Origin of the sequence: Streptomyces sp. NPDC048424, assembly GCF_040651555.1 — a bacterium.
GTDB lineage: Bacteria > Actinomycetota > Actinomycetes > Streptomycetales > Streptomycetaceae > Streptomyces.
Window position 1 is genome coordinate 283410 of record NZ_JBEZKE010000005.1, and the last position, 57671, is coordinate 341080.

General features: G+C 70.8%; 44 protein-coding genes and 1 pseudogene (2 of these 45 cut by a window edge). 38 read left to right on the plus strand and 7 right to left on the minus strand.

Annotation, left to right across the window (positions count from 1 at the left end; all coding sequences use genetic code 11):
- Nucleotides 1–1084: the 5' portion of an ROK family protein gene (locus AB0D29_RS10040; RefSeq protein WP_362853048.1), read on the minus strand. Its footprint begins 167 nt before the window's first position; 1084 of the gene's 1251 nt are visible here — the first part of the coding sequence; the start codon lies at nucleotides 1082–1084; its stop codon lies beyond the left edge, outside the window.
- Nucleotides 1085–1216: 132 nt separating this feature from the next.
- Here AB0D29_RS10040 and AB0D29_RS10045 point away from each other — a divergent pair, with 132 nt between their 5' ends.
- The 17 genes and pseudogenes from AB0D29_RS10045 (at nucleotide 1217) to AB0D29_RS10125 (ending at nucleotide 20913) form a co-directional block, all read left to right on the plus strand.
- Nucleotides 1217–2179, plus strand: a complete 963-nt coding sequence (locus tag AB0D29_RS10045) for an SMP-30/gluconolactonase/LRE family protein (RefSeq protein ID WP_362853049.1) — start codon at nucleotides 1217–1219, stop codon at nucleotides 2177–2179.
- Nucleotides 2176–2808 carry a bifunctional 4-hydroxy-2-oxoglutarate aldolase/2-dehydro-3-deoxy-phosphogluconate aldolase gene (locus tag AB0D29_RS10050; protein ID WP_362853050.1) on the plus strand — a complete coding sequence of 211 codons (633 nt, stop codon included), beginning with the start codon at nucleotides 2176–2178 and terminating at the stop codon, nucleotides 2806–2808. The genes AB0D29_RS10045 and AB0D29_RS10050 overlap by 4 nt, the downstream gene beginning before the upstream one ends.
- Nucleotides 2805–3749 (plus strand): sugar kinase, encoded by a 945-nt coding sequence (locus tag AB0D29_RS10055; RefSeq protein WP_362853051.1) that lies wholly within the window; start codon nucleotides 2805–2807, stop codon nucleotides 3747–3749. Before AB0D29_RS10050 ends, AB0D29_RS10055 begins: the two co-directional genes overlap by 4 nt.
- 65 nt (nucleotides 3750–3814) lie before the next feature.
- Nucleotides 3815–4567 (plus strand): SDR family oxidoreductase, encoded by a 753-nt coding sequence (locus tag AB0D29_RS10060; protein WP_362853052.1) that lies wholly within the window; start codon nucleotides 3815–3817, stop codon nucleotides 4565–4567.
- Entirely contained in the window at nucleotides 4564–5709 is a 1146-nt protein-coding gene (gene dgoD, locus AB0D29_RS10065) for a galactonate dehydratase (RefSeq protein ID WP_362853053.1), read from the plus strand. Before AB0D29_RS10060 ends, dgoD begins: the two co-directional genes overlap by 4 nt.
- A 239-nt stretch (nucleotides 5710–5948) precedes the next feature.
- The gene (locus AB0D29_RS10070) at nucleotides 5949–6401 is read left to right on the plus strand and encodes a hypothetical protein (RefSeq protein WP_362853054.1); all 453 of its coding nucleotides are present in this window, start codon (nucleotides 5949–5951) and stop codon (nucleotides 6399–6401) included.
- A gap of 990 nt (nucleotides 6402–7391) precedes the next feature.
- Entirely contained in the window at nucleotides 7392–8984 is a 1593-nt protein-coding gene (locus tag AB0D29_RS10075; RefSeq protein WP_362853055.1) for a ricin-type beta-trefoil lectin domain protein, read from the plus strand.
- Between the two features lie 447 nt (nucleotides 8985–9431).
- Entirely contained in the window at nucleotides 9432–10481 is a 1050-nt protein-coding gene (locus tag AB0D29_RS10080; protein ID WP_362853056.1) for a substrate-binding domain-containing protein, read from the plus strand.
- A 132-nt stretch (nucleotides 10482–10613) separates the two neighbouring features.
- A complete protein-coding gene (locus tag AB0D29_RS10085) occupies nucleotides 10614–12203 on the plus strand; it encodes a sugar ABC transporter ATP-binding protein (protein ID WP_362853057.1) in 1590 nt (529 codons plus the stop codon).
- Entirely contained in the window at nucleotides 12200–13231 is a 1032-nt protein-coding gene (locus AB0D29_RS10090) for an ABC transporter permease (RefSeq protein WP_362853058.1), read from the plus strand. Before AB0D29_RS10085 ends, AB0D29_RS10090 begins: the two co-directional genes overlap by 4 nt.
- 353 nt (nucleotides 13232–13584) lie before the next feature.
- On the plus strand, nucleotides 13585–14394 hold the full coding sequence (locus tag AB0D29_RS10095) for a DeoR/GlpR family DNA-binding transcription regulator (protein WP_362853059.1): 810 nt from the start codon (nucleotides 13585–13587) through the stop codon (nucleotides 14392–14394).
- 239 nt (nucleotides 14395–14633) lie between these two features.
- Nucleotides 14634–14987 (plus strand): annotated as a pseudogene (locus AB0D29_RS10100) (hypothetical protein); the annotation flags it as partial.
- 677 nt (nucleotides 14988–15664) lie between these two features.
- Nucleotides 15665–16765, plus strand: coding sequence for a heparin lyase I family protein (locus AB0D29_RS10105; protein ID WP_362853060.1), 1101 nt, complete (start codon nucleotides 15665–15667; stop codon nucleotides 16763–16765).
- Nucleotides 16766–16863: 98 nt separating this feature from the next.
- Entirely contained in the window at nucleotides 16864–17913 is a 1050-nt protein-coding gene (gene galT, locus AB0D29_RS10110) for a galactose-1-phosphate uridylyltransferase (RefSeq protein ID WP_362853061.1), read from the plus strand.
- Nucleotides 17910–18869 (plus strand): UDP-glucose 4-epimerase GalE, encoded by a 960-nt coding sequence (gene galE / locus AB0D29_RS10115; protein WP_362853062.1) that lies wholly within the window; start codon nucleotides 17910–17912, stop codon nucleotides 18867–18869. The genes galT and galE overlap by 4 nt, the downstream gene beginning before the upstream one ends.
- Nucleotides 18866–19999, plus strand: coding sequence for a galactokinase (galK, locus tag AB0D29_RS10120; protein ID WP_362853063.1), 1134 nt, complete (start codon nucleotides 18866–18868; stop codon nucleotides 19997–19999). Before galE ends, galK begins: the two co-directional genes overlap by 4 nt.
- Nucleotides 20000–20106: 107 nt before the next feature.
- Entirely contained in the window at nucleotides 20107–20913 is an 807-nt protein-coding gene (locus AB0D29_RS10125; RefSeq protein ID WP_362853064.1) for a DeoR/GlpR family DNA-binding transcription regulator, read from the plus strand.
- Between the two features lie 20 nt (nucleotides 20914–20933).
- Here AB0D29_RS10125 and AB0D29_RS10130 read toward each other — a convergent pair whose 3' ends face one another.
- Nucleotides 20934–21353 (minus strand): helix-turn-helix domain-containing protein, encoded by a 420-nt coding sequence (locus tag AB0D29_RS10130; RefSeq protein WP_362853065.1) that lies wholly within the window; start codon nucleotides 21351–21353, stop codon nucleotides 20934–20936.
- Nucleotides 21354–21500: 147 nt separating this feature from the next.
- On the opposite strand from AB0D29_RS10130, the gene AB0D29_RS10135 reads away from it, so the two are divergent.
- The 4 genes from AB0D29_RS10135 (at nucleotide 21501) to AB0D29_RS10150 (ending at nucleotide 25298) form a co-directional block, all read left to right on the plus strand.
- Complete coding sequence (locus AB0D29_RS10135) at nucleotides 21501–22514, plus strand: zinc-binding alcohol dehydrogenase family protein (protein ID WP_362853127.1); 1014 nt, start codon at nucleotides 21501–21503, stop codon at nucleotides 22512–22514.
- Between the two features lie 61 nt (nucleotides 22515–22575).
- The gene (locus AB0D29_RS10140; protein WP_362853066.1) at nucleotides 22576–22905 is read left to right on the plus strand and encodes a putative quinol monooxygenase; all 330 of its coding nucleotides are present in this window, start codon (nucleotides 22576–22578) and stop codon (nucleotides 22903–22905) included.
- Between the two features lie 88 nt (nucleotides 22906–22993).
- On the plus strand, nucleotides 22994–23440 hold the full coding sequence (locus tag AB0D29_RS10145; protein ID WP_362853067.1) for an ATP-binding protein: 447 nt from the start codon (nucleotides 22994–22996) through the stop codon (nucleotides 23438–23440).
- A 106-nt stretch (nucleotides 23441–23546) separates the two neighbouring features.
- Nucleotides 23547–25298 carry a glycoside hydrolase family 35 protein gene (locus AB0D29_RS10150; RefSeq protein ID WP_362853068.1) on the plus strand — a complete coding sequence of 584 codons (1752 nt, stop codon included), beginning with the start codon at nucleotides 23547–23549 and terminating at the stop codon, nucleotides 25296–25298.
- A gap of 82 nt (nucleotides 25299–25380) precedes the next feature.
- Here the strand turns inward: AB0D29_RS10150 and AB0D29_RS10155 are convergent, their stop codons facing one another.
- Nucleotides 25381–26835 carry an RICIN domain-containing protein gene (locus tag AB0D29_RS10155; protein ID WP_362853069.1) on the minus strand — a complete coding sequence of 485 codons (1455 nt, stop codon included), beginning with the start codon at nucleotides 26833–26835 and terminating at the stop codon, nucleotides 25381–25383.
- 499 nt (nucleotides 26836–27334) lie between these two features.
- Here AB0D29_RS10155 and AB0D29_RS10160 point away from each other — a divergent pair, with 499 nt between their 5' ends.
- The 4 genes from AB0D29_RS10160 (at nucleotide 27335) to AB0D29_RS10175 (ending at nucleotide 31778) form a co-directional block, all read left to right on the plus strand.
- Complete coding sequence (locus AB0D29_RS10160; RefSeq protein WP_362853070.1) at nucleotides 27335–28255, plus strand: sugar ABC transporter permease; 921 nt, start codon at nucleotides 27335–27337, stop codon at nucleotides 28253–28255.
- Nucleotides 28256–28259: 4 nt separating this feature from the next.
- Nucleotides 28260–29264, plus strand: coding sequence for a carbohydrate ABC transporter permease (locus AB0D29_RS10165; RefSeq protein ID WP_362853071.1), 1005 nt, complete (start codon nucleotides 28260–28262; stop codon nucleotides 29262–29264).
- Between the two features lie 68 nt (nucleotides 29265–29332).
- A complete protein-coding gene (locus AB0D29_RS10170; RefSeq protein ID WP_362853072.1) occupies nucleotides 29333–30664 on the plus strand; it encodes a sugar ABC transporter substrate-binding protein in 1332 nt (443 codons plus the stop codon).
- Nucleotides 30665–30788: 124 nt separating this feature from the next.
- Complete coding sequence (locus tag AB0D29_RS10175) at nucleotides 30789–31778, plus strand: aldo/keto reductase (protein ID WP_362853073.1); 990 nt, start codon at nucleotides 30789–30791, stop codon at nucleotides 31776–31778.
- A 454-nt stretch (nucleotides 31779–32232) separates the two neighbouring features.
- On the opposite strand, the gene AB0D29_RS10180 is transcribed toward AB0D29_RS10175, so the two are convergent.
- Complete coding sequence (locus AB0D29_RS10180) at nucleotides 32233–32433, minus strand: hypothetical protein (protein ID WP_362853074.1); 201 nt, start codon at nucleotides 32431–32433, stop codon at nucleotides 32233–32235.
- A gap of 333 nt (nucleotides 32434–32766) precedes the next feature.
- On the opposite strand from AB0D29_RS10180, the gene AB0D29_RS10185 reads away from it, so the two are divergent.
- The gene (locus AB0D29_RS10185) at nucleotides 32767–35712 is read left to right on the plus strand and encodes a BTAD domain-containing putative transcriptional regulator (RefSeq protein WP_362853075.1); all 2946 of its coding nucleotides are present in this window, start codon (nucleotides 32767–32769) and stop codon (nucleotides 35710–35712) included.
- A 1517-nt stretch (nucleotides 35713–37229) separates the two neighbouring features.
- On the opposite strand, the gene AB0D29_RS10190 is transcribed toward AB0D29_RS10185, so the two are convergent.
- Complete coding sequence (locus tag AB0D29_RS10190; RefSeq protein WP_362853076.1) at nucleotides 37230–37793, minus strand: hypothetical protein; 564 nt, start codon at nucleotides 37791–37793, stop codon at nucleotides 37230–37232.
- 106 nt (nucleotides 37794–37899) lie between these two features.
- The gene (locus tag AB0D29_RS10195; protein WP_362853077.1) at nucleotides 37900–38703 is read right to left on the minus strand and encodes an SGNH/GDSL hydrolase family protein; all 804 of its coding nucleotides are present in this window, start codon (nucleotides 38701–38703) and stop codon (nucleotides 37900–37902) included.
- A 1504-nt stretch (nucleotides 38704–40207) separates the two neighbouring features.
- On the opposite strand from AB0D29_RS10195, the gene AB0D29_RS10200 reads away from it, so the two are divergent.
- The 3 genes from AB0D29_RS10200 (at nucleotide 40208) to uvrA (ending at nucleotide 45051) form a co-directional block, all read left to right on the plus strand.
- Nucleotides 40208–41059 (plus strand): papain-like cysteine protease family protein, encoded by an 852-nt coding sequence (locus tag AB0D29_RS10200; RefSeq protein WP_362853078.1) that lies wholly within the window; start codon nucleotides 40208–40210, stop codon nucleotides 41057–41059.
- Nucleotides 41060–41073: 14 nt separating this feature from the next.
- Entirely contained in the window at nucleotides 41074–42006 is a 933-nt protein-coding gene (locus AB0D29_RS10205) for a hypothetical protein (RefSeq protein WP_362853079.1), read from the plus strand.
- Nucleotides 42007–42582: 576 nt separating this feature from the next.
- On the plus strand, nucleotides 42583–45051 hold the full coding sequence (uvrA, locus tag AB0D29_RS10210) for an excinuclease ABC subunit UvrA (RefSeq protein WP_362853080.1): 2469 nt from the start codon (nucleotides 42583–42585) through the stop codon (nucleotides 45049–45051).
- Between the two features lie 69 nt (nucleotides 45052–45120).
- Here the strand turns inward: uvrA and AB0D29_RS10215 are convergent, their stop codons facing one another.
- Nucleotides 45121–46968 carry a helix-turn-helix domain-containing protein gene (locus AB0D29_RS10215; protein ID WP_362853081.1) on the minus strand — a complete coding sequence of 616 codons (1848 nt, stop codon included), beginning with the start codon at nucleotides 46966–46968 and terminating at the stop codon, nucleotides 45121–45123.
- Nucleotides 46969–47257: 289 nt separating this feature from the next.
- Here AB0D29_RS10215 and dnaK point away from each other — a divergent pair, with 289 nt between their 5' ends.
- The 9 genes from dnaK to AB0D29_RS10260 all read left to right on the plus strand — a co-directional run.
- Nucleotides 47258–49159, plus strand: a complete 1902-nt coding sequence (gene dnaK, locus AB0D29_RS10220) for a molecular chaperone DnaK (RefSeq protein ID WP_362853082.1) — start codon at nucleotides 47258–47260, stop codon at nucleotides 49157–49159.
- Nucleotides 49160–49167: 8 nt separating this feature from the next.
- Nucleotides 49168–49776, plus strand: a complete 609-nt coding sequence (locus AB0D29_RS10225; protein WP_362853083.1) for a nucleotide exchange factor GrpE — start codon at nucleotides 49168–49170, stop codon at nucleotides 49774–49776.
- 6 nt (nucleotides 49777–49782) lie between these two features.
- Nucleotides 49783–50730 (plus strand): J domain-containing protein, encoded by a 948-nt coding sequence (locus AB0D29_RS10230; RefSeq protein WP_362853084.1) that lies wholly within the window; start codon nucleotides 49783–49785, stop codon nucleotides 50728–50730.
- A complete protein-coding gene (locus tag AB0D29_RS10235; protein ID WP_362853085.1) occupies nucleotides 50730–51137 on the plus strand; it encodes a chaperone modulator CbpM in 408 nt (135 codons plus the stop codon). Before AB0D29_RS10230 ends, AB0D29_RS10235 begins: the two co-directional genes overlap by 1 nt.
- Nucleotides 51128–53767 carry an ATP-dependent chaperone ClpB gene (gene clpB, locus AB0D29_RS10240; RefSeq protein WP_362853086.1) on the plus strand — a complete coding sequence of 880 codons (2640 nt, stop codon included), beginning with the start codon at nucleotides 51128–51130 and terminating at the stop codon, nucleotides 53765–53767. Before AB0D29_RS10235 ends, clpB begins: the two co-directional genes overlap by 10 nt.
- Entirely contained in the window at nucleotides 53764–54222 is a 459-nt protein-coding gene (gene trxA, locus AB0D29_RS10245) for a thioredoxin (RefSeq protein ID WP_362853087.1), read from the plus strand. Before clpB ends, trxA begins: the two co-directional genes overlap by 4 nt.
- A gap of 123 nt (nucleotides 54223–54345) precedes the next feature.
- Nucleotides 54346–56097 carry an FAD-dependent oxidoreductase gene (locus tag AB0D29_RS10250; RefSeq protein WP_362853088.1) on the plus strand — a complete coding sequence of 584 codons (1752 nt, stop codon included), beginning with the start codon at nucleotides 54346–54348 and terminating at the stop codon, nucleotides 56095–56097.
- A gap of 131 nt (nucleotides 56098–56228) precedes the next feature.
- A complete protein-coding gene (locus AB0D29_RS10255; RefSeq protein ID WP_362853089.1) occupies nucleotides 56229–57362 on the plus strand; it encodes a hypothetical protein in 1134 nt (377 codons plus the stop codon).
- 157 nt (nucleotides 57363–57519) lie between these two features.
- Nucleotides 57520–57671 carry the 5' end (the start) of an FUSC family protein gene (locus AB0D29_RS10260; protein WP_362853090.1) on the plus strand. Its footprint extends 2026 nt past the window's final position, so only the first 152 of its 2178 coding nucleotides appear in the window; its start codon is at nucleotides 57520–57522; the stop codon falls past the right edge of the window.

A 57671-nucleotide genomic window follows, 5' to 3' on the forward strand; every position in this document is an offset into this window, starting at 1 on the left:
CCGGCAGCGCGTGCGCCGCGATGACTTCGCGGGTCTGCCGCAGCAGCGGCTCGCCGAGCCGGTCGGCCACCCGGCCGCCCAGCACCAGGGCCTGCGGATTGAACAGGTTGAGGAGATCGGCCGCGGCCTCCCCCAGGTGGCGGGCGGTCCGCGCCACGGTTTCGGTGGCCACGGCGTCGCCCTCCGCCGCGGCGCGGGCGATGTTGCTGACGACGGTGTCCTCGTCGGGGTCCAGGAGGGGGCTTTCCGCGTCCAGTTCCCGTACGGTGCGGGCGATGCCGCGGGTGCTGACGTAGGCCTCGACGCATCCCCGCCTGCCGCACCTGCACTCCCGCCCGTCGCGGACCAGGCAGGTGTGGCCCCACTCCCCGGCGCTGTTGGTGGCGCCCCGGTAGAGGGCTCCGTCGACCGCGATGCCCGCGCCGACGCCGGCCCGGAGGGTCAGTACGAGGAGGTCGTCGACCTCGCGTCCGGCGCCGAACCACATCTCGGCGACGGTGCCGGCCTTGAGGGGGTTGTCGAGGTACAGCGGCATCGGGAGGCGCTCGGCGAGGAGGGAGCGCAGGGGCACGTCGCGCCAGGACCAGTAGGGCGAGAAGACGGACACGCCGCCCTCGCGCTCCACGAGACCGGGGATGCTGACCCCCGCGCCGAGGATCCGCGGGGGCGCGCCCGCCGCGTCCGAGAGGGCCTCGACCCCCGTGACGATGGCGTCGACCACGTCGTCCGGCCGGACATCGGTCTGCGATAGCGGCAGCCGTACGCTGCGCAGCACCGTCAGCGCCAGGTCGAACAGCTCGACCTGGACGGACGTCTCCGCCACGTCGATCCCTACCAGCGCACCGCGCTCCGCGTTGACCGCGAGGCGGGCCCGCGGGCGTCCGCCCTTGGAGTCCTCGTGGCCGGCCTCGCGCAGGACTCCGGCCTCCAGGAGCTCGGCGACGAGATTGGCCACGGTCGCGAAGGACAGGCCGGTCGCCGCGGCGACCTCCTGCCGGCTCACCGGGCCGGAGGCCGCGAAGACGCAGCGCAGCGCGTCGAACCGGTTGCGGCGGCGGATGTCCTGGGCGGTGCGTTTCGCCATGGGTGCGTCCTTCCATGTCGTGGCAGAGACCGTCGTCGGGTACGCCGAGCTTATTCCATGCCTTGGACGATGTGTATTTACATGGGTTAGAAGAACTCCTAGAGTTTCGTCGCACAAGAGAGGAGCGACACCATGCACCTGACCGCACTGCCGTGCGCACCCGTGCCGGGACGTCTGACCGAGGGACCCGTCTGGCACGCCGGACGCGGCGAACTGCTGTGGGTGGACATCACGGCGGGCCTCGTCCACCGGGCCCCTCTGGTGGCCCGCGACGACGACAGCGGTCTGCCGGACCTGGGGGACAGGACGACCGTCAGTCTCGACCGGCCCGTCGGAGCGGTCGCGCTCTGCGCGTCCGGAGGGCTCCTCGCGGCCGCCGCGACCTCCTTCCTGCGCGTGGACGGGGCCGGGGCGGCCACGGAGTTCGCCGCCCCCGTCGTCCCCGACGACGGCACGCCGCGACGGTTCAACGACGCCAAGTGCGACCCGAGCGGGCGGCTGCTGGCCGGCACCATGGCCTACGACGCGACCCCCGGCGCGGGCACCCTCTACCGCCTCGACCCCGACGGCACCGTGACGACCGTGCTGAGCCCCGTCACCATCTCCAACGGCCTCGGCTGGAGCCCCGACGGCCGGCTGCTGTACTACGCGGACAGCCCGACGCACCGCGTCGACGTCTTCGACCACGACCCCGTCACCGGCACCCTCTCGGCCCGCCGCCCCTTCGCCGACACCAGCCCCGCCGGCATGCCGGACGGCCTGGCCGTCGACACCGAGGGCCGGGTCTGGGTGGCGGTGTGGGGAGCGGGACAGGTCCGGGCCTACGCCCCCGACGGCGCACTCCACGCCGTCGTGACCGTCCCCGCCTCCCAGGTGTCCAGCTGCGCCTTCGCGGGCCCCGACCTGGACCTCCTGATCATCACCACCGCCGCCGACGGACTGACGGCCGCGCAACTCGCGGCGCAGCCGCACGCCGGCCGGATCTTCATCTGCCGGCCCGGTGCCACCGGCCTGCCGGTCACGCCCTTCGCCGACGACCCGGCGCAGCTCCCCGGGTCCTCCACCACCTCATACGACCTCCGAGGTTCCGCATGACGACCGATCCCCTGGCTCCCGCACTCGCCGCCGCACCGGTGATAGCGATCCTGCGTTCCCAGTCGCCCCGCCACTTCGCCGCAACGGCCGACGCCCTGCACGAAGCGGGCATCCGGGCCATGGAGTTCACCCTCACCACACCGGGAGTCCTGCACGCGTTGCGCGAGTACGCCGAGTCCAAGCCGGCCGGTACCGCCCTCGGCGCGGGCACCGTCATGACCCCGGCCGACGCGATGCGCGCCGTGGAAGCCGGCGCCACCTACCTCATCACGCCGGCCGTCTGCCCGGACGTCATCAGGGAGGGCCGCCGCCTCGGCGTCCCCGTGCTCCCCGGCGCCCTGACGCCGAGCGAGATCGTGGCGGCGTGGCAGGAGGGCGCCACCATGGTCAAGCTCTTCCCCGCCTCGGCCGGAGGCCCGCAGTACCTGCGGGCCGTCCGGGCACCCCTGCCGCACGTCCCGCTCGTCCCCACGGGAGGGATCGAACTCGACCAGGCCCCCGCCTACTTCGCCGCCGGCGCGACCGCGCTCGGCATGGGCAGCCCGCTGATCGGGGACGCCTGCGAGGGCGGCGACCTGAACGCGCTCCGGGAACGCGCCGCCGCACTGCTGGACGGCATCCGCTCGTGACCGCGCTCGTCACCCTCGGGGAAACGATGGCCGTCCTGGCCGCCGACCGGCCCGGCCCGCTCGCCTCCGGCACCTCGCTCCGCCTGGGATTCGCGGGCGCGGAGGCCACGGTGGCCATCGGCGTCACCCGCCTCGGCCACGCGGCGTCCTGGACCGGGCGGGTCGGCGCGGACAGCGCCGGCACGATGATCCTGGACGGGCTGCGCGGTGAGGGCGTCGACGTCACCCGCGCACGCGTCGACGACACGGCCCCCACCGGACTCATGCTGCGCGAGCGCCGCACACCCGACCACACCCGTGTCACCTACTACCGGCGCGGACTCGCGGGCGCCCGCCTCGACCCCGGGGACATCGACCCGGAACTCGTCGCCCGGGCCCGGGTCCTGCACGTCACCGGCATCACCCCCGCCCTCGGCGAGGGGCCGCGGGCGGCCGTACGGCGGGCCGTCGACCTCGCCCGCGCCGCCGGCGTCACCGTCAGCCTGGACCTCAACTACCGGGCCCGGCTGTGGAACCGGGAGGAGGCCGGGGCCGAGCTGACCCACCTCGTCACCCGCGCGGACATCGTCTTCGCCGGTCCCGAGGAGGCCTCGCTGGTCGTTCCCGAGGCCGACGACCCCGCCACCATGGCGCGCGCCCTGCTCGACCTCGGCCCGCGCGAAGCGGTCCTGAAGCTCGGCGCCCGAGGGGCCGTCGCGGTCGCGCACGGCGGCGAGGCCGTCCAGGACATCGTGCCGGTCACCCCGGTGGATCCGATCGGCGCGGGCGACGCCTTCGTCGCCGGATACCTCGCCGGACTCCTCGACGGTACCGATCTCCCGGGCCGGCTCCTGCTGGCCGCGACGTGCGGGGCCTTCGCGGTGGCCTCGCCAGGCGACTGGGAGGGCCTGCCGCGGCGCGCCGAACTGGACCTGCTCCACGGGGCGGACGTCACCCGCTGACCCGTGCGTCCACGTCACCCGCCTCACCACTCGACTCAACCCACTCCACCCACGAAAGACCAGCCATGAACCGATTCACAGGGCGAACCGCCGTCGTCACCGGCGCCTCGTCCGGCATCGGCGCAGCCAGCGCCGTACGTCTGGCCGCCGAAGGGGCCGCCGTCGTCCTCGCCGACATCGACGAGGCCGCGGGCACCGCACTCGCGCGGAAGATCCGCGACGACGGGGGCCGCGCGGAGTTCGTTCGGTGCGATGTCTCCCGCGAACAGGACTGGCGCGGCCTGAAGGACCGCACCCACACGCTGTTCGGCCCGGTTGCCGTCGTGCACAGCAACGCCTTCACCCACACGCCCGCGCCCGCCCACGAACTGACCGGCAGCGACTGGGACCGTGACATGGCCGTCAACCTGAAGGCGCCCTACCTGGCCGTACGGACCTTCCTCGACGACTTGCGCGCCGCCCGCGGCTCCTTCGTCGCCACCTCCAGCGTGCACGCACTGTGCAGCCTGCCGGGCTACCCGGCCTACGCCGCGGCGAAGGGAGGCATGTGCGCGCTCGTCCGCCAGCTCGCGGTCGAGTACGGGCCGGACGTGCGGTTCAACTCCGTGCTGCCCGGTCCGATCCTCACCGAGAACTGGCAGGACGTGGACGAGGAGGGCCGCCTGTTCTCCGCCCGTGCCACAGCCCTGGGACGGCTCGGCCACCCCGACGAAGTAGCGGCCGCCGTGGCCTTCCTCGCGTCCGACGACGCCTCGTACATCACCGGCACGAACCTGACCGTGGACGGCGGCTGGTCCGTGAAGAAGGAGTCCAAGTGAAGATCACCTCCCTGCGGACCTACCTCGTGGCCCCCCGCTGGTGCTTCCTGCGCGTGGACACCGACGAGGGCATCACCGGCTGGGGCGAACCCGTCGTCGAGGGCCGTGCGCACACCGTCGCGGCCGCCGTCGAGGAACTGTCCGACTACCTGGTGGGCCAGGACCCGATGCGCATCGAGGACCACTGGCAGGTCCTGACCAAGGGCGGCTTCTACCGCGGCGGCCCCGTCCTGTCCAGCGCGGTCGCCGGCATCGACCAGGCACTGTGGGACATCGCCGGCAAGGCGCTGGGCGTGCCGGTGTGGCAGCTGCTCGGAGGCAACGTCCGCGACCGGGCACGGGTGTACAGCTGGATCGGCGGCGACCGGCCGACCGACGTCGCGCAGCAGGCCGCCGCCCGCAAGGCCGAGGGCTTCACGGCCATCAAGATGAACGCCTCGCCCCAGCTGGAACTGATCGACACGCCGCGGGCCGTCCGCGACATCGTCGAACGGGTGGAGAGCGTCCGCGCGGAGGTCGGCGACGGCTTCGACATCGCCGTGGACTTCCACGGCCGCCTCACCCTCCCCATGGCGCGCCGGGTGCTTCCCCTCCTGGAGCCGTACCTGCCGTTCTTCGTCGAGGAACCGGTGGTTCCCGAGATGAGCGCCCACATCGGCGAGGTCGTGCGCTCCACCAGCATCCCCATCGCCACCGGAGAACGGCTCTACTCCCGGTGGGACTTCAAGCCGGTGCTCCAGCAGGGGATCGCCGTGGCCCAGCCCGACCTCTCGCACGCCGGCGGGATCTCGGAGGTGCGGCGCATCGCGGCGATGGCGGAGGCCCACGACGTCTCCCTGGCGCCGCACTGCCCGCTCGGCCCGATCGCGCTGGCCGCCTGCCTCCAGGTCGGTTTCGCGACACCCAACCTGCTGATCCAGGAGCAGAGCCTCGGGATCCACTACAACGCCGGGTCGGACCTGCTGGACTACCTCACCGACCGGTCCGTCTTCCGCTACGAGGACGGCCACGTCGCCCTGCTCACCGCACCGGGCCTGGGCATCGACGTCGACGAGAAGGCCGTCGAACGCGCCGCCGAGACGGGCCATCGCTGGCGCAACCCGGTGTGGCGGCGGAGCGACGGCTCCCTCGCCGAATGGTGAGGCGTTGAGCCCCCGCGCGGTACGGGCACGGCAGCCGGCCCTGCGTCAGGAGGTCCCGGTCCGGCGTCAGGAGGTCAAGGACTCCAGCCGCCGCCGGGTGGCCGGGCCGTAGACCCCCGGCGGGTCGCCACGGACGCCGTACTTCGCCTGGAAGCGCTGCACCGCGTCGGCGAGGTGCTGGTCGACCTCGCTGGGGCAGGGTCCACAGCCCCAGCTGCCCGAGGCGCCGCTGCAGATCGATGACGTGGGGGCCCGAGTCGTGCCGGCGCAGCGTCGGCTTCTCCTCGGGCGCCGTCGGCGGCGCGGGGGAGGGCGGCACGGTGCTCGGACTGCCGGATTGCTGTCCGGCGGCCGGTGCCGCGTCCGTACCGGCGGACGCGCCCGCGGCGGGCGCGGACGGAGCCGACGCGGACGGGGTGCGCACCGGGCTGTTCCCGGTCGTCGGCGTGGTGCGCCGGGGAGGGCTCGGGAGCGGGCCGGGGGACCGGGACGCCTCGGGCGACGTGCTCGGTTCGTCCTCCACATCGAGTACGTCGAGCCGGCTCGCGGGGGCCTGCGCCGTCGCCTCCCCGGTGTCCTGGCTCCGGGCGAAGGCGTACGTACCCGCGATGGCCGCGGAGCCGATCAGGGTGGCGAGGGCCGCGGTGACCCGCAGCGGCCGACGCTGCTTCGCGGGCCGGTGCGCCCGGTGACCCGCCGACCTGCTCATGACAACGGGCTGGCCGATGACGTCACCGCCGGACGGTGGGCCGCTCTCGTACGCGACCGGCGCTGCGACCCACGACACCGTGGCGGTGTCCATGGTGCTCGGTGCGCCCCCCGGCGCGGGTTCGTGCGGGGCGATGTACGGCCTGACCCAGTCGCGGTCGAACTGCGCCGGGGCGGCGGTCCGCCCGGCGCTCGCGTCGTGGTGCGCGATGGCGCAGGCGCAGCGCAAGGGGTCACCGCATCGGGGGCAGAAAGGGGTGCTCACCAAACTCCAGTCGGCTGTTCCGGGAAATGCAGAATGAGCCCTCGGCATGCCACGTCGCACCGCTCTTGAATTGCAGGGCCCTTATGTCGAGGGTGCCCCGATGGTCGTCCGCAGTGGGACGTGCGTGTGGTGAAGGAGGGAGTGAACGGTGAATCTACTGTGTGCGGAGCTCTTGAATCCAGCCCGGTCGGGGCCCAGTTGATAACGATCGGCTAAACGTCCGACCGGCGCCGCCCCGGGCCTCCCTCTGGAAGGACCCTCAGCGGCCGATGTCTTGAACTGTTCGAACTTCCGTCAATAGGACGGGCCCGCACCTGCCGTGTCAGCCTTGGGCGATCGGCCGGTGCCGCGGCCGATCGCGCAAGATCGTCAGTGTTGACTTCCTTGCGCGTGTGTCTGATTCTGTTCGGTGCAAGGGTGGTTGCGGCCGCCCTTGGCGAGGCGCGCCGACCGGGGGTTATCCCCGGCGGCGACCGCGCGCTATCCAGCCGACGGCGGGCGAAATCGAGACCGGACCTCTCTGTGCACGGAGAATTCCGGTGGCTCGCCCTGCCCGGATAAAACACGTCCGCATTTTCCAGGACGGTTTCTTGAATTCCCGCCGGAAAGAACTATCGACGGACATGTCGTGTCCTGAACAATAGGGCGACTTTCCCTCCCACCCAGGATGTCCCACGTGTCGACGAATCATCCCTCTGCTGTGGGTCGAATGACCGACCAGCAACTGTGTGACACCATCCGCACCGCGGACCCGGCCGCCCCGTCGGCCGAGACCGAGCTGCGCCGACGCCACGGCCCGAGGGTCTCCGCCTACGCGCGAACAATCTGCGGCGACCCGACAGCGGCCCGGCGCGCCGCGGACCGCGCGACGGAGCAGTTCCTCGACCTGCTGGCCGCCGCGACCGAAGCCCCGGACCAGCCCCCTCGCCTGGCCTTGCTGGCTCTGGTGTCCGCGTCCGCGTCCGCCGCACCGCCCGCGCCCGTCGGGGCGGGATCCGTTCCGCTGGACCCGGGGCTCCTGTCGTTCGTCCGCAAGGGGTTCATCACCCTGTCGCCGCGCACGCAGTCCGTCCTGTGGCATTCGGTGGTCGAACGGGAGCCGGACGAGCATGTCGCGACGATCACCGGTGATCGGCCCGAGTCCGTACCGGACCTGGCTCACCGGGCGTTGGCCGCGTGCCGTGACGCCTTCCTGAGGGTCCACCTGCAGGCGCGACCGACCCCGCACTGTCCCGCGTACGCACGCATGCTGGACGCCGCCGCGGGGCGCGCCGACGTGCGGGGGAACCCCGACCTGACGCGCCATGTCGAGGGGTGCCCCGGGTGCGCGGCCGCGCTGCGTGGCCTGGTCGCCCTCTGCGAGACCCCTGGCCCGCTGCTGGCCGGCTCCCTGCTGGGAACCGCCGGCCCGCTCTACCTCTCCGCGGCAACCCGCACGGATCAGGACGCCGACACCGAGGACACGCTGTCCCTCCCGGTCACGACAGGGACGGCGGTCGCGGGCGGGCCGGAGCAGACCGCCGGCGACCGGAAACCGTCCGTCTTTCTACGGAGGCCGGCCGGGCGGATCTCCCTGGGTGTCGCGGCGGTCCTGATCACGACGGCGGCCCTCGCCGTCGTCGTCCCGACGGCCTGGGGGCCCGAACCGCCCGCCACGGCCCAGGGGCAGCCACCGCGAGCACACGTAGAGGCGGGCGGCGCGGGGTCGCCGGCGCCGTCGGCGGGCAGGCCGCGACCTTCCACTTCCGCCTCGCCCACCCGTTCCCCCAGCGCGTCGCCGTCCGCGACGGGCCCGTCGCCCAGTAACGGGCCCACGCCCAGCCCCACGCCGACCACGGAGACCGCGACGGCCGATCCCGTTCAACCCTTCAGGGCCTCGTCGTTCGTTCCGGCCGTCAATTCCGCCACCGGTCTGTGCCTGGACGTCCGCGGCGGCACCTTCGCCAACGGCGTCGACGTGATCACGGCACACTGCCGTGCCGGAGCACCGGTCCAGCAGTGGCGCCTGGACGACAAGGGACTCCTTCGCAATGCCGCCAACCCGGGCTACTGCATGGACGCACGCGGTTCCGCAGGGGACGGCGTGGGCATCTGGTCGTGCTCGGCATTCGGCCGGCCCGAGGGGAACAACCTGGTCTTCTCCACCGATGCGACAGGACGCATCAAGCCGCGGATCGCACCGGGCTACGCCGTGACCTCCGGGAGCGGTGAGCCCGGAGCGCCCGTCACCTTCGGCCGCATGGGCCCGGCGGCCGAGCAGCGCTGGAACGAGCCCACCGGGCCGTCGACGCCGCGTCAGTAGTCAAACAGATTCGGACACGTTCCGATGGAAATCAACAGGCGGGATCCGTCCAGGTCCAGACCTGCGACGCCGTCATGCCGTGCGGCCTCCCGCCCTGCGCCCTTGCCGGGTTTCGCTCGGAGGTGCTGCTGGGGCGGTCCTGTTGCGCTGTGGCGTCCCTGGAGGTCACGGGGGTGCATCAATCCGAAACCCTCGGTTCACACTGTTGACTTATGGCGGAAACGGCGCTTTTCTCTGTTGCATCAAGTTTGAAAACGGCCGACTGTGGCGGATTCCCCCGTGAGGGATCCCCCGCCGGGAACTCGTCGGCCGAGGCCGGACACCCTCCCCGCGAGTCTCCAGGGACCTGCAGCCCCGGGCGGCTCTCTCGACGGCGGCCGGACCCCCACCCCATCGCACGTGCCCCACTGGTCGCCCGGTGCGACCCGTTCAAGCAAAGGGATCGACATGCTCACTCACCACCACCGCCGTCCGGTAGCGGCCGCGGCCCTGGGCCTGGCCACGATGCTCGTCCTGTCCTCGTGCTCCAGTGGTCAGGAGGCGACGGGCGCCGCCGCGGAGATCGCGAAGGTCGACGGGAAGATCTCCCTGACCTATCTGCAGAAGCAGGGCGACCAGGAGTACTTCATCGGCGAGGCCGCCGGCGCGAAGGCGAAGGCGAGCGAGCTCGGGATCGACCTGAAGGTGGTGAACCTGGGCAACGACGCCAACAAGACGGTGAGCGAGGCCCAGGCGGCCATTTCGCAGAAGAGCAACGGGCTGATCGTGGTCGTTCCCGACCCGGCCGTGGGCCCGCAGGTCGTACAGCTGGCGAAGACCGGCAAGGTGGCCCTCCTGACGTCGGACGACCAGATCTGCAGCACCGGCCCGGACCCCTCCGCCTGCGGCGCCGACGACCTGGTGCCCCGCATCGGGTTCAGCGGCCAGCAGATGGGCGGCGAGGTCGGCAAGCGGGCCGCCGAGGAGTTCAAGAAGGCCGGCTGGAACCCGGCGGAGACGCGGACGATATCGGCCTGGAAGCAGGACGTCACCGTGTGCACCGACCGTGTCAACGCGTCGAAGAAGGCGTTCGCGGAGGCCGCGGGCACGGCGGTGCAGAACATCGACGTGCCGACGGACAACTCGCCGACGGGCGCCCAGGACAAGATCGCCGCGACGATCACCGCCAACGCCTCCGTGAAGCACTGGGTGGTCTGGGGCTGCAACGACGAGAACGTCCAGGGCGGGGTCACCGCCCTGGAGAACGCCGGCTTCACGGCCGACAACGTGATCGGCGTCGGCCTCGGCGCCTACCTCGCCTGCAAGAACTGGAGCTCCGGCAAGCCGTCCGGGATGAAGGCCGCGCTGTTCATCAACGGCCGGGACGTCGGCGCCCTGGCGGTGCAGACGATCTACGACAAGCTCAAGAACGGCAAGGACTTCCCGAAGGAAGCCTTCGCCCCGACCAGGATGGTCGACGCCTCCAACTGGAAGGACGCGGGAGTCACCTGCGGCTGAGCCCGCGCCCGCGGCCGGGACGGGTACGGCCGCCGCACCGGCGGCCGTACCCGCCCCCGCCCAGAGCACCATCGCCGGCCGGCAGCGCCGCCGGCCCGAACGCCCCACGTAACCCCAGCTTGCGAGGCCCCCATGACCACAGCCGGTACAGAGCCACCCGCCCCCGTCCGGGATCCCGGCGAAGAGATCTCCGTCGAGAACATCACCAAACGGTTCGGTGCGGTACGGGCGCTCAGCGGCGTCACGCTCACCTTCCCCCGCGGCCGGGTGACCGCCCTCATGGGGGAGAACGGAGCGGGCAAGTCGACCCTGCTGAAGATCCTCACCGGCGACCACCAGCCCACCGAGGGGAGCATCCTCTGGGACGGGCGCCCGCGGACCCTGTCCTCACCGCACGACGCCCACGAGGCCGGGATCCGCATCATCCCCCAGGAACCCGAGATCATCCCGCACGTCTCGGTCGCCGAGAACGTGTACGCGGGGGCCCTGCCGCGCACCGCCCTGCGCCGCCTCGACCGGGCGGAGCTACGGCGCCGCATCACCGCGGACCTGACCCGGCTCGGATTCGAGAAGGTCATCCACCCCGATCAGCTGGGATCCGAACTCACCCCAGCGCAACGCCAGTTGGTGGAGATCCTGCGGGCGCTCACCGGTGAGGCAAAGGTCATCGCCTTCGACGAACCCACTTCCTCCCTCTCCGAGAACGAGGTCGAAGCGCTCTTCGGCCTGATCGACCGGCTCCGGGACCAGGGCATCGCCGTCATCTACGTATCCCACCGCATGAAGGAGATCTTCCGCCTCGCCGACCGCATCGCCGTACTGCGCGACGGCACGGTCGCCGGCGTGCTGGAGGCCCGCGACACCAACGAGGGGGAGGTCGTCCGCCTGATGGTGGGCCGTGACCTGTCCTCCCTGTTCGTGCGACAGGACGTCGCCCGTGACGAGGTGGTCCTGCAGCTGGAGGACGTCACCACGGACGACGTCAGCGGGATCGACCTCCAGGTCCGCGCCGGAGAGGTGGTCGCCCTGGCCGGGCTCATGGGGGCCGGGCGGTCCGAGCTGGCCCTCGCCCTCGCCGGCGACCGGCCCATCCGATCGGGCCGCGTGTGCCTGAACGGTCGCCCCCTGCGTCTGCGCAGCCCCCGGGACGCGATCCGCGCGAGCATCGGGCTCGCCCCCGAGGAGCGCAAGGCCCAGGCGCTGTTCCTCCACCGCTCCATCCGCGACAACACCTCCCTGGTCAGCCTGGACCGGCTGCGCCGCTGGCGCTTCGTCCAGAGCCGCCAGGAGAAGGCGGTGGCGCAGGACTTCTCCGACAGGCTGCGGGTGCGCACCCCCTCGATCGAGCACGAAGTGCGCAAACTGTCGGGCGGCAACCAGCAGAAGGTCGTGCTCGCCCGCTGGCTGCTGCGCAAGCCCAAGGTCCTGATCCTGGACGAGCCGACGCGCGGGATCGACATCGGTGCCAAGGCCGAGATCTACCGCATCATCGCCGACCTCGCCCGGGAGGGGGTCGCCCTGCTGGTGATCTCCTCCGAACTCCCCGAGGTCCTGGGCCTCGCCGACCGGATCGTCGTGATGCAGAACGGCCGCATCACCGGCGAACTGGGCCGGGCGGAAGCCACCGAGGAAGCCATCCTCAACCTCGCCATGGCGGACGACCTCGCCCCCGCCGCATCCGACCGACCGCTCACCGACTCCGCCGATGGAGACGCTCGATGACCACCACCCAGACGCCGGCCACCACCGAGACCCTCCCCGCTCCGGCGCGGAAGACCGCAGGGGCCCTGCTCACCTCGCTCGGCGGGCAGAACCTCAGCCTGATCGGCGCCCTCGTCCTCGTCCTGGCCCTGTTCGGGTTCCTCAACGACAACTACCTCAGCCTCGCCAACATCCAGGTCATCGGCGAGGCGGTGACGATCACGGGGCTGCTCGCCATCGTCCAGACGGTCGTGATCATCTGCGGCGGCCTCGACATATCCGTCGGCTCCCAGGCCGGCCTGGCGTCCGTCGTGAGCGCCATGGTCTTCACCTCCGGCGGGTCCAACCCCTACCTGGGGATGGCCGCCGCGATCGGGATCGGCATCCTCGTCGGCGTGGTCAACGGCGTCGCCATCGTCTACGGCCGGGTCAACCCCACCATCGCGACGCTCGCGGGCCTCGCCGCCTACAAGGGCGTGGCCCAGCTCGTCTCCGACGGCCGCGCGCAGGGCTACGTACTCAACGATCCCCTCTTCGTGTTCCTCGGGCGCGGGAAGATCGCCGGGGTGCCGGTAATGATCTGGATCCTGGTGATCGTGGCGCTGGCGGTGCACGTGATGCTGAAGTACACGGACATCGGCCGCAACATCTACGCGATCGGCGGCAACGACACCGCGGCGCGGCTGGCGGGCATCAACATCAACAAGTACCTGGTGGCCGTCTACGCACTCATCGGCGTGGTGGCGGCGGTCGCGGGCATCCTGCTCACCGCGCGGACCGGATCGGGGCAGCCCGTCTCGGGCAGCGAGGGCCTCGAACTCAAGGCCATCACGGCGGCGGCGCTGGGTGGCTGTGCGCTCAAGGGCGGCAAGGGCGGCATCGGCGGCACGCTGCTGGCCGTGGCGCTGCTCGGCGCGCTGGAGAACGGCCTGACCGTCCAGGGCATCAACACCTTCTGGCAGAACGTCGCCCAGGGCGCCCTCCTCGTCGCCGCCGTCGTCATCCAGCAGCGCCGAAGCGGCGAACGGGCCGTCGGACTGCCGCACTGACACGGCGAACGCGACGTACGCGACGGTGGCGCGGTCGGTCGACGAGGCCCGCCCCGCAAGGGACGGGCCTCGCCCGGCGAATGGGTCCACCGGCCTGAAACACGATCAATCACACAGAGGCCGTCGGGAATCGGGGAGAAGCATTTCGGGATGCGCCGCCGATAATTGCACGCAGGGGCAAAGGAGTGGGACGGTCACGAGGGATGGTCAATTGGATACGCATCCCGGCAAATCCGCCCTTCGGTGCGAAGGTTCGGCAGGACCGGGTGCTGCGAACCCCTTGCCCGCCGTTATTGGATGCAGTGTACAATTGATCTCTGTCTGGAATTCGCTAGAGATCATTGGGTGGGACTGTGACGGAGTCGGCACCGCTGGCGGCCCAGCGGCGGGAAGTCATCCTCGAGATCGTGCGCCGCAAGGGAGCGGTGCGCGTCGCCGCGCTCGTGGAGCAGCTCGGGGTGTCCGACATGACCATCCGCCGCGACCTGGACGTGCTCGCGAGGACCGGGTCGGTCGAGAAGGTGCACGGCGGCGCGGTGAGTACCTCGGGCACCACGGGCGACGAGCCGGGCTTCGAGACCAAGTCCACGCTCGAGTCCGCGGCCAAGGCGGCGATCGCCGAAGCGGCCGCCCAACTGGTCCAGCCCGGAAGCGTCGTGGCGATCTCGGGTGGGACGACGACGTACGCCGTCGCCCACCGGCTGCGCGACATCCCCAACCTGACCGTGGTGACCAACTCCCTGCCCGTCGCGGAGCTGCTGCGGTCGTTCGGGACGGAGGACGGGGCCGCGGCCCCGACCCTGCTGGTCACGGGCGGGGCCCCCACCAAGTCCGCTTCTCTGGTCGGGCCCTTGGCGGACCAGGCGATCCGCTCCCTGCAGGTCGACCTGCTCATCGTCGGCGCGCACGGCGTCTCCGAGCGGGCCGGGGTGACCACCCCGAACCTCGCGGAGGCGGAGACCAACCGCACCCTGATCTCCGCCGCGACACGGCTGGCCGTGGTGGCCGACCACAGCAAGTGGGGCGTCGTCGGGCTGAGCCGGTTCGCCGGCCTGTCCGAGATCGACTACTTCGTGTCCGACGACGGGCTCACCGAGCAGGCGCGCACCGTCCTCGGCGAACAGGTCGGCCGGCTGATCCTGGCGGAGACCCAGCGGGCCTGAGGGGCCCCGACCGCTCCGTCCAACGGCTCCCGGCGCCCCGAAAAACGTTACGGGCCAAAGTGGTATTTCTGCGTTCATCGTGGCGGGTGAGAAGCCGGACCGAAATACATTGCGCTGCACCCCACTCGGAGCCTCGGGCGGCGGCGCAAGGCATTTCCCCGCACCTCTTGGCCGCATATACGGCGTGGCGTTATGGTCCGCCGTACGGGCGCGCAGCAGGAAAGCGGGGAAGTGCGACGGTGTCGGAACAAGGACGGCTCGTGGCCGGCCGCTACCGGTTGGTGCAGCGAGTCGGCCGCGGCGGCATGGGAACCGTCTGGCGTGCCGAGGACGAGCTCCGTGCGCTCCCGACGGCCGAGGCAGCCCGGATCCTCCTCACCGACTGCGGCATCGCCGGCGTGAGCAGCACCGAGACGCTCACCAGGACCGGCGAACTGGTCGGCTCCCTCGCCAACCTCGCTCCGGACCGCCTGCGCGGTGGCGACGCCGGGGCCGCCGGTGACCTCTGGTGCCTCGGCGTCACGCTGTACCGAGCTGTCGAGGGCCGTCATCCCTTCGACCGGGGAGCGCCGATCGAGACGGCGTACGCCGTCGCCGCCCCCCCCGCCCGGCGCGCACGCCGGGGCCTGCGGTGGTCCGGCGCGGCGGCCCTGGCCGCGGCATGTGCCGTGACCGCGGCGCTGCTCTGGCCCGCGCGCTCTTCGGCGTCGGGTCCGCTTCCCCTCCGGGCGGTCGTGGAAGCACGGCAGCGCCGTCCCCGCCCGACGGCTACCGCTTCCAGGACGGGGGCGGGGTCACCCTGCCGGTGCCTGCCGGCTGGAGCCGCGACGAGCCGGCGGGAGGAGAAATCGCCTTCGTCGATCGGTCGGGCCTCCTCGGGCCGCGCGTCAGGGCCGACGCCTTCGCGGGCGCCGACGCGCTGGAACACTGGCGTACCACGGAGGAGGAGCAGACGCGCCGTGACAACCCGCGCTACGAGCGCGTGCGGATGACGGCGAGCACCGTCCACGGCAGGCCGGCACTGCCGTCGAAGGGCTCAGGCTGCCCGGTTGAGCCGACAACCAACCCTGGATTTACCGTAGTTGCTGGTCCGTCCGGCTCCCTGCCCAGCAGGTCGCGACACTTTCGGCCGGCGGGCGAGCGCCTGTGAGCGCCGTACCGGAAGGCCGACCCGCGCACCGACGCTGCGCGTGAGGGCGCCGAGCCCGTCCTGCCGTACCGGTCCCTGTGGACCGATCGTCATCACCTCCTCCTACAAGGACACATGTACATGCCCCTCGCCATACCGCTGTCGCCCACCGGTCGACCGGTCCGCCTCGTCGCCGCCTGCACCGGCGCCCTGCTGGTCGCCGGTCTGGCCGCCGCCTCCCCGGCAGCCGCCGCCAACTCCGTGTCCTACGACTTCGAGTCCCCCTCCCAGAAGTTGCCGTTCATGGCGATCAACGGCTTCGGCCGTGTCCTCGTCGGGCCCGCGCCGGGAGGGAGGTCGGGGCAGGCGGCGCGGGTGAACATCCCCAACGACGGACGTTCGTTCAAGTCCGAACTGGTCATCAAGGGCCTGGACGCGGGCAGTCATCGGTTCGACTTCGCCAACTACCTGCCCAGCGACTGGCAGGAGCGGGACCTCGACACCATCGTCGCCCAGTGGTTCAGCACGCAGGACGACGGCGAGGGCATCAAGCCCGTCGTCGCACTCTCGGTCCACGGTGCCAACTGGCAGCTGAAGGTCCACTGGATGACCAACGGTGAGATACAGGAGGCCCTCATCCCGCTGGGCGCCGCGCGTCCGGGGCGCTGGAACCGATGGACCTTCGACATCACCTGGTCCTCCGCGGGCAGGCCCGGTTCGATCCGCGTCACGCGGGACGGCGTCACCGTCGGCTCGCACCAGGGCGCCAACAACTACCACCGCGGCGAACCGCCGCACTTCAGGATCGGCGCCTACCGCCCCAACTGGCGTCCCGAGAAGGGGTCGTCGAAGCGGGTCGGAGCATCCGAAGCGGTCCTCTTCATCGACGACATCGCCATCACCAGCACGACCGCCGACTCCCGACCGGACGCACCTGCGACCACCCCGGGGGGTGCTTCCTCCCCTTCGCAGTCCCCGACGGCGCCGACCGGCCCCACCCCGACGGGCTCGCCCTCCACCTCCTCGTCCGCCTCGGCCGGCGAAGTGCCGGCCGGCGGTGACACCGTTCCCGGTGAGGCCGTACACGAGGCGCGGACCGACGCGACCGCGCACGGGAGCGCCGGTAGGATCGGCGTGGTCGGGGGCGCCGTGGCAGCCCTGGCAGGAGCCGCTTTCGTCCTGATGCGACGGCGTACCGCCAAGGGCTCGCCCCGCAGCGCACACCGCCGGGCGCGCACCTGACGAGTCCAAACGTTGACTTTATTTGTTTTCTGTTTAATCTTGTCGATGTATGGCTCGCGACAGCGCCGTACCGTACTCCGAGAGACGGGCACGTTTCCGTGAAGAGAACCTCGACGAAGCTCGCGGACGGCCGCGAGCTGATCTACTTCGACCTCGACGAGAGCGCAGAGCGCGACACGGTCGACCGGCGAGCGCTGGAGCCCGTCGACAGCCACCCGGAGCTGCGCCTGGATCCGGCCACCGGTGACTGGGTCACGATCGCCTCGCACCGGCAGGGGCGCGTCCACCATCCGCCGACCGAAGCGTGCCCCCTGTGCCCCTCGGGGAACGGGCGCCACAGCGAGATTCCGGCGGCGGACTACGAGGTGGCCGTGTTCGAGAACCGCTTCCCCTCGCTGGCGGGGCGCTTCGGACGCTGCGAAGTCGTGTGCTTCACCCCGGAGCACGGTGCCAGCTTCGCCGATCTGACCGAGGACCGCGCCCGGCTCGTACTCGACGCCTGGACGGACCGCACCGAGCGGCTCTCGTCCTTCGCCGGCATCGAGCAGGTGTACTGCTTCGAGAACCGCGGCGCGGAGATCGGCGTCACCCTCGCGCACCCGCACGGCCAGATCTACGCCTTTCCGCTCGTCCCGCCGCGGACCGCCAAGATGATCGCCGTCGCCGACACCCACCGGGCCGTCACCGGCGGAAACCTCTTCGAGGACCTGCTCGCCGAGGCCCGGGCCGCCACCTCGCGCGTGGTGCTGGCGGGGGAGCACTGGACGGCGTTCGTCCCCTATGCCGCCCGCTGGCCGTACGAGGTGCACCTCTACCCCCATCGCCGCGTCCCCGATCTCACCCACCTCACGGAGGCCGAGCGCGCCGAGTTCCCCGGGATGTACCTGGAGCTGCTGCGCAGGTTCGACCGACTGTTCCGGCAGGAAGGGGAGCCGGCTCGGACCGCCCCCACCCCCTACATCTCCGCCTGGCACCAGGCGCCGAAGACCGGCGGCCGGGAACTGGCACTGCACCTGGAGCTGTTCACCGTGCGCAGATCGGCGGGCAAGCTCAAGTTCCTGGCCGGGGTGGAATCCGGCATGGACTCCTTCGTCAACGACATCGCCCCGGAGGACGCGGCCCGGCGGCTCCGCGAGGTCGCGTCATGAGCCGGTACCTCGTCACCGGGGGAGCCGGCTACATCGGCAGCGTGGTCGTGGCCCACCTCCTCGAAGCCGGCCACCGCGTGACGGTGCTCGACGACCTGTCGACCGGTACGCCCCAAGCCGTACCCGCGGGCGCCGAGTTCGTCCGGGGCGGTCTCGGGCACGCCGCCGCCCTCCTGTCCGCCGACCACGCCGCCGTCCTGCACTTCGCCGCCTCCTCGCAGGTGGCCGAGTCCGTACGCGATCCGGACAAGTACTGGCGCAACAACGTCACCGGCTCGCTGGAGCTGATGGCCGCCATGCGGCACGCGGACGTGCGCACCCTGGTGTTCTCCTCCACCGCTGCCGTCTATGGCGAACCCGACCGGCTGCCGATCACCGACGACGCCCGCACCGCACCCACCAGCCCCTACGGCGCGACCAAACTGGCCGTCGACCACCTGATCACCGGCGAGGCCGCCGCCCACGGCCTGGCCGCCGTCTCCTTGCGGTACTTCAACGTCGCGGGCGCCCACGCGGGCCACGGCGAGCGCCACGAACCCGAGTCGCACCTCATCCCGCTCGTCCTCCAAGTCGCCCTGGGACGCCGCCCGCACATCGACGTCCACGGCGACGACTACCCCACGCGCGACGGCACCTGCGTACGCGACTACATCCACGTCGCCGACCTCGCCGAGGCCCACCTGCTGGCCCTCGCGGCAGCCCGCCCCGGCGAGCACCTGATCTGCAACCTGGGCAACGGCGAGGGCTTCACGGTCCGGGAGGTGATCGACTCCGTACGACGGGTCACCGGCCGGACGATCCCGGAGGTCGTCCGCCCCCGCCGCCCCGGCGACCCCGCGGTACTGGTCGCCTCCGCGGCCCGCGCGCGCGAGCGCCTGGGCTGGCGGCCCCGCCACACCGACCTGGACTCCATCGTGGCCGACGCCTGGACCTTCGCACGTGAGGTGACCGCATGAAGGAGGCCTTCCGGCGCATCTACGGCGCCTACCCGGAAGGGGTCTGGGCCGCGCCCGGCCGGGTCAACCTGATCGGCGAGCACACCGACTACAACGACGGCCTCGCCCTGCCCATCGCCATCCCCCAGCACACCCTCGTCGCGGCCCGCAGGCGCCAGGACGGCCGGTTGCGGCTGCACAGCGCCCAGGGGGACGGCCCGGTCATCGACCTCCACGTCGACCGGCTCACCCCCGGCGCCGTCACCACATGGGGCGCCTACCCGGCGGGGGTCGTCTGGGCGCTGCGCGAAGCCGGACACCGGCCCGGGGGCGCCGACCTCCACATCGACAGCACGGTGCCCACCGGCGCCGGCCTCTCGTCCTCCGCCGCCCTCGAGTGCGCGGTCGCCTTCGCCTACAACGACCTCTACGGGCTGAAGCTGAGCGCACCCGCCCTCGCACTGATCGGCCAGCGTGCGGAGAACGGCTTCGCCGGAGTGCCGTGCGGGGCCATGGACCAGTTGGCTTCCGCCTGTTGCACCGCCGGTTCGGCCCTGCACCTGGACATCCGCGCCGGCGCCCACGAGCAGGTCCCGTTCGCCCCGGAGGCCCAGGGGATGAGCCTGCTGGTCGTCGACACCCGGGTGAAGCACGACCTCGGCGACGGCGCGTACGCGGCCCTGCGGGCCGGGTGCGAGCAGGCCGCCCGGCTGCTCGGGCTGGCGGCACTGCGCGACCTCACTCCCGCGGACCTGCCCGGGGCGGCCGGAGCGCTCCCCGACGGCCTGGTGCCCCTGGTCCGGCACGTGGTGACGGAGAACGCGCGGGTCACCGACGCCGTCGCCCGCCTTCGGGCCGGGCACCTGGCGGCGTTGGGGCCGATCCTCACGGGCGGCCACGCATCGCTGCGCGACGACTTCCGGATCTCCTGCCCGGAGAGCGACCTCGTCGTGGACACCGCCCTGGCGTACGGAGCCCTCGGCGCGCGCATGACCGGTGGCGGTTTCGGAGGGTCCGTCATCGTGCTGGCGGAGGAGGACCGGGTGGAAGCGATCGGCGCCGCGGTCACCACCGCGTTCCGTGCGGCCGGGTACCAGGCTCCGCACCTGTTCCCGGTCTCCCCGGCCGCCGGCGCCCGGCGCATTGCGTAAGAACACGGTGAGGCCAAGCCCTGCGACGTAGACTGTTCGTTCGTGAGGAATGCCGTGCGAATGCGGCGGCGTACACGGACGACGCGCAGAGGACCGGGGACGAGATCGTGACCGAGACAGCACGCCTTGCACCGCAGCGGCGGGCTCTCATCCTCGACATCGTGCGCCGCGAGGGCGCCGTGCGGGTGGCCGATCTCGTGGAACAGCTGGGCGTCTCCGACATGACGATTCGTCGTGACCTCGACGTGCTCGCCCGCACCGGTTCCCTGTCGAAGGTGCACGGGGGCGCGATCAGCGCCTGCGTCACCACAGGAGACGAACCCCCCTTCGAAACGAAGGCCGGTCTGGAGTCGCGGGCCAAGTCTGCGGTGGCCGAGGCAGCCTCCGCCCTCGTGAAACCGGGCAGCGTCGTGGCCATCTCCGGCGGAACGACGTCCTACGCGGTGGCGGCCCGACTCCGGGACGTCGCGGGTCTGACGGTGGTGACCAACTCCCTGCCGGTCGCCCAACTGCTGCGGCCCACCGGGGCCGAGGCCGGCCCCGCGGGTCCCACGCTGCTCCTGACCGGCGGCACTCCCACCAAGTCGGCCTCGCTCGTCGGACCACTCGCCGACCAGGCGATCCGCTCCCTCCAGGTGGACCTGCTCATCATCGGGGCGCACGGCGTCTCCGAACGCGCCGGCGCGACGACTCCGAACCTCGCGGAAGCCGAGACCAACCGGGCACTGATCGACTGCGCCACTCAGGTGGCCGTGGTCGCGGACCACACCAAATGGGGCGTCGTCGGTCTCAGCCGGTTCATCGCCCTCCCGGAGATCGACTACTTCGTCTCCGACGACGGCCTCGACCCCGAGGCGTGCTCCGTCCTGAGGGATTCGGTGGGAGAACTGCTCCTGGGCACCACCCAGTCCTGAAGGCCGGCACCGACAAGGTCTCAGGCGGGATCGAGGGCCTGGATCTCGTCGAGGTGGTTCTCGACCCAGTTCCGCAGCTGCCCCAAGGGCTCCGCCACGCTGTGGCCGAGCGCCGTGAGCGCATACTCCACGTGCGGCGGCACCGCCGGGTACACGGTCCGGTCGACGAACCCCTTCTCCTCCAAGCGGCGCAGCGTGCCGGTCAGGACCTTCGGACTGACGCCCTGGAGGCGGCGGAGCAGGGCGCCGAAGCGCTGCGGCCCGTCCTCCATGGCGCCGATGGCCAGCGCGGACCACTTGTTGGCCAGCAGGTCGAGCACCCCGCGACACGGGCACTGCGCCGCGTAGACGTCGTGCTGGTCGTGCCGCTCCGACGTGCAGCCCATGACCATGGCTTCCACTCCCTGTCCGGTGCGTCGTCCACCTCGATACTTCCCCATGGGAAGTAGCCTCCCTTGCAGGTTACTACGTCCCCGGGGGTAGCGTCCGGAACGGGCCTGCGGCCCTCCCCGGCCCACCCGGAGACGAAGACCACCGTGAGAGAAGGCGGGATGAACGAGATGTCGAACGAGATGCCGAACGGGACGATGCAGGCGGTCGCCTACCGCGCGAGCCTGCCGGTCGAGGACGACGCGAGCCTGGTGGACGTCGAACTGCCCGTGCCCCGGCCCGGCCCGCACGACCTCCTCGTCCGGGTCGAGGCCGTCGCGGTCAACCCGGTCGACTACAAGGTGCGCCGCAACGACGACCCGGGCGGCCGCCCCAAGGTGCTCGGCTGGGACGCGGCCGGCACCGTCGTCGCGGTCGGCGACCGGGTCGAGCTGTTCGCGGTCGGCGACGAGGTCTACTACGCCGGCGCGATCGACCGCCCCGGCACCAACGCCCAGTTCCACGTCGTCGACGAGAGCATCGTCGGACCCAAGCCGGCCACCCTCTCCTTCACCGACGCCGCAGCCCTGCCGCTGACCTCCCTCACCGCCTGGGAGGGCCTCTTCGAACGGCTCGGCCTGCGCGAGTCGGAAGCCGGACGGGAGAGCGGCACCATGCTGGTGACGGCGGCCGCCGGCGGCGTCGGGGCCATGGTGGCGCAACTGGCGCGGGCCCTCACCGACCTGACGGTGATCGGCACCGCCTCGCGGCCGGAGAGCGCCGAGTTCGCACGCAGGATGGGCGTCACGCACGTCGTCGACCACCACCGCCCGCTGCCGCAGCAAGTGGCCGAGGTCGCACCCGGCGGCCTGGACCACGTCTTCAGCACGGCCGGCACCGACCGCAACCTCGCCGCCTACGCCGACATGCTGCGGCCCTTCGGCGGGATCGTCGCCATCGACGACTTCGGGCCCGTGGAGATCGGGCTGCTGAAGTCCAAGAGCCTCTCCTTCCACTGGGAGCTGATGTTCACCCGCTCGCTGTACCGCACCCCGGACCGGGCTCGACAGCACGACATCCTCACCCGCGTCGCCGGGCTCGTCGACCGCGGCGCCCTCGCGACGACCGCCACCACGGACCTCGGCACGGTCAACGCGGCCCATCTGCGCGAAGCCCACCGGATCCTGGAATCCGGCAGCGCCATCGGCAAGATCACCCTCACCGGCTTCTGAGCCGGTGACCAGACCCCACCCATCGCGCCGCCCCGGCGCAGTCCGACCCGAGGAGAAGGCCATGTCCCCCCGTTCCCACCCGCTCGTCGCCCTCGCCCGCGTGCGCGCGCAGCCGGCGCGCCGCCGAGCGTTGCAGGACGCCCTGGCCGCACTGGTCGAACCGTCGCGCGCCGAGGACGGATGCTACGACTACACGCCGTTCGAACTGCTGGAGGAGCCCGGCACCTTCTACGTACGCGAGACCTGGGCCGACCAGGAAGCCCTCGACTTCCACCTGGCCACGCCCCACTTCCAGGCCTTCGCAGCCCGCTTCGCAGAGCTCCTGGCGGAGCCGATCAGGCTGATTCCGCTGCGCGAGGTCCCGCTCGCCGCCACGGCCGAACCGGCCTGACGGCCGCCTGCCCGCCCGACGGCCGCCTGCCCGCCTGCCCGCCCGTCACGGGCGGGCTCCCGCAACACCTGCCAGCCGAGGAGACCTCATGCCTCGCATCGCCCGCCTCACCACAACCGCTCCGAGCTCCCGCAAGCTCACCCCGTGCGCACACCGCTACGAGCTCCCGGCGGACCTCAAGGCCCCACGCCTGCTGCGTACCTGGATCACGGCCCGGCTCGCCGGATGGCACCTGCACGGGCCGGGTGACGACCTCCTCCTGATCGCGACCGAGCTGGCCACCAACGCCGTCCGCCACGGCGGCACCCCGGCCCGGATCACCCTGGCGCTGCGCTGTCCCGACACCGGCCAACGGGTGGTGCGGCTGGAAGTCGAGGACTCAGGACCGGGTTTCGACCCCCGCGCCCGCACGCACTCGGTCCGCGCCGAGAGCTGTACGGGCCGCGGCCTGCTGCTGGTGGATACGCTGAGCAGCGCCTGGGGCGTCCGGCCGACGGCCGCCGGCCAGCTGGTCTGGGCGGAGCTGCCGACCTGACCGTCCGCGGCAGGGACTTGCCATCGCGCCAATGTTTACGCAAACATTCAAGGCGGCGACAGTCCCGCGCGATACGCGCATCCCTGTTCAGTTGAGGAGCACGCGCATGCCCCTTCTCCAGATCGAAGACGACGGATTCCGGCTCGACGGAGATCCCTTCCGCATCCTCTCGGGCGGACTGCACTACTTCCGCGTCCATCCCGACCTCTGGGCCGACCGGCTGCACAAGGCCCGTCTCATGGGGCTCAACACGGTGGAGACGTACGTGCCGTGGAACCTCCACCAGCCGTGGCCCGACGAGTTCCGCCTGGACGGCGGGCTCGACCTGCCCCGGTTCCTCGATCTCGCCGCCGCCGAGGGGCTGCACGTACTCCTGCGGCCCGGCCCCTACATCTGTGCCGAATGGGAGGGCGGCGGCCTGCCCTCATGGCTCCTGGCCGACCCGTCCATGCGGCTGCGCAGCCGCCACCCGCGCTTCCTCGCCGCGGTCGACGACTACTTCGGCCGGCTCCTGCCCCCGCTGCACGACCGCCTCGCCAGCCGGGGCGGGCCGGTGCTGGCCGTGCAGGTGGAGAACGAGTACGGCGCGTACGGCGACGACACGGCCTACCTGGAGCACCTCGCCGACTCCCTGCACCGCCACGGCGTCGACGTCCCGCTCTTCACCTGCGACCAGCCGGCCGACCTGGAACGGGGGGCGCTGCCGGGCGTGCTCGCCACCGCGAACTTCGGCAGCCGGTCGGCGGCACACCTCGCGGCCCTGCGCACCGCCCGGCCGTCCGGGCCGCTGCTCTGCACGGAGTTCTGGATCGGCTGGTTCGACCGGTGGGGCGCACACCACGTCGTCCGCGGCGCGGAGCAGGCGTCCCAGGAGCTCGACGAGCTGCTCGCGACGGGGGCGTCCGTGAACTTCTACATGTTCCACGGCGGCACGAACTTCGGCTTCATGAACGGCGCCAACGACAAGCACACCTACCGGCCGACCGTGACCTCCTACGACTACGACGCCCCCCTCGACGAGGCCGGCGACCCGACCGAGAAGTTCGCCGCGTTCCGCGAGGTCATCGCCAAATACGCCCCGGTCCCGGCCGAGGTACCGCCGCCGCGTGCTGAGAAGTTCAGCCTGGAGGCGGTGCAACTGACCGAGAGCATCGGCCTGCTGGACGCAGCGCCCGCCCTCGGGGACGCCGTCGCCTCGCACCGTCCGCTGACCATGGAGGAACTCGGACAGGGCTACGGCTTCGTGCTCTACGAGGCGGAGCTGCCGGATGCCGGTCCCGCCCTGCTCGAACTGGAGCAGGTGCGCGACCGCGCCCAGGTCTTCCTCGACGGCCAGCCGGTGGGGGTGCTGGAGCGGGAGAGCCACGAGCATGCCCTCACCTTCGCGGTCCCGCGGCCGGGCGCCGTCCTGACCGTACTCGTCGAGAACCAGGGGCGGGTGAACTACGGCCCGGGCATCCACGACCGCAAGGGATTGCTCGGCCGCGTTCTGCTGGGCGGCTCCCCGCTCGACGGATGGACCAGCCGTCCGCTGCCGCTCACGGCGATCGAGGACCTTCCGTTCGGCGCCGGGGCGACCACCCCGGCCGGGCCGGCCTTCTACCGGGGCACCTTCGACGTGGACCGGCCGGCCGACACCTTCCTCCACCTCGACGGCTGGCGCAAGGGCAGCGTCTGGGTCAACGGCTTCGGCCTCGGCCGCTACTGGTCCAGGGGCCCCCAGCGCGCGCTGTACGTTCCCGGCCCGGTGCTGTGCAGGGGGGCGAACGAAGTCGTCGTACTCGAACTCCACGCACCCGGCCCTGACCGGAAGGTGGCTTTCCGGGACGCGCCCGACCTCGGACCCGTCGAGGACTGACCGCCCCGGAGGCCGTGCGGGGCCGTGTCCCACGTCGCGGGTCCACACGGCCCCACCGGTGCCGGGGCGGGGGCGGGGCGGGTCAGACCGCCGAGCGCCGCCACTTCTGGTTGTCGCCTCCGTTGCACGTCCACTGGACGAGCCGCGTGCCGTCGGCCCATGACTGGTTCGCGACATCGACGCACTTGCCGCTGTGTTGGGCGACGAGCCGCATGCCGGTCGGGCCCGCCTGGGACGTCCTCCACTTCTGTCCGGGCCCGTCGCCGCAGGCGGTCTGCACTACGGCGGCGCCGTCATCGGGGGACGCGTCCCGGACCGCGAGGCACTTCCCGCTGTGCCGGAGCACGATCCGTACCGTGCCGTCCCCGGCGCCCTGGAACCACACCTGCTGGTTGACGCTTCCGGCCGCGCAGGACCACTGGATCAGCGCGGCGCCCTCGGCCACCGACCAGTCGGCGGCATCGGCGCACTTGCCGCTGTGCGCGACGGTCAGGGTGTTCCAGTCACCGGTGCCCCGCACGGTTCCGTTTTCCGTGGAGACGGTGATCTGCGGGTAGTAGTCCATGGACAGGGTGGTCCTGGTCGGGAACTTCAACGGCAGCCAGATGTACTGCGAGTCGTTGACCATGCCGCCCATCGAGTTGCCCCAGCGGTCGCCCATGTACAGGTAGGTGGTGACGCCGGACGTCCCCTCGACGGGCAGTACGAAGGCCGTCTGGGAACCGTAGGTCCTGCTGTCGCCCAGGTCCCGCAGCGAGCTCCAGGTCCCGGTGATGCTGTCGGCCGTGCCGTACTTCTGCTGGTTGGGGGACCAGCCGGTGGCGCCGGACGTCACGAGGAAGTAGACGCCGTCGCGCTTGAACAGGGCCGGAGCCTCGCGCGACTGGCCGGCCCACAGCTTCTGCACCCGGGTCTCGATGCCGGTGTAGTCCGCGGTGAGCCGGTAGACGTGCAGATCCGCGTTCTCGTTGGCGGCGGAGATCATGTAGCCGGTGCCGTCGGTGTCCACGAAGGTCGTGATGTCCCGGGACATGTGCCCCAACGGCCGGAAGCTCCCGCGCCAGGAGTAGTCGCCGTCGACCGTGGAGGAGACGGCCACCGCGGCACGGGCCTCGCCGTAGTCGGTGGCGCTGCCCTCCTTGTGCATCCACATGACGAACTGTCCGGTGGCGCGGTTGTACATCACCTTCGGGCGTTCGATGTTGGCGGTGGCCAGCTCGGGGTGGCTGGCCTGGGACAGGACGTGGCCGCGGAACTCCCACGTCTTGAGGTCGGTGGAGCGGTACGCGGAGACGTACCGGAAGCTGTTGTCGGGATTGCGGTCCTCTCCGAACCAGTAGTAGTACTCGTCCACCTTCACGACCCCTCCGCCATGGGCGTGGACGGGCCGGCCGGCGGGATCGGTGAATTGCGTCGCGTTGACGACGGTGACGGGGGAGGGGGAGGCCGCGGCGGTGCCCAGGCCGCCGAGGAGGCTCGCGAAGAGGGCAATCAGAACGGCGAACAGGGCTGCGATGCAGGGGGGATGACGTCGCATGAGTACCTCGCGATGGCTGGCGGGCAAGGAGGTGTCCGTGGGCGGACGAGCCCATGGCTGTGGACCCGGCGCAGATGCCGGTCCCGGTGAAATCGGTGTTCCACCTCTGTAATGTTTACGTAAACACTCAGCGGTTGGCTGCGAGTCTGGGAGCCGAGTCGGGGCCTGTCAAGCAGTCGGACGCGAATCGTCACAACCGGCACGGGTGTCGCCTCGCCGCCCAACTCCGTTCCCCATGTGGAGGTTTGGTCGGAAGGTCTGCGGCCGGGTGTACGTGGAAGGCGCCCCGGGCGGGCGGCACCGCCGTCCGGCGGCTCGTTTTTCGGCCAGCGGGCGCAGGATGCTTGACGCCCCCCACTCGGAGTGCCACGATCGCCGGACCGATGGTTACGTAAACATTTCTCATCAGGTCCTGCCCCATGGAGGCCGATTCCGGCCCGGAGGCCAGTCGTCCCGTCCTCCGTCGCGGACCTGTAGGTCACTGACACAAGGACCCACCATGTCGCTCCTGCCGGCACCGGCAAAGGCAGTCCCCCCATCCCGTTCCCGTTCACGTGCACGTCGGAACGCCCTCGTCGGCTGGGGGTTCGTCGGGCCCTTCGCAGCGGTGTTCGCCCTCGTCTTCCTGGCTCCCATCGGGTACGCGTTCCATCTCAGCCTGATGCGCGACCGGCTGATCGGCGGTACCTCCTTCGTCGGCGCGGACAACTACCTCCAAGCGCTGACCGATGCGCGCTTCTGGGAGGGATCGGCCCGCGTGGGGCTGTTCCTGCTCGTCCAGGTGCCGGTCATGCTGGGGATCGCGTTGCTCGTCGCGCTCGCGATCGACAGCGGTCGGCTGTACGGCAAGTCCTTCTTCAGGGTCGCCGTCTTCCTGCCCTACGCCGTACCGGCCGTGGTGGCCAGCCTGATGTGGGGGTTCATCTACGGCACCCGGTTCGGCCTGGTGGGCAACCTGAACGACGCCTTCGGCCTGTCGCTCCCGGACCCGCTCTCGCCCCCCTTGGTGCTCGCCTCCATCGGCAACGTCGTGACCTGGGAGTTCGTCGGTTACAACACCTTGATCTTCTACGCCGCGCTCAAGGTGGTTCCGCGCTCCCTCTACGAGGCGGCGGCCATCGACGGCGCCGGGGAGTGGCGCATCGTCACCGCGATCAAACTGCCCGCCATCCGCAGCGCGGTGGTCATCGCGACGATCTTCTCGATCATCGGGAGCTTCCAGCTGTTCAACGAGCCGAACATCATGCAGAACCTCGCTCCCAACGCGATCACGACCGACTACACCCCGAACCTCTACACCTACTCGCTGGCCTTCTCCGGGCAGCAGCACAACTACGCGGCGACCATCGCCATCGTGATGGGCATCTTCACCGCGGCCATCGCCTACGCGGTCCAGCTCCGCGGCATGCGGAAGGGCTGAGCACATGATCACGGACCCCATCGGTGTCTCCTCGGACACGAGGGAGCGCACCGTCGACTCCGGCGCGGACCCGAGCGGCGCTGCCACCGGACCGCTCAGGCCCCCGGTCGCCGCACCGCCCCGAGCGGCGCCACGGCGTCGCCGCCGACGGGCCCACACCCCGCTCGACCCCAGGCCCAGCATCCCGCTGACCCTGGTGACCGGCCTGGTCCTCGTATACACCCTCCTGCCTCTCGTGTGGCTGGTCATCAACGCGACCAAGGACCAGGAGGGCCTCCTCGACTCCTACGGCCTGTGGCTCGGCAAGGACTTCCAGCTCTGGGACAACATCTCCCGCACCCTGACCTATGACGACGGGGCCTTCGTCCGCTGGACGCTGAACACCCTGCTGTACGTCGCCGCCGGCGCGGGCGGTGCGACGCTGCTCGCCGTCCTCGGCGGATACGCGCTGGCCGTGTACGAGTTCCCGGGCCGCCGAGCCGTGTTCGCCGTCGTCATCGGGGCCGTGGCCGTCCCCGGTACGGCCCTCGCCGTTCCCACGTTCCTGATGTTCAGCGGCATGGGCCTGGCCAACACGCCGTGGGCAGTGATCATCCCCTCCCTGGTCTCGCCCTTCGGGCTCTACCTGATGTGGGTGTTCACCGCACAGGCGGTACCTTCCGAACTGCTCGAGGCCGCCCGCATCGACGGCGCCGGCGAGCTGCGCATCTTCTTCCGGATCGCCCTGCCGCTGCTGATGCCGGGAACGGTGACGGTGCTGCTCTTCTCCATGGTCGCGACCTGGAACAACTACTTCCTGCCGCTGATCATGATCAAGGATCCGGACTGGTATCCGCTCACTCTCGGTCTCAACGCGTGGAGCGCCCAGGCCAGGACCGCGGGCGGCGAGCCCGTGTTCGACCTCATCATCACCGGCTCCCTCCTCACCATCGCGCCGATCGTCGTCGTCTTCCTCCTGCTCCAGCGCTACTGGCAGTCGGGCCTGGCCGCCGGCAGCGTCAAGGAGTGACACGTCCGGCTCCGCGTTCGGCCCCTCCCGACCCACTTCATCCGCACACCGAATCAGGAGCACCACCGATGAGAACGAACAGCCGCCACCGGATCGTCGCCGCCGTCGCCGCGACGTGCGCCCTGACCCTCGGCGCCACCGCCTGCGGATCGCCGGACCCGGGGGCCGACAGCGCCGCGAAGGACGTGGCGGCAGCACTCGAAGCCGGAGGCAAGGTGACGGTGTGGGCGTGGGAGCCCACGCTCAAGAAGGTGGCCGCCGACTTCGAGAAGAAGTATCCGAAGGTGGACATCGAGCTCGTCAACGCGGGCACGAACAACAAGCAGTACACCGCGCTGCAGAACGCCATCGCCGCCGGCTCGGGAGCCCCGGACGTGGCCCAGGTCGAGTACTACGCGGTCGGTCAGTTCGCCATCGGCAAATCCCTGGAGGAGCTCTCCCCCTACGGCGCCTCCACCCACGACGGGGCCTTCACCACCGGCCCCTGGAGCGGGGTGAAGTACGGCAAGGGGATCTATGCCCTCCCCATGGACTCCGGACCCATGGCGCTCTTCTACAACAAGAAGGTCTTCGACCGGCACGGCATCGCCGTCCCCACCACCTGGGACGAGTACGTGGAAGCGGCGCGCGCCCTGCACAAGGCCGACCCGAAGCTCTACATCACGAACGACACCGGGGACGCCGGCGCCACGACCAGCCTGATCTGGCAGGCGGGCGGACGCCCGTACAAGGTGGAGGGCACCGAGATCGGCATCGACTTCGGGGACACCGGCACGGCGCAGTACACGGGTACCTGGCAGAAGCTCATCGACGAGCGACTGCTCGCGCCCGTCACCTCCTGGAGCGACGAGTGGTACAAGGGCCTGTCGGACGGCAGCATCGCCACCCTCTCCATAGGCGCCTGGATGCCCGCCAACTTCGTCACCGGTGCCCCCGCCGCGTCGGGGGACTGGCGCGTGGCGCCCCTCCCGCAGTGGACCAAGGGCGCCAAGGCGGGTGCGGAGAACGGGGGTAGCTCCCTCGCCGTGCCGAAGGCGTCGAAGAACAAGGCGCTGGCCTACGCCTTCATCGAGTACGCGACCACGGGGGCCGGCGCCACGGCCCGCGTCTCCGAGGGCGCCTTCCCCGCCACGCGGGCCGACCTGGAGTCGCAGGCGTTCCTGGACGCCCCGTTCCCCTACTTCGGGGGGCAGCAGGCCAACCGGATCCTGGCCGACGCGGCCCGTGACGTCGGCGCGGGCTGGTCGTACCTGCCGTACCAGGTGTACGCGAACTCGGTCTTCAACGACACCGTCGGCAAGGCGTACGTCTCCTCGACGACCCTGACCCAGGGCTTGGAGGCCTGGCGGGCCGCCAGTGCCAAGTACGGCACGGATCAAGGGTTCACGGTCGCCAAGTAGCAGCAGGCATCGGCGAGGGCGAGGGCGTCAGCCTTCGTCCTCGCCCTCGCCGGCTCGAAGTGCCGCCGTGTTGAGATGTGTTGATTAGATTCCGATTCTGATCGGAACCGGGCAGGATTGAGACATGAACTACCACGCCGTGCAGGACCGCTACGCCTCCATGACCTACCGCCGGGCCGCCCGCAGCGGTGTCCGGTTGCCTGTCGTCTCGCTGGGCCTGTGGCACAACTTCGGCGACAGCCGGCCGCTGGAGGTGCAACGGGCGGTGCTGCGGAGGGCCTTCGACCGGGGTGTCACGCACTTCGACCTGGCGAACAACTACGGCCCGCCGTACGGCAGCGCGGAGCGCAACTTCGGCCGTCTCTTCGCGCAGGACTTCCGCCCGTACCGGGACGAGCTGTTCATCGCCTCCAAGGCGGGCTACGACATGTGGCCCGGTCCGTACGGGGACGGTGGCGGCCGCAAGTACCTGCTGGCGAGCCTGGATCAGTCACTGCAGCGGATGGGCCTGGAGTACGTGGATGTGTTCTATTCGCACCGCTACGACCCCGAGACCCCGCTCGAGGAGACCATGGGGGCGCTGCACACGGCGGTGCGCTCCGGCAGGGCGCTGTACGCCGCAATCTCCAACTACCCGGCCGAGCAGCATCGTGAGGCGGTGGCGATCCTGCGCGAGCTCGGCGTACCGGTACTGCTGAACCAGGCCCGCTACTCGATCCTCGACCGCACGCCCGAGGACGGACTGCTGGACGCGGTGGGGGACACCGGCACCGGCCTGATCGCCTACTCGCCGCTCGCGCAGGGCCTTCTGACGGATCGCTACCTCGCCGGCGAGGTGCCCGCCGGTTCGCGGATGTCGGTCGGGCACTTCCTCAAGGAGGAGGCGCTGACGGGCGCCAAACTGGCGCAACTGCGGGGCCTGGGCGAACTGGCCGAGCGGCGCGGACAGAGCCTTTCGCAACTGGCGATCTCGTGGGTGCTGCGCGACCCCCGAGTGGTGTCGGTGATCACCGGCGCGAGCAGCGTGGACCAACTGGACCAGAACCTCGACGCGCTGCACGGGGGACCGCTGTCCGCGGAGGACCTCGCGGAGATCGATGCGCTGAGCCGCTGAACGATCCACGGGGGATCGAAAGGCGGCGCCGGGGCCCCCGGGCGGTCCCGGACGCGATGGTGAAGCCCTGTTCGGCTGCCCGCGGGAGGAACTCCCGGGGCGGCCCATCGATGTGCTGGTGCCCGAGCGGTTCCGCGATCGGCATCCCACGTCACCGGCTCGGCTACCCTCCGCCTCGTGGACGACCCGGTCCATCGCTTCGAGGTGGAACCACCCACGGATGTCCGGCTGAAGGGAGTACGGGACCTGGTAGTGGAGTCGACCGTGTACGAGTAGCCTGCGGACGAGTAGCCGCCGAACGCCCCGTCCGGGCGGTACCGGATCCTCTTCGCAGCCGAACCACCGCCTTCGCGTCGCCCGCCCGGTTGCCGCCGTCCGTGACGGCGACGAGGGCTACGGCACGTACCGTGCCGTAGCCCTCAGGTCGCTGATGATGTGTGAAAGCCCGCTAGCTTCAGGCGATCACATCCAGCGCGCGGTACAACGCGTAGAGGATGGCCGGCAGTGCTCCCACCAGCCCCGAGACGGCCAGGATGACCGTGGGGAGCCGATGGGTGCTGCGCAGCGACCTGACCACATAGCCGACCAGCGCGAAATAGGCCAGCGTGATGATCACGCCGGCCAGCAGCCCCGCCGACGAAGTCGTGAAGTGCATGACAGTGCGCACTCTCCTAACGTCCGATTGCCCAGTCCGGGTATGCATCGGCACGCGACACGAGAGACGCGTCGACGGAGCCCTTGGCTAGAGGGTCCTCGGCACCTTCAGTGGCGTGACGACGCTTCGACGGTAGCCCAAAGCGCGCCCGCTGCAATAGAGTTGAGGAAATTTGAATACGCCAAGGACCCCGGGAAGCCATCCCGGGGTACCTTTACGACGCACAGCAAACCGGACTGGGCAGTCTGGTTCAGACGTCAGTGGATCCATCCTGGCCTCCGGAGATATACGAACGCTGTACATCCTGCATACGTCGAGGAGGTCGGCCCGGGGGTGCGAGACGAAGTGACAGCAGAGGCGGACAGAACAAAGACGAGGTTCACGGTGCTCGGCCCAGTCCGAGCCTGGCACGGCAGCGAGCTCCTGCCCTCCGGGAGCCCCCAACAGCGGGCCCTGCTCGCCGCGCTCCTGCTGCGCGACGGCCGTACAGTCACCGCACCGGAACTGCTCGACGCCATGTGGGGCGAGGACCCTCCACCGCAAGCCCTGGCCGTGCTGCGTACGTACGCCTCGCGGCTCCGCAAGGTCCTCGAGCCCGGGCTGCTCGTCACCGAATCCGGCGGCTACGCCATCCGTCTGCCCCGCACCGAGGCCCTCGACCTCGGCTTCGCCCGTGGCCTCGCCGACGAAGCCGAACGGGCCCGTACAGCCGGGGACCGGGCCCAGGCCCGCACCCTGCTGAACCGCGCCTTGGAGCAATGGGACGGCGAGCCACTGACCGGGGTTCCCGGCCCCTTCGCGGAGAGCCAGCGGACCCGGCTCGAAGAATGGCGGCTCCAGCTACTGGAGACCCGTCTCGACCTGGACCTGGAGGTGGGCCTCCACGCCGAGGCCGTCTCCGAGCTGACCGCCCTCACCGCCGCCCACCCGCTGCGCGAACGCCTGCGCGAGCTCCTCATGCTCGCCCTCTACCGCAGCGGCCGACAGGCCGAGGCGCTTGCCGTGTACGCCGACACCCGCCGATTGCTCGCCGACGAACTCGGCGTCGACCCACGCCCCGAACTGTCCGCGCTGCAGCACCGGATCCTGCGCGCCGACGCCGAACTCGCCCGTGGCGAAGCCCTGGCCCCTGCCCCACCGTCCATTCAGGTACGGCCCGCCCAGCTCCCGGCAACCGTGCCCTACTTCACGGGTGCCGCGAACCGCATCCACGAACTCAGCGACATCCTCGCCGGCGCGGAGGGCCGGGTCATGGCCGTCTCCGCGGTCGCGGGCATGGGCGGTGTCGGCAAGACCACCCTCGCCGTTCACGTCGCGCACGCCGCCCGTCCGCGCTTCCCCGACGGCCAGCTCTACGCCGACCTCAGGGGCAATGAGCCGCGCCCCGCCGAACCTGCGGCGGTCCTCGGCGCCTTCCTGCGCGCCCTGGGTACCCCGGATGCCGTCATTCCCGACACCGCTGACGAGCGGGCCGCGCTCTACCGCTCCACCCTCGACGGCCGCCGCGTCCTGATCCTCCTCGACAACGCCCGTGACGCCGCCCAGATCCGCCCGCTCCTACCGGGTACTCCGGGCTGCGCCGCCCTGATCACCAGCCGGGTCCGCATGACGAGCCTCCCCGAGGCGCACCTCGTCGACCTCGACACCATGAGCCCCGAGGAGGCGCTCCAGCTCTTCGCCCGGATCGTCGGTGCCGAGCGGGTCGAGGCCGAACGCCAGGCCGCCGGCGATGTCGTCGCGGCCTGCGGCTTCCTGCCGCTCGCGATCTGCATCGCCGCGTCCCGGCTCGCCGCCCGCCGCACCTGGACCGTGTCCGTCCTCGCCGCGAAGCTCGCCGACGAGCGCCGCCGCCTCGACGAGCTCCAGGCCGGCGACCTCGCCGTCAAAGCCACCTTCGAGCTCGGCTACGGACAGCTGGAGCCCGCCCAGCAGCGCGCCTTCCGCCTCCTCGGCCTCGCCGACGGACCCGATATCTCGCTATCCGCCGCAGCCGCCGTACTCGACCTGCCGGAGTCCGACGCCGAGGAAATCCTGGAAACCCTGGTGGACTTCTCCCTCCTGGAGTCCGCCGTGCCCGGCCGCTACCGCTTCCACGACCTCGTACGGCTGTACGCGCGCGCCTGCGTCGAACGCGACGAGCAGCCGCCGAGCGACCGGGACGCCGCCCTGGACCGGCTGCTGGACTTCTACCTGGCCACCGCCTCCGCCGTGTACGCGGTGGAGCGCCCCGGCGACAGGCTGCCCGCGCACCTGTCAGCCACGCACCATCCCGGGCTGCGCTTCGCCGAGCCGCGGGCCGCCTTCGACTGGTTGTACGCGGAGGCGGACCCACTGCTGGCCTGTGTCCGGCAGGCCTCCGTGCGCTCGACCGGGCAGGGTGACGTGCTGCGCCGGGCCGTGGACCTGCTGTGGGCGGCGAAGGACCTCGCCGAATCGGGGGCGAACTCCAAGCAGTACGAGTCCGCCGCAGTGGCCCTGCGCGACGCCGCGCAGGCCGCGAAGGACCCGCACGCGGAGGCTCGGGCCCGGACCGCCCTCGGCAATGTCCACCTGGTCGCCGGCCGATTCGGCGAAGCCGACGACGAGGCATGCCAGGCCGTGGCCTTGGCCCGCGAGTGCGGCGACCCTCTGGCTGGCTGCTGGGCCTCCAACGACCGCGGGATCATCGCCCTGTACGAAGGCCGCCCGCAGGACGCAGAACGCCACCTGCTCGAAGCCTGGGGCAACTTCCGTCAGGACGGCAACCGCGTCGGCGAGGCCAGCGTCCTGTGCAACCTCTCCCGCGTCCGCGTGACTCTGGGCAGCCTCGACAGCGCGATAGACCTCGCCCAGCAGGGCATCGCCATCTACGACGAGATGGGCCTGACCCTGCGCCTGGCCAACGGTCGCTATGCGCTCGGTATCGCCCTCACCCAGGCAGGCCGCCTCGCAGAGGCCCTGGACCAGCTCGACCAGGCTCTGTCCCTCTTTCACGACAACCGCCAGCGCCTCTGGGAGGGCGTCACCCACTTCCGCCTCGCCGAGGCCCACCTCGCCGCCCATCGCCCCACCGGGGCCGCTGCCCATGCCGAGCAGGCGCTCGCCCTACACGCTCTCGGCGGCGAATGGCGCCGTGCCACGATCCTCGTGGTCCTCGGAGAGGCGCTCAGCGAAATGGGCCACACGGGCAGGGCGACCGCGTGCTGGCGCGAGGCTCTCGGCATCTTCGAGAACCTCGGAGTCCCCGAAGCGGAACACGTGCGGCAACGCCTCGGGCCAGAGGTCCCCTCCGCCGTCTGACCGACGCTGCGAACGACAGCCCCGCAGACAACCGTCCGCGGGGGACAACGGAGCACCCATGAGTGCTGAGCGATCCCGGCATCCCAAAGGTGTCACCGTAGGGACTGTGACTCGGCCCGGGTCTTGGGGACCTCTCCGGCCTGGATGGCGGCGAAGTCGGCGTAGGTCCGGGCGACTGCTTCGGGGTACGCCTCGTGCTTGGCGTGCTCGGCGAGCGCCCGTAGATGCTCGCCACGGAGGGGTTCTGGCCCTTGCGCTTGCCGTTGGGGGCCGCAATGCTGAGCCCCTCCAGCGTCGACTCGCGGATGTTCTCCCGCTGCATCTCCGCCATCGCTGCGAAAAACCCACGAGGCCGTCTCGCGCATGCGCAACGATCTCGCCCGATTCGGCTGAGCCGCTCGGCTCAGCCGGTACTGGCGAGTCGGAGGTCGGCGAGACGACGCTCCCTGCTCGTTGGGGTCGGTCAGAGAGAATTCGTCGAGGACGATCGCTGGCCAGGACCTTCTGCGACTCCTGGTGGTACTGGGGGCGCGCACCCATGCTGGAAGGCACGCGGTCGGGTGCGCTGACCTGCGCTTTTCTGAAGCAGGCCGACCAGTCGAGGTCAGCCCAGGAGGCGCCGTGTCCCGCGCGGAGATCATCCCGGCGGGGCGAGCGGTGGGAGGCTCCGCGCGACCCTCTCCGGGCCCTCGACGTTTCCCAGGTATGACCAGCTGGGGTCAGCTTTGCCAGGACCAATGCCGACTTTGGTGACAGTTCGTCAGGTCGGTCGGTGCCCTACGGCGGTCCTGAAGAAGGCGTGGACCGGGCTCACAGGTGTGGCGTGACGCCCTGTACGGAGCGTGACGGTCAGAGGATTTGGCGCATCGCCTCGATGCAGGTGGCGCGTGTGGGGTTCGAGCGGTCGCGGGGGTAGGCGCCCTGCCCCCACGGGTTGACGGCCCATCCGCGCGGTCACTGGTCGCGATTGCCGTCGCTGTCGAGAGCGTCGGCCGGCAGTAGGCGGTAACGGTGCAGGATGCCTGCCAACTGCTCGGGCTCGACATGCACCACGGCTGCGGGTCCGTCTTCTGCCGACACCCTGAACACGGGCCAGTGCTCAGGATCGAAGAGACCTCGGACTGGGCATCGGCATCGGCGCCGTCCTCACCGAACCACTCTGGAACCGGCCGCTCTGCACATCCCCCGTCGCTGCACACCGCCAAAAGGGGTGGCTCGACCAGGAGCCCGGGTGGAGCAGCAGTGACTCGGCCGGCACCAACGGGCCGACGTCGGGCGCAACTGACGTGCCCGACGCAATTCGCCGGGCAGGAACGCCAGTACGTACCAGCACGGCGACGGGCCCCACTTGACCCTGAGCCCGGATCACGCGTGCCGGGACGCCTGGAGGGTCCGCCTCACCGGCCACCTCGACCAGGCCGTGTCCGTCACCTGCAGCACCGCTGCGGCGCCTGTCGTGCGGTCTGCCCGAGCCGGAAGTCCGGGCAGACCGCACCCTCCACGCAGCAGGCTCCGGCTCAGCAGCCGCCGCAGTTGTAGAACGTCACGTCCCAGTGGTTGCCCTCGTCGGCGTAGATGTTGCCGGCGCCGGACTTCCATTGCGGGGCGCCGTCACCGCGCACCCCGACATAGGTGAACGTGTTCTTGATGTAGTTCCCGACGCACGTGTACTTGCTGAAGTCGAGCTTGTAGCCGTTCCAGTGGGAGTAGGTCCCGCCGGCGTGGCCGGTCTCGGTGCCGCCCGTGATGTTCAGAGAGCAGCCGCTGGCGCTCTTGAGGGTCTGCGCGCCCTTCGCCGTGGCGAGGTTGAGCTGCTCGAAGGACGTACAGGTCGGGTTGTTGCGGTCCGAGCAACCACCGGACGAGGACCAGGTGATCCCGGAGTCGCGGAACATCGAGGTCGCGGTGGCGTGGCTGATCTTGGTGGCTGCTTGGGCCTCGCCGGCGCCGATGCCAGGGGCGAAGAGCGCCCCGAGGACGAGGGCGAGGGCGGTGAGGACGGAGCGGAGTGTGTTTCCTCGCGTGCGGCTCGGGGCGGTGTCGCCGGTCTGGGGACCGGTGGGTACGTGGGGGGACTTCATGAGCTCTCCTCCTGGTGCGGATCGCGGGGGTGCGGAGCGGTGGACCAGCGGGTCTACCCGCGTCGACTTCGGGGCGCGGAAGGCCCGGGGTGTGGCCCGGGGGAGATCACACGGCGGAGCGGAAGGCCGGCAGGTATCCGCCGGAGTGGCCCGCGGCCGTGGGGTGGTAGCTGTTGGAGACGGGCACCGAGACGCTGTGCAGCCAGGCGTTGCCCGAGCAGATCTCGTGGCCGGTGAACTCGTCCACGACGCTGGAGTAGGAGAATCCCGCGTTGGCGGCCTGCTTCGCGAGCATCCCGTTGAGAGCGTCGCTGCCGCGGTTGATCGCCGCGCGTTCGGTCTCGCTCAGGCCGGCGACGCAATTGCCGTTCAGCTGGTAGAAGCGCGGGTAGCCGAGCACGACGACATGAGCCTGCGGCGCCTTGCTGCGGATGGTGCCGTAGAGGGACGACAGGCTTCCGGGCAGGGTGTTGTTGATCTGTGCGATGGCGTTGTTCACCGCGCTCACGCACGTCGCCTCGCTCTGCAGGACGCAGGTCTGCATGACGTTCGCGAACCCGACGTCGTTGCCGCCGGCGGTGACGCTCACGAGCGTGGTGGAACTGTTGAGCGGGGCCAGCTGGCCGCTCTTGACCGTACTCGTCGTCGCTCCCGAACAGGCGGTGAAGGAGAACGAGGCCGGGGCGTTGGCCGCCGCCCACAGGTACGGGTAGGCCTTGCTGCTGCGCTGGCAGCTGCCGCTGTCGGACAGGTAGCTTCCGGCGCCCACCCCTGAGGAGTAGGAGTCGCCGAGAGCGACGAAGCGCTCCCCCGCCGCCGGGGCGGCGGAGGCCTGCTGGGTCAGTCCCAGGGTCGCGGCCACGAGGGCCGACAGGACGGGCAGGACCCGTCTCAGTTTTGTAGCGTGCATGACAATCCACTCCTTGGCGTTGTGGGGAACAGGAGTTGTTGAAGAGTCACTCTTCTAGCAGTGACGGACGCCCTTGCGATAGGCGTGTGAAGCGCTTTGTTACCGGGCGCCCCGCCGAGGCCGACTGCACCCCGCCTGCTCCCGGGGCAACTTCAACGCGCCCGCGAGCCGCGCCCCCACGGCACCGGCAGCGGCAGCGGCAGCGGGCGCTCGTCCTCGAAGTACTCATCGATCGTCCAGGCCCTGGACCCGATCCGGCGCCGCCCGTCGCGCCGGTCCCACTGCTCGACTGCTCGCTCGGCTCCGCCGGCGAGTCGACCTCCGGCACCGGCTCGCGAAGTGGTTGCGCCGGAAGTAGCCCATCTGTCCCTCGACGCCGCCCATCTCGTGGGCGCCCTCGATGCCGGCCGGCAGGAGAAGCTCTCGATCCCGAAGTGCGACTTGAAGGCGATCCGCCGATCTGCCTCCAGCTGCGCCCGGCTCGGCCCCAGCGCCCGCGCGACGGCCGTCTGCCGGTTGTCGTAAAGAGAGCAGGTGGCACGTCACCAACTCGCCCGCGAGCCGCACGGTCACGTCGCCTAAGTCGACCCACGCCAGGGCGGTGACCGCCGGGTGGACAGGGGCACCCCTTCCTCGGCGCGGGTGCATTTCGGTGGGAAAGCCGGGGGAGATTCCCCTTTCTGAAATGATGCAGAGTTACGCGGCGTGCACGCTGGGCTATTTCAATATCTTGACATCGTGTCCAATAAAGGGGCGCGATGTGCCAAGTTTACGTAAAGTCGTGCGCCGTCGAGCGGGTGTGAATGGCCTGGACCAAGGCTTTGACCGGCCACAACTCGCATGTCCTGTAGGTAGATTGATGACCCGTCACATGACTGCCTCTAGGTTATTGAATTCGCGACATCTTTGTGCGTGGGGCGATGGCGTTCAGAACCCTTGATCTCTCTGGCAGGATTCCCGGCACCCAAACCACTCGAGGAAAGAGGCGTGGTTGTGCGTGGCCGCGGAACACCTGATACTCGGCTTCGCCGGCAGTGCAGGGCCATCGAACCGCCCGGATGTGACACACGGTCAGGCGGAGGCGTCGGGCCGTAGCCGTCGGGGTGGATGGTCGGCGGCGACGGGTGGCGTACCGACCGGCGATGTCTTGTTCACCCCGGCTCACCACGGCTGCGTCTGCGCCAACACGGCGCCGGGCCCGAGCCATTTGGAGACCCGAGGTCGCGCCTCGGCCGTGGCCGTGACGGTCAAGTCGTCCGCCTGTAGGTCTCTGCTCGGACGAGTGTGGTCGACCTCGTTGCCGTCCACCGGTCCCCGAGACCGTGGCGGCCGCGCCGCCATCGCCGTGCCGCGGCACGCACGCCGAAGCCGTTCGGGGCCGCCGTGATGATCCTGCGCCGTTCCGTCGGTGCCAACGGCTCGGTTCCCATAGGCGAGCTGACCGCTCGTCATTGTGTGGAGCATCGCCCCGGCAGGCGAGTTCCGCGTTCTCAGATCAAGGAGCATGATGCACAAACGCCGCGCGTCCCGCCGTAAGAAAGCGCTGCTGGCCGCGATCACCGCCGCACTCTCCGGCGGTCTGCTGTTCGGCTTCAACGCCCTCGCCCAGGCCGATGTGGTCATCGGCACGGTCATCGGCGGCCAGGGCAACTACCAGACCGTCAACCACCGGGCCAAGCCGTCCCTTTCGGCCCAGGTGAAGGGGTCCTCGAGGGTAGGCGCCAAGGTCCGGATGTCCTGCCGGACGACGGGCGACACGGTGGAGAACAACCCGAGGTGGATCTACACCGGCTCGTACTACATCGCCGATGCCTTCATCAAGGAGAACACCACCCCGCTGCCCGTCTGCGGCTCGACGCCAAACCCACAACCCACGACTGCGAAGACACTGAAGATCGACATGCAGAAGCAGGTCAGGACCCAGTGGTGCTGGGACGCCTCCGGCGTGACCATAGCCCAACACTGGGGCCGCTCCGTCAGCCAGGAGCAGTTCTGCCAACTCGCTGCCCAGGGAACCTGGGTGAACTGCAACAACCAGCCCGCCACGCTGGAGGACATGGCCAACGGCCTGGCCAGGCTGGGGCTGACGAACAGTGGCCGCAGCCTGTACCGCAACGCCTCGTTCGGTGAGTCCGTCGCCGAGATCGACGCGGGCCGCCCGTTCGCCGTCAGATTCGGCTGGCGCACCGGCGGTGGTCACATGAACGTCATCTACGGCTACGACAGCGCCACCAACATGATCGCGGTCGGCGACCCGTGGCAGACCACGCAGACCTACACCTGGTGGAACCACTCCACTTATGCGAACAACAACTCGTTCCAGTGGACCCACTCCCGCATCGGCATCCAGGGCTGAGGAGCAGACCGACCGTGCAGATCACGCGACACACCAGGCAGGCGACACCCCGCGCCGCCGTCCTCGCCACGGCCGCACTCGCCGCCGCCCTGTGCGGAATCGTTCCCGCACAGGCTGCGGAGGGAGAGGGCATCGCGGGTTACGAGTCCGCCCGGCAAACCATCCAGAGCAACCAACTCCGCGACACCGTCTCCCGCTTCCTGGTCTCGGCCCGACAGCCCCGTACTGCCCCCGCCGCGGACGGTGGCACCCTCGGCGTTCCCGGGAACGCACCCGCCGCCGTCGCCGCGCCCCCCGGGTTCGATCTGAAGGACCCGGTGCCGATGTTCGAGATCAGCCCCGAGTTCGTGACCGGCAAGGCCCAGGCGACCCCGCAGACCGCGCTCCGGCTCTCCTACCTGGCCTCCCGGGTGAACGCCGCCGACGGGAAGCACGCCGCCGTATTGCTCGCGCCCATGGGGAACGCCGCCACACCCGGGAGCGGCGTGCAGAACGTCGGTGCCGAGGGCTGGCAACTGGCCGGGATCCGGGACGGGGACGCCGAGGTCGGCTTCGCCGAGCGCGGGACTCCTCAGGCCCGCACCTTCACCGAGCCGCAGATCCACGCCTGGTACCGGCTCACTGCCGAAGGCCTGGTCGAGCCGCTCAACGAGGAGGCGACCACCGGCCTCGGCGGAAAGCGCGGCATCCCCCTCGCTGCCTACCAGAAGCTGGTCACCGCCCGCTACGGCGACAAGATGCCCGGTTCGGAGTACGACCGCAAGGGCCTGGCCGGCGGATACGGCGGCCTCGTGGAGGACCAGCCGGAGCAGGTCTCCACCGCATCCGCCCAGCCCGCCGCCGATGAGCCCTGGCACCCGATGGCCGCCATCGGGTTCGCAACCCTGGCGACCATCGGCGGCGCGGTGCTGTACGCGCGCCGTAGGGGAGCTGCGACCACCCGCTGACCGGAAACGTGAGGCCGAGCCCCGTCCGTGTGCTGAGCGCGACGACTTTCATCGCCGAGCTCAGCAGCTCGGGTGGGCGACCCGGCCCCGACACGAGGGATGCCCCGCCGGCGCGCCTCGACCAGCGCATCCTCGCCCTCGACAGCCCCGTCGCCTCACCGAATCGGCATGCTTGCGGCTGATCGCGGAGCCTGACAGGGGCCGACCTTTTGCTGACGCTGGAGGGTGCAATGCGTTCCTGACCTGCACGAAGACGGATATGCGGGACATTCCCTCGCTGCTGCGCAGCCACAAGTCGCGGAAGGTTCGGACGAGAGGCGGGGGCGGGGTCGGGTGAATGGTCCAGCGTGTCGGCCGCGGCGTCGACCAGGAGCCGGGCCGCCTCGGGGTCTGGCGAACGTACCGTGCGGTAATGATCACCCAGCCCGTGCCGACGAGTGTCACGGCCCGCGAGCGCAGGCGCTTGCACAGCGGTTGCTGGGTCCAATCGAATCAACGATCCGGACGCTCGTGTGAGCGAGGCCCGGTGACGGCGCCTGTCGCGCGGTTCCCGGCGCGATCAGGTAGTCAGGAAGGGTGAGCAAGGACGGGACCGACCCCTTCGTGCATGTCCGGGGCGCCAGTGAGAACAACCTGCGGAACATCGACGTCGACGTTCCGCGGGACGCGATGGTCGCCTTCACCGGTGTCTCCGGTTCGGGCAAGTCCTCGCTCGCGTTCGGCACGCTCTACGCGGAGGCCCAGCGGCGCTACTTCGAGTCCGTGGCACCGTACGCCCGAAGGCTGCTGCAACAGGTCGGTGCACCGCACGTGCTGGAAATCACCGGACTGCCACCGGCCGTGGCCCTGCAGCAGCGGCGCGGGTCGCCCAGCTCGCGCTCGACGGTCGGCACCCTCACCACGCTGTCCAATCTGCTGCGCATGCTGTACTCCCGCGCCGGCACCTATCCGCCCCGGGCCGCACGGCTGGAAGCCGAGTCGTTCTCACCCAACACCACGGCCGGTGCCTGCCCCGAATGCCACGGACTGGGCGTCGTGCACGACGTCGCCGAGGACCTGCTCGTCACGGACCCCTCGCTGAGCATCCGCGAGGGGGCGATCGCCGCCTGGCCGGGCGCCTGGCAGGGCGCCAACCTGCGCAGTGTCGTGAACGGCCTGGGTATCGACATAGACCGGCCGTGGCGCAGGCTCAAGAAGAAGGACCGGGACTGGCTGCTGTACACCGACGAGCAGCCCTCCGTGTACATCGAGCCGGAGGAGGACCGCGTCGACTACGGCTACCAGGGCAAGTTCTGGAGCGCCCGCAAGCACGTCATGCACGTCCTCGCCGACTCCAAGAGCGAGAAGATGCGCGAACGGGCGCTCCGGTTCGTCAGGAGTGTGCCCTGCCCCGAGTGTCACGGCAGCGGACTGCGGCCCGAGGCGCTCGCCGTGACCTTCGCCGGACGTTCCATCGCCGAGATCAACGCGATGCCGCTCATCGAGGTCGTGGGGCTGCTGCGGCCCGTCGCGGGGCGGTCCGAGGCCGACGCCACCACGTCGACCGCCCGATCCGGGGAGACGACCGAGGTCGCGGTCCGGATCTGCGGCGATCTGGTCGCGCGGGTCGACGTACTGCTCGACCTGGGCCTCGGATATCTCAGCCTCGGGCGCCGCTCGACGACCCTGTCGCCCGGCGAGGCGCAGCGCCTGCGGATCGCCACCCAGCTGCGCTCGGGGCTGTTCGGCGTCGTCTACGTCCTCGACGAACCCTCCGCGGGCCTGCATCCGGCTGACGCGGAACCGCTGCTGGACGTGCTGGAGCGCCTCAAGGCGGCGGGCAACTCGCTGTTCGTCGTGGAGCACGACATGGACGTCGTACGGCGGGCGGACTGGGTGGTCGACATCGGCCCCGGCGCGGGCGAGGGCGGCGGCCGCGTGCTGTACAGCGGCCCGGTCCCCGGTCTGGAGCGGGTGACGGAGTCGGCCACGAGCCAGTACCTGTTCGGGCGCGCCGAACCGCTCGAACACCGCCCGCGCACACCGCACGGCTGGCTGCACCTGAGCGGCGTCTCCCGCCACAATCTGCACGACGTGTCCGTCGACGTACCGCTGTGCGTACTGACGGCGGTGACGGGCGTGTCCGGTTCAGGAAAGTCGACACTGGTGACGCAGGTGCTCGCCGAGGTCGTCCGCGGCCACCTCGGACTCGTACCCGAGGAGCCCGATGAGGCGCAGCTGGTCGTTGACGTCCAGGACGCGTCGGGGGTCGAGTCGTTCGACCGGCTGGTCCGGGTCGACCAACGGCCCATCGGCCGAACTCCCCGTTCCAACCTGGCCACGTACACCGGGATGTTCGACGCGGTGCGCAAACTGTACGCGGCGACGGACGAGGCCACGGCGCGCGGCTACTCGGCCGGGCGGTTCTCCTTCAACGTGCCCGAAGGCCGGTGCGAGACCTGCCAGGGCGAAGGATTCGTCGCGGTGGAACTGCTCTTCCTGCCCGGCACCTACGCACCGTGCCCGACCTGCCAGGGTGCCCGGTACAACGCCGAAACGCTGGAAGTCACCTACCGGGGCAAGAACATCGCGGAAGTGCTGGGGTTGTCCGTCGACGCCGCGGCCACGTTCCTGTCCGCCGTCCCGGCCGCCTCCCGCAGTCTGGAGACGTTGCGCGAGGTGGGACTGGGGTACCTGCGGCTGGGGCAGCCCGCGACGGAGCTCAGCGGTGGTGAGGCACAACGCATCAAACTGGCCACCGAACTGCAGCGAGCCCGCCGCGGCCACGCGCTCTACCTGCTCGACGAACCGACGGCGGGGCTGCACCCCTCGGACGTCGCGCTGCTGCTGCGACAGCTGCACCGGCTCGTCGACGCCGGCAACACGGTCGTCCTCGTCGAGCACGACCTGGACACGATCGCCACCGCCGACTGGGTCATCGACCTGGGGCCGGGCGGCGGCGACGCGGGCGGGCGGGTGGTCGCGGCGGGCCCTCCGGCCAAGGTGGCGAGAGCCCGCCGCAGCGCCACCGCGCCCTACCTCGCGGCCCGACTCGCGCGCTCCTGACGACGGCGCGAGGGGCTGCGCACCGGTCAGCCGGGTTCGGGGCCGGATGGGACTCATGCCGTGTCGCGTTCAACGATGTCGTTCTCCTGCCTGTTCGCCCAGCACGATCTTCCACACCCGGGTCGCCACCTGGAGGTTGAGCCGGTCCTCGACGTTCGCGAGGTCGTTGCCGCTGATGTTGCGGATGCGCTGGAGCCGATAGCGCAGCGTGCTGCGGTGGATCGCGAGGGATTCGGCGGTCTCGTCGTAGTTGCCGCCGCAGTCGAAGTACTGGGAGAGCGTCTCCACCATGGCCGTGTGGTGCCGGGAGTCGTAGTCGATCAGCGGCCCGAGCCACTCGTGGACGAACGTCTCCAGTTCCCGGTAGTCGTTGCCGGGTCCCAGGATGCGGTAGAGGCCCAGCTCGTCGAAGAACGTCGTGCCGTGGTGCTCGCGGGAGTGGCGGCGCACTTCCAGGGCGCGCTGCGCCTCCTCGTAGCGGTGGGGGATGTCGTCCAGGGAGTCGCAAGGGGAGCTCACGCCGATGGTCCCGGACCGTGTCCCGGTCTCCCGGGCGAGCGCCTCGTACAGTGCGCGGGCGTGCGGCCGGTCGTCGGCGACCAGGACCACGTGGTCGGAGCGCCGGGTCAGCAGCGAGTGCATGCCCACGGCAGAGGCCGCCCGGCCCACGGTCTGCGCGAAGGAATCGTCCGCCGTCCGGTTCGACCACTGCACCACGACGACGTAGTGGCGGCGGTGCAGGTCGTGTCCGACTGCCTCGGACCGGGCGTAGGCGCTCGCCTCGTCCGTTCCTGCCAGGAGGTCGTCGGCCAGCTCGCGGTGCAGCCTCGACTCCACTTCGGCCAGATTGCGCAGGTGCGCCAGCTCCGGGGCGAGTGACGCGGCGCCGTCCTCCAGCGCGCGCAGGGTGTGCTCGTCGGCCTCACCCCGGACGTCGACCAGGGCCAGCACGCCCAGGACCTCGCCCTGCGGGCGGACCAGGGTGACCAGCCGGTCCTTCACCCGCACCGGCCCGGCCTGACGGCCGACGGCGGACAGCATTTCGTCCTGGCGCACGGGGTCCGGTTGGGGATAGGGGTCGGGGCGATCAGGACCGGTCCAGGACCTCAGCCGACCGAAGCGGTCCTCGACCAGCGCGGGGAGTCCCGTGAGCCCGTGCAGTGCGCGGGTGAGGGCTTCCTCGCCGCCGCCCGAGGCGGCGACGTCGGCCAAGAGCGCGTGAACAGCCTGCTGGTACTCCAGCTCGGCCACGACAGAGATCAGCCGTCCCTGGAGGGCTGTCCGCTCCTCCCTCAACCGGTGCAGCTCCAGCGCGTCCTCGCGTTGATGGCGGTGTGCGAAGGCGACCGACAGCGCAGCGGCGGTGTGCTGGACGAGCGTGGCGAGCAGGGAGCGCTCGGCGTCGGTGGGCCGCGAGTGGGACGTCACCACGAGGTAGCCGTGGAGCCTCTCAAGCCCGCGTAGCCCCAGGGCCCGGCCCCAGGGCCGGCCGGGCACGGTCACAGGGCCGTCCTCCCCGGCCAGCTCCCGTACCCTCCGGTCCACGGCCAAGGCATGGACCTGCCCGTTCCTCGGGCTGGGGACCAGGTCGCCGTCCACCTCGAGGTATGCGGCCTCGGCGCCGTACGGCCCTGCGGCGGCTATGTGGTCCATGGCCAGGCTCAGGATCTCGCCTTCGTCCAGGGTGTCGAACAGGGCGCTGGAGAGCACCATCAGTTCGTGGGGGACACGGTCGGCCGGGGTCGGGGCGGGTGGGCGGGGCCCTCGCCGCGCGGCCGTGGGGTGACGCCCGCTCCCGCGGGGCGGGAGAGACCCTCTCCGCGCGGCCATGGGGAGCCGCCCGCCGCTGTCCCGCGGAAGGCTGCTCTCCCGGTCGCAGCGGCGGCGGTACAGGTTGTGCGCCCGGCTGCTGGCCATGGGATCACTCCGTCCTGTTCGAGCCTACAGCCGAGCGGTGGTGCTTGGTCGGGCCGGCTCATGCGAGATGTTCGGATTCTTCCTCTCGTACTCGTGGGGTGACCGGCCCCGTGCCTTTCTGACTCGCCAGGCGCAAGCGTGGAGTCGCTCGGCCCGCCACCCTGGGAAGCGTTCGAAACCGTCCGTGCGCACCGGCAGGTAGGGCCGGGCGGTGATCGAGCAGCTCCGCAGGCCGGCTGCCCCGCGATCCGGACAGTCGGCGCAGGCGCCGTACCGGGAGGAGTTCCTCATGGCCAAGGCAGTGGGCATCGACCTGGGCACCACCAACTCGGTGATCGCCGTGTGGGAGGGCGGAGAGCCGACCGTCGTGCCCAACAGCGAGGGCAACCGCACGACACCGTCAGTGGTGGGCTTCACCGACACCGGGGAACGTCTGGTGGGCCAGCTGGCCCGGCGCCAGGCGATCCTCAATCCCAAGGGCACCATCTACTCGGCCAAGCGGTTCATCGGCCGGCATTTCGACGAGATCTCCGACGAGGCCAGGGCGGTGGCGTACGACGTCGTCGAGGGCGACGGCGGGGCGGCCCGCTTCAAGGTGCGCGACAAGCTGTACGCGCCCGAGGAGATCAGCGCCCAGGTGCTGCGCAAACTCACCGAGGACGCCTCCAAGCAGCTCGGGGAGCGGGTCACGGAGGCGGTCATCACGGTGCCCGCCTACTTCAATGACGCCCAGCGCACCGCCACCAAGGACGCCGGACGGATCGCGGGACTGGAGGTGCTGCGGATCATCAACGAGCCGACGGCGGCCGCCCTCGCGTACGGCGTGGACAAGAAGGAGCACGAGACCGTCCTCGTCTTCGACCTGGGCGGCGGCACCTTCGACGTGAGCATCCTCGACGTCGGCGACGGCGTGGTGGAGGTGCGCTCCACCGCCGGCGACAGCCACCTGGGCGGCGACGACTTCGACCGGCGTCTGGTGGATCACCTCGCGGACGGCTTCCAGAAGGAGAACGGCATCGACCTGCGCCAGGACGCGCAGGCGCTGCAACGATTGTTCGAGGCGGCGGAGAAGGCCAAGACCGAGCTGAGTTCGGTGACGCAGACGCAGGTCAGCCTGCCCTTCATCACCGCCGACGCGTCCGGGCCCAAGCACCTCACCGACTCGATCATGCGGTCCACGTTCGAGCAGATCACCGGCGACCTGGTGGAGCGCTGCCTGGGACCGGTGCAGCAGGCCATCGCCGACGCCAAGGTCGGTGAGAGCGACATCGACGAGGTCATCCTCGTCGGCGGATCCACCCGCATCCCCGCTGTCCAGACCCTGGTCCGCCGGCTGACCGGCGGCAAGGAACCCAACATGAGCGTCAACCCCGATGAGGTCGTGGCCCTTGGTGCCGCGATCCAGGCAGGGGTGCTCAAGGGTGAGGTCAAGGACGTCCTGCTGCTCGACGTGACCCCCTTGTCGCTGGGCGTGGAGACACGCGGCGGAGTGATGACGAAGATCATCGAGCGGAACACCACCATCCCGGTGCGCCGCAGCGAGACCTTCTCCACCGCCGAGGACAACCAGCCGGCCGTCGACGTGGTGGTCCTCCAGGGCGAGCGCGAGCTGGCCGCCGACAACCGGGTGCTGGGCCGGTTCCAGCTCACCGACATCCGGCCCGCGCCGCGGGGCGAAGCACAGATCGAGGTCACCTTCGACATCGACGCCAACGGCATCCTCGAGGTCAAGGCCCGTGACCGGGACACCGGCAAGGAACAGGGCATCACCATCAGCGAGAGCTCCAACCTGGACCGCAGTGAGGTCGAACGCATGGTCCAGGAGGCCGAAAGCAACCAGGGCCAGGACAAGGCGCTCCGCGAGGCCGTCGATGCCCGCAATGAACTCGACGCCATCGCGTACCAGGTCGAGAAGCGTCTCGCCGAACTGGGCGACGCAGCCCCGGCGCACGAGAAGGCACGCGGCGAGATGCTCGTGTCCGACGCCCGGGCGGCGGTCAAGGAAGAGGCGGGCGTGGAGCGCGTGCGGCCCCTGACCTCCGAACTCCAGCAGGTGCTCGCCGGGCTGGCGGCCCATCAGGGCGCCGCCGCCACGGGCGGAAGTCCCGGCCAGGACGCCGCCACCGGCGGTCCCACGAGTGGCAGTGGCGGTGACGATGATGTCATCGACGCCGAGTTCGACAAGGGCTGAGGCGCGTCATGCCCACCTACCCCCAGGAACCCGACCGGGCCGCGCCGGATCCGGTCGAACCGGTCCCGGAAGGTGCCGGACGCGCCCCTCGCGGGGATCTGCCCCAGCCGGGCCCGCCCCGGCCCGGAGCGGCGAACGGCGAACCGGGACCCGATGCCGCCGGGCCCGCGCTTGCGGAGGACGAGTACACGACCGCGATCCAGGAGCTGGAGGACCGTTGGCGGCGCGCACTCGCCGACCTCGACAACCTTCGCAAGCGCCACGCCAGGGAACTGGAGCGCGAACGGGCGGTGGAGCGGTCCCGCACGGCGGCCGCCTTCCTGCCCGTCCTCGACAACCTCGAACTCGCCCTGACCCACGCGGGCGCCGATCCGGGCGCGATCGTGGAGGGCATCCGGGCCGTACGCGACCAAGCGGTGAACGTCCTCGAACTGCTCGGCTACCCGCGGCACGCGGAGACCGGGGTCCCCTTCGACCCGGCCCGGCACGAGGTGGTCGGCGTCGTCCAGGACCCCGACGCCCCACCGGGCACGGTCGTCGAGGTACTGCGCCCCGGCTACGGGGACGGCGAGCGGCAGCTCAGGCCCGCCGCCGTAACCGTCGCGAAGCGGGAGTGACCGGTCATGGCGCGGGACTACTACGAGGTGCTCGGCGTGTCGCGGTCCGCGAGCCAGGACGAGATCCAGCAGGCATATCGCAAACTCGCCCGCAGGCACCACCCCGACGTCAACAAGGACCCTGGGGCGGAAGAGCGTTTCAAGGACCTCAACGAGGCATACAGCGCCCTGTCCGACCCCAAGACCCGAGCCCGCTACGACCGCTTCGGCGAGGATTTCCGCAAGATCCCGGAGGACTTCGACGAACGGGTCGCGGCCGGAGCGGGCGGCGGCTTCCGCGGTCGCACGACCGCAGGCGGCGGCGGTCCTCGGGTCCGGTACGCCGGCTTCGGCGACGACTTCGGAGCGGAGGGCATCGATATCGAGGACCTGTTCGGCTCCATGTTCGGAGCCGGCGCCGCCCGGGGGAGCGTCCCCGGTGCGGACCAGGAGGCCGAACTGCCGCTCACCGTCGAGGAGGCGTACCGAGGCGGCCGTCGCACCGTCACGCTCGCCGGTCCCACCGGGCAGCCGCGGCGGTACGAGGTCGACGTGCCGCCGGGCGTCACCGACGGGCAGCGCATCCGGCTGGCGGGCGAGGGCGGCCGGGGCAGTGGTGACGCCGCCGCGGGCGACCTGTACCTGCGCGTGCGTATCCAGCCCCACCCCCGGTTCCGGCTGGACGGCCGCGACGTGCACGTCCAGGTCCCGGTCGCCCCCTGGGAGGCGGCCCTGGGTGCGACCGTGCCGGTGCCCACCCCCGGCGGCGGCACGGCCAAGGTCACGGTGCCCGCGGGCTCGTCCAGCGGCCGGCGGCTGCGGCTGCGCGGCGAGGGCATGCCGAATCCGCGCGGCGCGAACGGCGACCTGTACGCCGAACTCCGCATCGTGGTGCCACCCACCCTCGGCGACCGGGAGCGCGAACTGTTCGCGGAGCTCGCCGCCGCCTCCTCGTACGACCCCAGGAGGACGTGATGAACGAACCACCCGCGGGAGCGGCAGGCCCCGGCCGGGCCGGCGCGGGCAACCGTCCGGTACGAACGGGAGCTGATCCCACCGCCTCGACGGCCGTCCGGTACGCGCTCGTGCCCGCCCCCAGGCTCTCCCTCGACGCCGTGGCCCGTCGCTCGGGCCTCCACCCCGACCTGATCCGCCGGTTCGTCGCCCTCGGCCTGATCGACGCCGAACGCGACGCCGCGGGGCACCTGGTGTTCGACCCCACGGCACCGGCGGTCCTCGCCCGCATCCAGCGGCTGCGCACCGGACTCTGCCTCAACTACGCATCCATCGGCCTGGTGCTCGACCTGCTCGACCGCATCAGCCTGCTCGAAGCCGCCCTGCGCGGCCGCGGCACGAGGAGTGAAACACCCCCATGGACATGAACCGTCTCACCCAGAAGTCCCAGGACGCCCTTCAGGAGGCCCAGACCGCGGCCGGCCGCATGGGGCACACCGAGGTCGACGGGGAACACCTGCTGCTCGCACTTCTCGATCAGGAGGACGGGCTGATCCCGCGGTTGCTGGAGCAGGCGGGCAAGGAGCCGAAGGGACTGCGCGAGGCCGTGCGCGAGGAACTCTCCCGCCGCCCGAAGGTCACCGGCCCCGGCGCGGCACCCGGCCAGGTCTTCGTCACCCAGCGCCTCGCCCACCTGCTCGACGCCGCCGAGCGGGAGGCCAAACGCCTCAAGGACGAGTACGTATCCGTGGAACACCTCCTGCTCGCCCTCGCCGAGGAGAGCTCTTCAACGGCCGCCGGGCGACTGCTCAAACAGGCCGGCATCACCCGGGACTCGTTCCTGAGCGCGCTCACCCAGGTCCGCGGCAACCAGCGCGTCACCTCCGCCAACCCCGAAGTGGCCTACGAGGCTCTGGAGAAGTACGGCCGCGACCTGGTCCTCGAGGCTCGGTCCGGGCGGCTGGACCCGGTCATCGGCCGTGACGCGGAGATCCGCCGCGTCACCCAGATCCTCAGCCGCAAGACCAAGAACAACCCCGTCCTCATCGGCGATCCCGGCGTGGGCAAGACCGCCATCATCGAGGGCCTGGCCCAGCGCATCGTCCGCGGCGATGTCCCCGAGGGCCTGCGCGACAGGACGGTGTTCGCCCTGGACATGGGCTCCCTGGTCGCCGGTGCCAAGTACCGCGGCGAGTTCGAGGAACGCCTGAAGGCCGTACTGTCCGAGGTGAAGGCCGCCCAAGGGCGCATCCTGCTCTTCGTCGACGAACTCCACACCGTCGTCGGCGCGGGAGCCGCCGAAGGAGCCATGGACGCCGGCAACATGCTCAAGCCGATGCTGGCCCGCGGCGAACTCCACATGATCGGCGCCACCACCCTCGACGAGTACCGCAAGCACATCGAGAAGGACGCCGCCCTCGAACGCCGCTTCCAGCAGGTCCTGGTCGAGGAGCCCAGCGTGGAGGACACCATCTCCATCCTGCGTGGACTGCGCGAACGCCTGGAGGTCTTCCACGGCGTGAAGATCCAGGACACCGCGCTGGTCTCCGCGGCCACCCTCAGCCACCGTTACATCACCGACCGGTTCCTGCCCGACAAGGCCATCGACCTCGTCGACGAGGCGTGCGCCAGGCTGCGTACCGAGATCGACTCCATGCCCGCCGAACTCGACGAGATCACCCGCCGCGTCACACGGCTGGAGATCGAGGATGCCGCCCTGTCCAAAGAGACCGACCCCGCCAGCAAAACGCGCCTGGAGGAGCTGCGCAGGGAACTGGGCGACCTGCGCGGTGAAGCCGACGCCAAACACGCCCAGTGGGAGGCCGAACGGCAGGCGATCCGCCGCGTGCAGGAACTGCGTCAGGAACTGGAACAGGTCCGCCACGAGGCAGAGGAGGCCGAACGCGCCTACGACCTCAACCGCGCCGCCGAACTGCGCTACGGCCGCGTCCAGGACCTGGAGCGCCGACTCGCCGCGGAGGAGGAGCAACTGGCCGCCAAACAAGGTCAGAACCGGCTGCTGCGCGAGGTCGTCACCGAGGAGGAGATCGCCGAGATCGTCGCCGCCTGGACCGGCGTCCCCGTCGCCCGCCTCCAGGAGGGCGAACGCGAGAAGCTGCTCCGCCTCGACGAGATCCTGCGCGAGCGCGTCATCGGCCAGGACGAGGCCGTCAAGCTCGTCACCGACGCCATCATCCGTGCCCGCTCCGGCATCCGCGATCCTCGCCGCCCCATCGGATCGTTCATCTTCCTCGGCCCCACCGGCGTCGGGAAGACCGAGCTGGCCAAGACCCTCGCCCGGACCCTGTTCGACTCCGAGGAGAACATGGTCCGCCTCGACATGAGCGAGTACCAGGAGCGGCACACCGTCAGCCGGCTCATGGGCGCACCGCCCGGATACGTCGGCTACGAGGAGGGCGGCCAGCTCACCGAGGCCGTACGCCGCAAGCCGTACTCGGTCGTCCTGTTCGACGAGGTCGAGAAGGCGCACACCGATGTCTTCAACACGCTGCTGCAGATCCTCGATGACGGTCGCATCACCGACGCCCAGGGCCGCACCGTCGACTTCCGCAACACCGTGATCATCATGACGTCCAACATCGGCTCCGAGCACCTCCTCGACGGCGCCACCGCCGACGGCGAGATCAAGCCCGACGCCCGCGCCCTGGTGATGGGCGAGCTGCGCGGGCACTTCCGCCCGGAGTTCCTCAACCGCGTCGACGACATCGTGCTGTTCAAGCCGCTCGGTGAGCGGCAGATCGAGCGGATCGTGGAGCTGCAGTTCGACGAGCTGCGGCGGAGGCTCGCCGAGCGCCGCATCACCGTCGAACTGTCCGACGTTGCGCGGGAGGTGATCGCCCACCAGGGCTACGACCCGGTGTACGGGGCCCGTCCGCTGCGGCGTTACATCTCCCACGAGGTCGAGACGCTGGTCGGGCGCGCCCTGCTGCGCGGCGACGTCCAGGACGGAGCTACGGTGCGCGTCGACGCCGAGCACGGAGAGCTGGTGGTCACCTACGACCAACAGGAGGACGACCGGGAAGCGAGGGCGGCGTGAACACCACCCGGACGACGACGGTGACCTGCCCGAACTGCGGGCGCGGCAACCGGATTCCCGTGGCCGCCGAGGGACGGCCCCGATGCGGCCATTGCAAGCAGCCCCTGCCCTGGGTCGTCGACGCGGGCGACGACGACTTCGCCGAGGTCGCCGACAACGCCACGGTGCCCGTCGTCGTCGACCTCTGGGCCACCTGGTGCGGCCCCTGCCGCATGGTCAGCCCAGCCCTCGAACAGGTGGCTCGGGACCTCGCCGGACAGATCAAGCTCGTCAAGGTCGACGTCGACCAGAACCCACGGCTCAGTCGGCGGTTCGAGGTGCAGGCGGTGCCGACCCTGCTCGTCCTGGACCAGGGCGAGACGCTCGCCCGGCAGGCCGGCGCGGCGCCCGCGCACGCCCTGCGCTCGTGGGTCGAGCAGGCGATGGCGGGCCGGCAGACGACTGCCGGAGGGTGAACACGACGGTGATGAGGGAGACCGTCGCCGACCGCGGCCGATCAGGCCCATTCACGGAAGGAAAACCCTCATGGCCACGATTCCCGACTGGCGCTGGTGCTACGTTCACGAGGTCCTGGTCTGATGAGCACGGCCGAGAACAAGAAGGGTGCGGTCCGCGAGACACCTGACCGGTACGGGGCGTTCCCGCGCCTCACGCCGGAGCAGCTCGAGGACCTGACCGCGCACGGTGAGCGCCGCAGGACCGCCGAGGGCGAGGTGCTGTACCGCGAGGGCGAGCCGTTCCGGGAGTTTCTCGTGATCCTCAGCGGAACGGTCGAGATCCTTCACGACCAGGGCGGTCCCGACGAGCGGACGGTGGCCGTGCACGGGCCCGGCAGGTTCCTGGGCGAACTCGGGCTGCTGGAGGGCCATGCGGCGTTCGACACCGCCGTGGTGCGTGAGGCCGGCGAGATCCTGGCCGTACCGGTGGAGCGGCAACGCGCCCTGGTCGGCAGCGACCCCGTCCTCGGCGACCTGATCCTCCGCGCCTACCTGGGCCGCAGGTACCTGCTCATCGGCCTCGGCGCCGGCTTCCGGATCCTGGGATCGTGCTATTCACGGGACACGCTGCGGCTGCGCGAGTTCGCCGCCCGCAACCGGCTGCCCCACCGCTGGGTGGATCTGGAGAGGGACGAGGAGGCCGAGGCGCTGCTGCGCCGGTTCGCCATCCGTCCCGAGGAGACTCCGGTGGTCCTCTGGCAGGGTGAGCGGCTCCTGCGCAATCCGAGCAACGCCGAACTCGCCCGGCTCATCGGTCTGCCCACCCCCTCGCCCGAGAACGAACGGTGTGACGTCATGGTGGTCGGTGCGGGCCCCGCAGGACTCGCCGCCGCCGTGTACGGTGCCTCCGACGGTCTCACCACGGTCACCGTCGACGCCGTGGCCACTGGAGGCCAGGCCGCGACCTCGTCCCGCATCGAGAACTACCTCGGCTTCCCGTCCGGCATCTCCGGGGGCGAACTCATCGAGCGTGCGGTGCTCCAGGCCCACAAATTCGGCGCCCGCCTCATGGTGCCGGCGGAGGTCGGCGCGCTCACCCCGCAGGACGACGAGTACGTCGTCACGTTCACAGACGGGTCCCGGGCCCGGGCCGGCGCCGTGGTGCTCGCCTCGGGCGTGCGGTACCGCAGGCTCGAAGTGCCCGGCATCGACCGCCTGGAAGGCATCAGCGTCTACTACGCGGCGACGGTCCACGAGGCCGGCCTCTGCCGGGCGGACCCCGTCGCCGTGGTCGGCGGCGGGAACTCCGCCGGGCAAGCGGCGCTGTTCCTCGCCCACCACGCGTCCAGGGTCCACCTCCTCGTCCGGGGCAGCGACCTCAACGCGGACATGTCGCGCTATCTGGTGGACCAGGTGGAACAGCACCCCAAGATCGAGGTGTCGCTCCACACCGAAGTCCAGGGCGTCACTGGGGAGGAGCAGCTGGAGTCGCTGGTGGTGGAGGACAACGCGAGCAATGAGCGCCGTGAGCTGCAGGCCGCGGCGCTGTTCGTGTTCATCGGGGCCCGGCCGCGCACGGAATGGCTCAAGGGCGTGCTGGCCCTGGACGAGAGGGGCTTCGTCCTCACCGGCGCCGACGCCCGGGCCGTGGCCGACACGAACCGGTGGGCCTCACTGGGCCGCGATCCGATGCTGCTGGAGACCACCCTGCCCGGGGTCTTCGCCGCCGGCGACGTCAGGAGCGGCTCGGTGAAACGTGTGGCCTCGGCGACCGGTGAAGGCGCCATGGCGATCCGTCTCGTGCACGAGCACCGGGAACGGAGGGGAAACCTGGTCACCGCCGACTCCGAAGGACGCCGGCCGGTAGCGGGCGGGTCCGTGTCCTCGCGCTGACCCTGCCCCTGACGGACCCCACAGGTGGCCCAACCCGTAAGAACAGCGTGTCACCACGGCTTCGCCTCTACCCCGGGGCATCCTGTGAACCCTTGCAATCGCGGAGGACAGCCGAGGAGGATGGTCCGGTCGTGCGGGAGTCGTCGCAGGACGTTACGGTCGTAGCTCTCCTGGCCGATCCGGACGCGCCCACGGATGTCGCGCGGCGCATCGCCCGGATACTTCCTGATCGGCTCGCCGAAAAGGCGGGCCAGGGGCGTCGGTTCGACGTCAAAGTGGTCAGTGAGCCCTTCACCTCGGGGACCGAGGACCCGCACACCTTGATGCGCCGGATCATGGAGCGCGGACGTGCGGAGAACTGGGACATCGTGGTGGCCCTTACCGACCTTCCGATGAACTCGCACGGGCGCAAGATCGTTGTGGATCTGAGTCACGAACACGGCTTGGCGCTGCTGTCCCTTCCTTCCCTGGGGGGTTTGCGGCTACAGACGAGGGCTCGGCGGGCCGTGGAAGAAGCCGTGCTCGGCTTGGCCGGTCCGCAGGTCACCGGGGCTGAGGGGCTTCCGGGGAGTCAGCCGCTTCTGGGCCCTTTTGCCGGTCGTCTCGCGCCTGTCCATCGGGGCCAGGTCGGTGACGAGGAGACCGCCGATCTCCGGTACGTCGTCAGCGGGCCGCGCGGCTACCTGCGGGTGCTCGTCGGTATGGTCCGCGCCAACCGGCCTTGGCGCTTGGTGTCGGGCCTGTCGAAAGCCCTGGCGGCCGCACTCGCCACGGGGGCCATCGCCACCCTGGACTCCACCACCTGGAGCCTCTCCGGGGCCCTGAGCGCGCCACGCCTCGTGATCGCCATGGTCGGGTCCGTCGGGCTCATGATCGGCTGGCTGATCGTGGACGGGGAACTATGGCATCGATCGACAGAGAGCTCGCCGGAGGCGAGGCAGAGGGCGCGGCTCTACAACACCTCGACGGTCCTCACCGTCGGTATCGGGGCGCTCGTCTGCTACGTGGGTTTGATGGTCATCAACTTGGTGTGGGCGCTGTTCATCCTCAACGACCGAGTGTTCGCTTCCATGACAGGAACCCCGCTGCACGCCACGGAGTACTTGACGTTGTCCTGGTTCGTCGCTTCGGTCGCCACGGTGGCCGGCGCGCTGGGATCAGGCTTGGAGAGCGACGAGGCGATCCGCGCAGCCGCCTACTCCACGCGCGAAAAGGAACGCCGCCACATGCTCCAAGGCGACCACGGTGACCAGCTGGTGACCTGAGTCGGAGATGCTTCGGTGTTTGGTGGTCGCCCCGTTCCGAAGGCATCGCCGGTCGATCGGCGCCCCGAGGGGCCACGAGGACTCCAGCCTCATGCTCAACGGACTCGGCGGCGTGGCCGGCGCGACCCGGTAGGGGGGTCGGGCTAGGCTCCTGCCCGTGACGTGGCTGCGGGCCCTCCGGGAAGTCGTGCGATCCGGGCTCACGATCGAGGAGACGCGCCTGGAGCCCCTGCTCGCGCTGCGCACTGCTGTTGGGGTGGCGATCGTCATCGGGCCGGCGCTGTGGCTGGCCTCCCCGGCGTATGCCGC

Bases quoted from the DNA above. Each gene is read 5' to 3' on its own strand.
- AB0D29_RS10045 (WP_362853049.1), top strand. From the start codon at position 1,217: ATGCACCTGACCGCACTGCCGTGCGCACCCGTGCCGGGACGTCTGACC.
- AB0D29_RS10050 (WP_362853050.1), top strand. From the start codon at position 2,176: ATGACGACCGATCCCCTGGCTCCCGCACTCGCCGCCGCACCGGTGATA.
- AB0D29_RS10060 (WP_362853052.1), top strand. From the start codon at position 3,815: ATGAACCGATTCACAGGGCGAACCGCCGTCGTCACCGGCGCCTCGTCC.
- AB0D29_RS10070 (WP_362853054.1), top strand. From the start codon at position 5,949: ATGACGTGGGGGCCCGAGTCGTGCCGGCGCAGCGTCGGCTTCTCCTCG.
- AB0D29_RS10075 (WP_362853055.1), top strand. From the start codon at position 7,392: ATGACCGACCAGCAACTGTGTGACACCATCCGCACCGCGGACCCGGCC.
- AB0D29_RS10080 (WP_362853056.1), top strand. From the start codon at position 9,432: ATGCTCACTCACCACCACCGCCGTCCGGTAGCGGCCGCGGCCCTGGGC.
- AB0D29_RS10085 (WP_362853057.1), top strand. From the start codon at position 10,614: ATGACCACAGCCGGTACAGAGCCACCCGCCCCCGTCCGGGATCCCGGC.
- AB0D29_RS10090 (WP_362853058.1), top strand. From the start codon at position 12,200: ATGACCACCACCCAGACGCCGGCCACCACCGAGACCCTCCCCGCTCCG.
- AB0D29_RS10105 (WP_362853060.1), top strand. From the start codon at position 15,665: ATGCCCCTCGCCATACCGCTGTCGCCCACCGGTCGACCGGTCCGCCTC.
- galE (WP_362853062.1), top strand. From the start codon at position 17,910: ATGAGCCGGTACCTCGTCACCGGGGGAGCCGGCTACATCGGCAGCGTG.
- galK (WP_362853063.1), top strand. From the start codon at position 18,866: ATGAAGGAGGCCTTCCGGCGCATCTACGGCGCCTACCCGGAAGGGGTC.
- AB0D29_RS10130 (WP_362853065.1), bottom strand. From the start codon at position 21,353: ATGGGGAAGTATCGAGGTGGACGACGCACCGGACAGGGAGTGGAAGCC.
- AB0D29_RS10135 (WP_362853127.1), top strand. From the start codon at position 21,501: ATGCAGGCGGTCGCCTACCGCGCGAGCCTGCCGGTCGAGGACGACGCG.
- AB0D29_RS10140 (WP_362853066.1), top strand. From the start codon at position 22,576: ATGTCCCCCCGTTCCCACCCGCTCGTCGCCCTCGCCCGCGTGCGCGCG.
- AB0D29_RS10145 (WP_362853067.1), top strand. From the start codon at position 22,994: ATGCCTCGCATCGCCCGCCTCACCACAACCGCTCCGAGCTCCCGCAAG.
- AB0D29_RS10150 (WP_362853068.1), top strand. From the start codon at position 23,547: ATGCCCCTTCTCCAGATCGAAGACGACGGATTCCGGCTCGACGGAGAT.
- AB0D29_RS10155 (WP_362853069.1), bottom strand. From the start codon at position 26,835: ATGCGACGTCATCCCCCCTGCATCGCAGCCCTGTTCGCCGTTCTGATT.
- AB0D29_RS10160 (WP_362853070.1), top strand. From the start codon at position 27,335: ATGTCGCTCCTGCCGGCACCGGCAAAGGCAGTCCCCCCATCCCGTTCC.
- AB0D29_RS10165 (WP_362853071.1), top strand. From the start codon at position 28,260: ATGATCACGGACCCCATCGGTGTCTCCTCGGACACGAGGGAGCGCACC.
- AB0D29_RS10170 (WP_362853072.1), top strand. From the start codon at position 29,333: ATGAGAACGAACAGCCGCCACCGGATCGTCGCCGCCGTCGCCGCGACG.
- AB0D29_RS10175 (WP_362853073.1), top strand. From the start codon at position 30,789: ATGAACTACCACGCCGTGCAGGACCGCTACGCCTCCATGACCTACCGC.
- AB0D29_RS10180 (WP_362853074.1), bottom strand. From the start codon at position 32,433: ATGCACTTCACGACTTCGTCGGCGGGGCTGCTGGCCGGCGTGATCATC.
- AB0D29_RS10190 (WP_362853076.1), bottom strand. From the start codon at position 37,793: ATGAAGTCCCCCCACGTACCCACCGGTCCCCAGACCGGCGACACCGCC.
- AB0D29_RS10195 (WP_362853077.1), bottom strand. From the start codon at position 38,703: ATGCACGCTACAAAACTGAGACGGGTCCTGCCCGTCCTGTCGGCCCTC.
- AB0D29_RS10200 (WP_362853078.1), top strand. From the start codon at position 40,208: ATGATGCACAAACGCCGCGCGTCCCGCCGTAAGAAAGCGCTGCTGGCC.
- AB0D29_RS10215 (WP_362853081.1), bottom strand. From the start codon at position 46,968: ATGGCCAGCAGCCGGGCGCACAACCTGTACCGCCGCCGCTGCGACCGG.
- dnaK (WP_362853082.1), top strand. From the start codon at position 47,258: ATGGCCAAGGCAGTGGGCATCGACCTGGGCACCACCAACTCGGTGATC.
- AB0D29_RS10225 (WP_362853083.1), top strand. From the start codon at position 49,168: ATGCCCACCTACCCCCAGGAACCCGACCGGGCCGCGCCGGATCCGGTC.
- AB0D29_RS10230 (WP_362853084.1), top strand. From the start codon at position 49,783: ATGGCGCGGGACTACTACGAGGTGCTCGGCGTGTCGCGGTCCGCGAGC.
- AB0D29_RS10235 (WP_362853085.1), top strand. From the start codon at position 50,730: ATGAACGAACCACCCGCGGGAGCGGCAGGCCCCGGCCGGGCCGGCGCG.
- clpB (WP_362853086.1), top strand. From the start codon at position 51,128: ATGGACATGAACCGTCTCACCCAGAAGTCCCAGGACGCCCTTCAGGAG.
- AB0D29_RS10250 (WP_362853088.1), top strand. From the start codon at position 54,346: ATGAGCACGGCCGAGAACAAGAAGGGTGCGGTCCGCGAGACACCTGAC.